General features: G+C 32.0%; 56 protein-coding genes, 1 tRNA gene and 2 pseudogenes (2 of these 59 only partly in view). 31 read left to right on the top strand and 28 right to left on the bottom strand.

Going from position 1 to position 57,671, the window contains the following annotated elements; translation table 11 throughout:
* The 14 genes and pseudogenes from bglX to yiaK all read right to left on the bottom strand — a co-directional run.
* A protein-coding gene (gene bglX / locus A5893_RS09810; protein WP_068822383.1) for a beta-glucosidase BglX crosses the window boundary here: on the bottom strand, positions 1-850 show its beginning. 1,364 nt of this gene lie to the left of the window's left edge; the window shows 850 of its 2,214 coding nt (coding positions 1-850); the start codon lies at positions 848-850; the stop codon falls past the left edge of the window.
* A gap of 415 nt (positions 851-1,265) precedes the next feature.
* Positions 1,266-1,348, bottom strand: a tRNA-Leu gene (locus A5893_RS09805).
* Positions 1,349-1,371: 23 nt separating this feature from the next.
* Positions 1,372-1,902 carry an iron-sulfur cluster co-chaperone HscB C-terminal domain-containing protein gene (locus A5893_RS09800; protein WP_068822382.1) on the bottom strand — a complete coding sequence of 177 codons (531 nt, stop codon included), beginning with the start codon at positions 1,900-1,902 and terminating at the stop codon, positions 1,372-1,374.
* An 84-nt stretch (positions 1,903-1,986) separates the two neighbouring features.
* The gene (rseP, locus tag A5893_RS09795) at positions 1,987-3,312 is read right to left on the bottom strand and encodes an RIP metalloprotease RseP (protein WP_068822381.1); all 1,326 of its coding nucleotides are present in this window, start codon (positions 3,310-3,312) and stop codon (positions 1,987-1,989) included.
* 27 nt (positions 3,313-3,339) lie between these two features.
* Positions 3,340-4,503 carry a 1-deoxy-D-xylulose-5-phosphate reductoisomerase gene (locus A5893_RS09790; protein WP_082911391.1) on the bottom strand — a complete coding sequence of 388 codons (1,164 nt, stop codon included), beginning with the start codon at positions 4,501-4,503 and terminating at the stop codon, positions 3,340-3,342.
* Between the two features lie 69 nt (positions 4,504-4,572).
* Positions 4,573-6,078, bottom strand: coding sequence for a GH3 auxin-responsive promoter family protein (locus A5893_RS09785; protein WP_068822380.1), 1,506 nt, complete (start codon positions 6,076-6,078; stop codon positions 4,573-4,575).
* Positions 6,078-6,830 (bottom strand): hypothetical protein, encoded by a 753-nt coding sequence (locus tag A5893_RS09780; protein ID WP_068822379.1) that lies wholly within the window; start codon positions 6,828-6,830, stop codon positions 6,078-6,080. The genes A5893_RS09785 and A5893_RS09780 overlap by 1 nt, the downstream gene beginning before the upstream one ends.
* Before the next feature lie 20 nt (positions 6,831-6,850).
* Positions 6,851-7,820 (bottom strand): annotated as a pseudogene (locus tag A5893_RS09775) (glycosyltransferase).
* A 120-nt stretch (positions 7,821-7,940) separates the two neighbouring features.
* On the bottom strand, positions 7,941-8,897 hold the full coding sequence (locus A5893_RS09770; protein WP_068822378.1) for a glycosyltransferase family 2 protein: 957 nt from the start codon (positions 8,895-8,897) through the stop codon (positions 7,941-7,943).
* Between the two features lie 113 nt (positions 8,898-9,010).
* A complete protein-coding gene (locus tag A5893_RS09765) occupies positions 9,011-9,568 on the bottom strand; it encodes a DUF4199 domain-containing protein (RefSeq protein ID WP_068822377.1) in 558 nt (185 codons plus the stop codon).
* Between the two features lie 24 nt (positions 9,569-9,592).
* Complete coding sequence (locus tag A5893_RS09760) at positions 9,593-10,261, bottom strand: hypothetical protein (RefSeq protein ID WP_068822376.1); 669 nt, start codon at positions 10,259-10,261, stop codon at positions 9,593-9,595.
* A gap of 17 nt (positions 10,262-10,278) precedes the next feature.
* Positions 10,279-11,538: a dihydroorotase gene (locus A5893_RS09755; RefSeq protein WP_068822375.1), complete on the bottom strand. Its 1,260-nt coding sequence runs from the start codon at positions 11,536-11,538 to the stop codon at positions 10,279-10,281.
* Positions 11,539-11,544: 6 nt separating this feature from the next.
* On the bottom strand, positions 11,545-13,587 hold the full coding sequence (locus A5893_RS09750) for a vWA domain-containing protein (RefSeq protein ID WP_068822374.1): 2,043 nt from the start codon (positions 13,585-13,587) through the stop codon (positions 11,545-11,547).
* Positions 13,588-13,639: 52 nt separating this feature from the next.
* The gene (gene yiaK / locus A5893_RS09745) at positions 13,640-14,626 is read right to left on the bottom strand and encodes a 3-dehydro-L-gulonate 2-dehydrogenase (protein ID WP_068822373.1); all 987 of its coding nucleotides are present in this window, start codon (positions 14,624-14,626) and stop codon (positions 13,640-13,642) included.
* 75 nt (positions 14,627-14,701) lie between these two features.
* On the opposite strand from yiaK, the gene A5893_RS18185 reads away from it, so the two are divergent.
* Both A5893_RS18185 and A5893_RS09740 read left to right on the top strand, forming a co-directional pair.
* Positions 14,702-14,824: a hypothetical protein gene (locus A5893_RS18185; RefSeq protein ID WP_262497031.1), complete on the top strand. Its 123-nt coding sequence runs from the start codon at positions 14,702-14,704 to the stop codon at positions 14,822-14,824.
* Positions 14,825-14,891: 67 nt separating this feature from the next.
* Positions 14,892-15,530 (top strand): hypothetical protein, encoded by a 639-nt coding sequence (locus tag A5893_RS09740; RefSeq protein ID WP_068822372.1) that lies wholly within the window; start codon positions 14,892-14,894, stop codon positions 15,528-15,530.
* 6 nt (positions 15,531-15,536) lie between these two features.
* On the opposite strand, the gene alaS is transcribed toward A5893_RS09740, so the two are convergent.
* From alaS to A5893_RS09715, 5 genes are all read right to left on the bottom strand, one after another.
* Complete coding sequence (gene alaS, locus A5893_RS09735; protein ID WP_068822371.1) at positions 15,537-18,224, bottom strand: alanine--tRNA ligase; 2,688 nt, start codon at positions 18,222-18,224, stop codon at positions 15,537-15,539.
* A gap of 77 nt (positions 18,225-18,301) precedes the next feature.
* Positions 18,302-19,009: a DUF2490 domain-containing protein gene (locus A5893_RS09730; RefSeq protein ID WP_068822370.1), complete on the bottom strand. Its 708-nt coding sequence runs from the start codon at positions 19,007-19,009 to the stop codon at positions 18,302-18,304.
* Between the two features lie 65 nt (positions 19,010-19,074).
* Positions 19,075-19,329, bottom strand: coding sequence for a Txe/YoeB family addiction module toxin (locus tag A5893_RS09725; protein WP_068822369.1), 255 nt, complete (start codon positions 19,327-19,329; stop codon positions 19,075-19,077).
* The gene (locus tag A5893_RS09720) at positions 19,326-19,577 is read right to left on the bottom strand and encodes a type II toxin-antitoxin system Phd/YefM family antitoxin (RefSeq protein WP_068822368.1); all 252 of its coding nucleotides are present in this window, start codon (positions 19,575-19,577) and stop codon (positions 19,326-19,328) included. The genes A5893_RS09725 and A5893_RS09720 overlap by 4 nt, the downstream gene beginning before the upstream one ends.
* A 64-nt stretch (positions 19,578-19,641) precedes the next feature.
* Positions 19,642-20,838, bottom strand: a complete 1,197-nt coding sequence (locus A5893_RS09715) for a BaiN/RdsA family NAD(P)/FAD-dependent oxidoreductase (RefSeq protein ID WP_068822556.1) — start codon at positions 20,836-20,838, stop codon at positions 19,642-19,644.
* A 389-nt stretch (positions 20,839-21,227) separates the two neighbouring features.
* Between A5893_RS09715 and A5893_RS09710 the strand changes: the two genes are divergently transcribed.
* The 4 genes from A5893_RS09710 (at position 21,228) to A5893_RS09695 (ending at position 24,329) form a co-directional block, all read left to right on the top strand.
* Complete coding sequence (locus A5893_RS09710) at positions 21,228-21,800, top strand: NADH-quinone oxidoreductase subunit A (RefSeq protein ID WP_068822367.1); 573 nt, start codon at positions 21,228-21,230, stop codon at positions 21,798-21,800.
* Positions 21,800-22,282 (top strand): NADH-quinone oxidoreductase subunit B, encoded by a 483-nt coding sequence (locus A5893_RS09705; RefSeq protein WP_068822366.1) that lies wholly within the window; start codon positions 21,800-21,802, stop codon positions 22,280-22,282. Before A5893_RS09710 ends, A5893_RS09705 begins: the two co-directional genes overlap by 1 nt.
* A 361-nt stretch (positions 22,283-22,643) precedes the next feature.
* Positions 22,644-23,666: a Holliday junction branch migration DNA helicase RuvB gene (gene ruvB, locus A5893_RS09700; RefSeq protein WP_068822365.1), complete on the top strand. Its 1,023-nt coding sequence runs from the start codon at positions 22,644-22,646 to the stop codon at positions 23,664-23,666.
* Between the two features lie 27 nt (positions 23,667-23,693).
* Entirely contained in the window at positions 23,694-24,329 is a 636-nt protein-coding gene (locus A5893_RS09695) for a hypothetical protein (protein WP_068822364.1), read from the top strand.
* Positions 24,330-24,360: 31 nt separating this feature from the next.
* Here A5893_RS09695 and A5893_RS09690 read toward each other — a convergent pair whose 3' ends face one another.
* Positions 24,361-24,846: a hypothetical protein gene (locus tag A5893_RS09690; protein ID WP_068822363.1), complete on the bottom strand. Its 486-nt coding sequence runs from the start codon at positions 24,844-24,846 to the stop codon at positions 24,361-24,363.
* A 173-nt stretch (positions 24,847-25,019) separates the two neighbouring features.
* On the opposite strand from A5893_RS09690, the gene pyrR reads away from it, so the two are divergent.
* From pyrR to A5893_RS09650, 8 genes are all read left to right on the top strand, one after another.
* Positions 25,020-25,562 carry a bifunctional pyr operon transcriptional regulator/uracil phosphoribosyltransferase PyrR gene (gene pyrR, locus A5893_RS09685; protein WP_068822362.1) on the top strand — a complete coding sequence of 181 codons (543 nt, stop codon included), beginning with the start codon at positions 25,020-25,022 and terminating at the stop codon, positions 25,560-25,562.
* 6 nt (positions 25,563-25,568) lie between these two features.
* Entirely contained in the window at positions 25,569-26,507 is a 939-nt protein-coding gene (locus A5893_RS09680; protein WP_068822361.1) for an aspartate carbamoyltransferase catalytic subunit, read from the top strand.
* A gap of 135 nt (positions 26,508-26,642) precedes the next feature.
* Positions 26,643-29,666, top strand: coding sequence for a tetratricopeptide repeat protein (locus tag A5893_RS09675; protein WP_068822360.1), 3,024 nt, complete (start codon positions 26,643-26,645; stop codon positions 29,664-29,666).
* Positions 29,667-29,670: 4 nt separating this feature from the next.
* Positions 29,671-31,410 (top strand): TonB-dependent receptor, encoded by a 1,740-nt coding sequence (locus A5893_RS09670; protein WP_094336719.1) that lies wholly within the window; start codon positions 29,671-29,673, stop codon positions 31,408-31,410.
* Positions 31,411-31,456: 46 nt separating this feature from the next.
* A complete protein-coding gene (locus A5893_RS09665; protein ID WP_068822358.1) occupies positions 31,457-32,518 on the top strand; it encodes an HU domain-containing protein in 1,062 nt (353 codons plus the stop codon).
* Between the two features lie 8 nt (positions 32,519-32,526).
* Positions 32,527-33,231 carry a MotA/TolQ/ExbB proton channel family protein gene (locus A5893_RS09660; protein WP_068822357.1) on the top strand — a complete coding sequence of 235 codons (705 nt, stop codon included), beginning with the start codon at positions 32,527-32,529 and terminating at the stop codon, positions 33,229-33,231.
* Positions 33,228-33,626, top strand: coding sequence for an ExbD/TolR family protein (locus tag A5893_RS09655; protein ID WP_068822356.1), 399 nt, complete (start codon positions 33,228-33,230; stop codon positions 33,624-33,626). The genes A5893_RS09660 and A5893_RS09655 overlap by 4 nt, the downstream gene beginning before the upstream one ends.
* Positions 33,623-34,453, top strand: coding sequence for an energy transducer TonB (locus tag A5893_RS09650; protein WP_068822355.1), 831 nt, complete (start codon positions 33,623-33,625; stop codon positions 34,451-34,453). Before A5893_RS09655 ends, A5893_RS09650 begins: the two co-directional genes overlap by 4 nt.
* A gap of 138 nt (positions 34,454-34,591) precedes the next feature.
* Here the strand turns inward: A5893_RS09650 and A5893_RS09645 are convergent, their stop codons facing one another.
* Together A5893_RS09645 and A5893_RS09640 are read right to left on the bottom strand one after the other, a co-directional pair.
* Positions 34,592-36,100: a YfcC family protein gene (locus A5893_RS09645; RefSeq protein WP_068822354.1), complete on the bottom strand. Its 1,509-nt coding sequence runs from the start codon at positions 36,098-36,100 to the stop codon at positions 34,592-34,594.
* A 23-nt stretch (positions 36,101-36,123) separates the two neighbouring features.
* Positions 36,124-36,687, bottom strand: a complete 564-nt coding sequence (locus A5893_RS09640) for a nuclear transport factor 2 family protein (protein ID WP_082911390.1) — start codon at positions 36,685-36,687, stop codon at positions 36,124-36,126.
* 181 nt (positions 36,688-36,868) lie between these two features.
* On the opposite strand from A5893_RS09640, the pseudogene purH reads away from it, so the two are divergent.
* From purH to A5893_RS09595, 9 genes and pseudogenes are all read left to right on the top strand, one after another.
* A pseudogene (purH, locus tag A5893_RS09635) lies at positions 36,869-38,397 on the top strand (bifunctional phosphoribosylaminoimidazolecarboxamide formyltransferase/IMP cyclohydrolase).
* A gap of 86 nt (positions 38,398-38,483) precedes the next feature.
* Positions 38,484-39,506, top strand: a complete 1,023-nt coding sequence (locus A5893_RS09630; protein ID WP_068822353.1) for a rod shape-determining protein — start codon at positions 38,484-38,486, stop codon at positions 39,504-39,506.
* 382 nt (positions 39,507-39,888) lie between these two features.
* A complete protein-coding gene (locus tag A5893_RS09625) occupies positions 39,889-40,593 on the top strand; it encodes a hypothetical protein (protein ID WP_068822352.1) in 705 nt (234 codons plus the stop codon).
* A gap of 271 nt (positions 40,594-40,864) precedes the next feature.
* On the top strand, positions 40,865-41,341 hold the full coding sequence (locus A5893_RS09620; protein WP_068822351.1) for an SRPBCC family protein: 477 nt from the start codon (positions 40,865-40,867) through the stop codon (positions 41,339-41,341).
* 150 nt (positions 41,342-41,491) lie between these two features.
* Complete coding sequence (locus tag A5893_RS09615) at positions 41,492-41,818, top strand: ArsR/SmtB family transcription factor (protein WP_068822350.1); 327 nt, start codon at positions 41,492-41,494, stop codon at positions 41,816-41,818.
* Between the two features lie 3 nt (positions 41,819-41,821).
* On the top strand, positions 41,822-42,301 hold the full coding sequence (locus A5893_RS09610) for an SRPBCC domain-containing protein (RefSeq protein WP_068822349.1): 480 nt from the start codon (positions 41,822-41,824) through the stop codon (positions 42,299-42,301).
* A gap of 3 nt (positions 42,302-42,304) precedes the next feature.
* Complete coding sequence (locus A5893_RS09605) at positions 42,305-42,871, top strand: dihydrofolate reductase family protein (protein WP_068822348.1); 567 nt, start codon at positions 42,305-42,307, stop codon at positions 42,869-42,871.
* Positions 42,872-43,061: 190 nt separating this feature from the next.
* Complete coding sequence (locus tag A5893_RS09600) at positions 43,062-44,045, top strand: aldo/keto reductase (protein WP_068822347.1); 984 nt, start codon at positions 43,062-43,064, stop codon at positions 44,043-44,045.
* 43 nt (positions 44,046-44,088) lie between these two features.
* A complete protein-coding gene (locus A5893_RS09595; protein ID WP_082911389.1) occupies positions 44,089-44,460 on the top strand; it encodes a DUF1304 domain-containing protein in 372 nt (123 codons plus the stop codon).
* An 81-nt stretch (positions 44,461-44,541) separates the two neighbouring features.
* On the opposite strand, the gene A5893_RS09590 is transcribed toward A5893_RS09595, so the two are convergent.
* Complete coding sequence (locus A5893_RS09590) at positions 44,542-46,905, bottom strand: endonuclease MutS2 (protein ID WP_068822346.1); 2,364 nt, start codon at positions 46,903-46,905, stop codon at positions 44,542-44,544.
* Positions 46,886-47,284: a DUF4296 domain-containing protein gene (locus A5893_RS09585; RefSeq protein WP_068822345.1), complete on the bottom strand. Its 399-nt coding sequence runs from the start codon at positions 47,282-47,284 to the stop codon at positions 46,886-46,888. The genes A5893_RS09590 and A5893_RS09585 overlap by 20 nt, the downstream gene beginning before the upstream one ends.
* 113 nt (positions 47,285-47,397) lie before the next feature.
* Between A5893_RS09585 and A5893_RS09580 the strand changes: the two genes are divergently transcribed.
* Genes A5893_RS09580 through A5893_RS09565 form a run of 4 tightly spaced genes read left to right on the top strand, consistent with a single transcriptional unit; the run spans position 47,398 to position 50,995 of the window.
* On the top strand, positions 47,398-48,093 hold the full coding sequence (locus A5893_RS09580) for a YggS family pyridoxal phosphate-dependent enzyme (RefSeq protein ID WP_068822344.1): 696 nt from the start codon (positions 47,398-47,400) through the stop codon (positions 48,091-48,093).
* On the top strand, positions 48,093-48,560 hold the full coding sequence (locus A5893_RS09575) for a GNAT family N-acetyltransferase (protein WP_068822343.1): 468 nt from the start codon (positions 48,093-48,095) through the stop codon (positions 48,558-48,560). Before A5893_RS09580 ends, A5893_RS09575 begins: the two co-directional genes overlap by 1 nt.
* A 1-nt stretch (position 48,561) precedes the next feature.
* Positions 48,562-49,821 (top strand): aspartate kinase, encoded by a 1,260-nt coding sequence (locus A5893_RS09570; protein WP_068822553.1) that lies wholly within the window; start codon positions 48,562-48,564, stop codon positions 49,819-49,821.
* Complete coding sequence (locus A5893_RS09565; RefSeq protein ID WP_068822342.1) at positions 49,814-50,995, top strand: THUMP-like domain-containing protein; 1,182 nt, start codon at positions 49,814-49,816, stop codon at positions 50,993-50,995. Before A5893_RS09570 ends, A5893_RS09565 begins: the two co-directional genes overlap by 8 nt.
* A 148-nt stretch (positions 50,996-51,143) precedes the next feature.
* On the opposite strand, the gene arfB is transcribed toward A5893_RS09565, so the two are convergent.
* Positions 51,144-51,551, bottom strand: a complete 408-nt coding sequence (arfB, locus tag A5893_RS09560; protein WP_068822341.1) for an alternative ribosome rescue aminoacyl-tRNA hydrolase ArfB — start codon at positions 51,549-51,551, stop codon at positions 51,144-51,146.
* Between the two features lie 24 nt (positions 51,552-51,575).
* On the opposite strand from arfB, the gene porQ reads away from it, so the two are divergent.
* Together porQ and cmk are read left to right on the top strand one after the other, a co-directional pair.
* Positions 51,576-52,616: a type IX secretion system protein PorQ gene (porQ, locus tag A5893_RS09555; RefSeq protein WP_068822340.1), complete on the top strand. Its 1,041-nt coding sequence runs from the start codon at positions 51,576-51,578 to the stop codon at positions 52,614-52,616.
* Positions 52,617-52,659: 43 nt separating this feature from the next.
* On the top strand, positions 52,660-53,334 hold the full coding sequence (gene cmk, locus A5893_RS09550; protein ID WP_068822339.1) for a (d)CMP kinase: 675 nt from the start codon (positions 52,660-52,662) through the stop codon (positions 53,332-53,334).
* On the opposite strand, the gene A5893_RS09545 is transcribed toward cmk, so the two are convergent.
* The 3 genes from A5893_RS09545 to A5893_RS09535 are packed head-to-tail and all read right to left on the bottom strand — an operon-like array spanning position 53,327 to position 55,171.
* Positions 53,327-54,562 carry a M23 family metallopeptidase gene (locus tag A5893_RS09545; protein WP_157687536.1) on the bottom strand — a complete coding sequence of 412 codons (1,236 nt, stop codon included), beginning with the start codon at positions 54,560-54,562 and terminating at the stop codon, positions 53,327-53,329. The two genes, cmk and A5893_RS09545, sit on opposite strands and share 8 nt — an antisense overlap.
* On the bottom strand, positions 54,555-54,773 hold the full coding sequence (locus tag A5893_RS09540) for a hypothetical protein (RefSeq protein ID WP_068822337.1): 219 nt from the start codon (positions 54,771-54,773) through the stop codon (positions 54,555-54,557). Before A5893_RS09540 ends, A5893_RS09545 begins: the two co-directional genes overlap by 8 nt.
* Positions 54,774-54,823: 50 nt before the next feature.
* Entirely contained in the window at positions 54,824-55,171 is a 348-nt protein-coding gene (locus A5893_RS09535; RefSeq protein WP_157687535.1) for a DoxX family protein, read from the bottom strand.
* 261 nt (positions 55,172-55,432) lie between these two features.
* On the opposite strand from A5893_RS09535, the gene recD reads away from it, so the two are divergent.
* Both recD and recC read left to right on the top strand, forming a co-directional pair.
* Positions 55,433-57,205 (top strand): exodeoxyribonuclease V subunit alpha, encoded by a 1,773-nt coding sequence (gene recD, locus A5893_RS09530; protein WP_068822335.1) that lies wholly within the window; start codon positions 55,433-55,435, stop codon positions 57,203-57,205.
* Positions 57,206-57,358: 153 nt separating this feature from the next.
* Positions 57,359-57,671: the beginning of an exodeoxyribonuclease V subunit gamma gene (recC, locus tag A5893_RS09525; protein ID WP_068822334.1), read on the top strand. 2,897 nt of this gene lie beyond the right edge of the window; 313 of the gene's 3,210 nt are visible here — the first part of the coding sequence; it begins with the start codon at positions 57,359-57,361; the stop codon falls past the right edge of the window.

Below are 57,671 nucleotides of genomic sequence, written 5' to 3'. Positions count from 1 at the left end.
TGAGAATATCCGTCAATAAATAACGATTAGCAGTTGCGGGCGTACCACTTATATCGTTAAAAGCACTCATTAAAGTTGCCGCTCCAGCATCCACACAGGCTTTGTATGGTGGCAAATAGGCTTCCCATAAAGCTTGGGATGAAATATCACTGTAATGATAATCTCTTCCGCCCTCGCTTTCGCCGTAACCTACATAATGTTTTAAACAAGCCGCTATAGAAAACTGGTCTGATAGATTTTTCCCTTGATAACCTTTAACAGAAGCCACGCCGAAAACTGAATTGGCGTAGGTATCTTCTCCATAACCTTCAGAAACTCTTCCCCATCTGGCATCCCGGGCAACATCTATCATGGGCGAAAATGTCCAGTCGATACCGGAAAGCTTTGATTCCTTTGCCGCAACCGCACATAGTTGCTCTACCAGTTTAGGATTCCAAGAGCAAGCCTGAGCTAATGAAATTGGATAAACCGTCCTAAAACCATGGATTACATCAAAACCAAAAAGAATAGGAATACCCAACCTCGACTGTTCCATTGCTTTTTTCTGTATCTGGTTTCTTAGCAAAGGATCATTGCTAAAATAAATTAGAGAGCCAATTTCTGGTGGTAAGGATTTTACCTCCTCTCCTATATTATTTGAGTTATTATTAATACCTAAAGTATATTGGTTTAATTGGAGGATCTTCTCTTTTAAAGTCATTCTTTTTAAAAGATCTGTTATTCTAACTTCTACAATAGCATTTTTTTCTTTATATAAGGTCTGCTGAGCAGTTGAAGGTATAATCTGAATAAAGAATAATATAGCCAAAACGAGATAAGATCTTAGCCATTTCAGTTGATAGTAGGTCATTGTTAAAAAGGTTGATCAATGGAATGAAGATTCCCATTACTTTCAAAATTATAATTAATTACGAAAGTTTTATTAAACTAATTATACAATAACTTGAATCATTTTAACTTTATAAATTACGTGATAAAGTAGTCAATCCAAATTTTCTTAAAATATTAGAGAATTTTCCCTAATATAATGATCTCAGATTTATCTCTATTTTCTATCAAAATAAAATAAATAAAGGCAAAACTCTTATTATCTACTTATAGATTACAACTTGATTAATAAATTTTTTGAAATTTATATTTATCCGTTTCTGTTTATATTATTTCGGAGCAGTTTCGGAAAGAGTCCATTTAGAGGAGTCTGGAAAATAGTTATTTAAGCCAATTAACAAAGGATTTTAAATCCTTTGTTAATTATATGATGGCCTTGGTACTCGGCGCCGGAATCGAACCGGCACAGTTTCCTATCGGTGTTTGAGACCGACGCGTCTACCAGTTCCGCCAGCCGAGCATATTTTAACAAACATTAGCTTGTTAACGGGATGCAAACTTATTAATTGATTCCCGTATTCGCAACAAATATTTCTTTCTGTACCAAATATCTTTAATCTGATTTAATACTTCAGACTTTTTACTTTCCTCATATTGTTCAAAATCAGCAGTTAAAGATTGTAATTTTATATTTAAACTATTTTCAAAATCTTCAATAATAGATTTTACTTCTACCAATTTATCGGCATTTTCATCAAATTCTAAATCCATGATGGCCTCATTTACATCCATCATTTCCACTAAAAAACTTTGAGGAAGCTGATACTTTTCTCCTTCCTCTAATACGCCTTCAAGTTCTAAGATGTAAGGAATTAATTTATCAGAATTTGAGAGCGTTTGAAAAGCTTTATTGTTTAGAGTAGAAAATCCTAAAATCTCATCTTGTTTAACTTCAGATTCGTTGATATAAAAATCAGGATGATACTTTTTACTTAACTCATAAAACTTTTTCTTCACCAATGTTTTATCGGGATTAAAAGTTAGAGGTATATCGTAAAATTTGAAATAGTCCATTTTTTGAAGCTGAAAGCCAAACGTTTAAAGCTGCAAGCTATAACTCAAATAAGAGCTTTCTGCCTTCGGCTTTAAGATTTCAACCTATTTGGTGAATGCTTTAAATATATCATTACCTAAAACAAATACCATTAATGTTGCTAATATAACAAAACCAACTATTTGTGCCCTTTCCATAAATTTATCGCTTAAAGGCTTTCCTTTTATCATTTCAATCAGCAGAAATACTGCATGACCACCATCTAAAGCAGGTATCGGTAATAGATTCATTAATGCTAAAGCCATAGAAAGTAAACCTGTAATACTCCAAAATTTTATCCAATCCCAGGTTCCTCCGTATAATTTTCGAGCAATTTCAACTGGTCCAGAAAATGCTTTAGTTGCCTTAACCTCTCCTTTAACTACTTTGCTTAATCCTTTTGCATTATCTGTTAAAGAACCCCAAGCTTTTGAAGCTCCTTCTGGTAAAGCTGCAAAAAATGTAAAGTCTTTTGTTTCTGTCTTTAATGTTTGTGTATCGAAATAAAAACCTAAAGTGCCATCCGCTGATGCCTTTATTGGAGTTGTTAGGCTATCATTACCCCTTAAATAAGAAATCTGTAAGGTTTTGTTTTTGTTCTTAACTAAAATATTTCTTAGTTCGTCACTAAATATAGCTTTTTGACCATTTGCTGCTATTATTTGATCCCCTTTCTTTAGTCCTGCTTTATCGGCCGCACTTCCGATACTTATTTCTCCTATTTTTGATTTTAATCTTGGAGCAACAAATTCATCAATTCCATAATCAGAAACAGTGTTTAAGATGTTTGCTGGGATTACAACTTGTTGTGATTGGCCGTCTCTTAAAACTGTTAAGTTAGAGTTACCTAAAAGTACATCAGAACTTCGAATTTCATCAAATCGAACAACAGGTTTACCATTTATCTCTGTAACTTTATCTCCTGGTTTTAAACCAACCTGTTGCCCCACAATTCCTGGAGCAATACCATATTGTAGTTGTTGATTTGGCAAATATGTTTCTCCGTATTTAAAAGTAAGCATCCAAAATATGAAAATACCGAGGATTACATTAACGGTAACACCACCTAACATTACTATTAATCGCTGCCAAGCTGGTTTTGCCCTAAATTCCCAGGGCTGTATTGGTGCTTCTAATGCTTCGGTATCCATAGATTCATCTATCATCCCCGCAATTTTAACATATCCTCCTAAAGGCAACCAACCTATTCCATATTCGCAATCCTTATATTTTATGCTGAAAAGTTTAAATCCCCAAGCATCAAAAAACAGATAAAACTTCTCTACTTTAATACCAAACGCCCTTGCAGTTAAAAAATGACCTAACTCGTGTAGCACTATCAAAATTGAAAGCCCTAAAATTAACTGGGCAATCATCACTAATACATCCATTTATATTTTATTTGTTTGATTTTTAAATTAAATATTTGTTACTAATTGTTTCGCAAAAATGCGGGTTTGTTTATCGGTTTCAAAATAATCCTCAAATGATGGGGTTTTCATAAAATCGAGTTTTGCCATACAGGTTTCTATCACTTCGCTCATTTGTAAAAAACCAATTCGCTCGTTCAAAAATTCTGCCACCACTACCTCATTAGCCGCATTTACAATACATGGCATATTTCCCGCTTTTTCTAAAGCTACAAATGCCAAAGCCAGGTTTCTAAATGTCTTCATGTCAGCCTGCTCAAAAGTTAACGATGGATAATCTAAAAAGTTAAATCTTTTAAGATCGTTTTTTATCCGATTTGGATAAGCCAATGCATACTGAATGGGCAATTTCATATCGGGTAAACCCATTTGAGCTTTCATAGAACCGTCTTCGAATTGAACGATAGAATGAATAATAGATTGTGGATGAACAATGACATCAATTTGTTTGACATCTAAATTAAAAAGCCACTTAGCTTCTATCACCTCTAATCCCTTATTCATGAGTGAGGCAGAATCTATAGTGATTTTTGCTCCCATTACCCAATTTGGATGTCTTAAAGCTTGTTGCTTAGTTACCTCCGATAAAAATTCGATGTTTTTTCCTCTAAACGGACCTCCAGAAGCTGTTAAATATATTTTTTCTATTGGATTTATCTCGCCGGTAAGGCATTGAAAAATAGCAGAATGCTCGGAATCTACGGGTAAAATATTGACATTATATTGTTTTGCTAAAGCTGTAATTAGTTCGCCAGCAACTACTAAGGTTTCTTTATTTGCTAACGCGATATGCTTGCCTGCCTTAATGGCAGCGATTGTTGGCTTTAAACCTGCAAAACCAACCAATGCAGTTAAAACAGTTTCTAACTCTGGTAAGACCACCACTTCAACAAGTGCCTCAATACCCGCTTTAACTTCAATAGAAGTGATTTTTAATGCTGCCTTTAAAATTTGATATTTACTTTCATCGCCAATAACTACAATCTTAGGACTAAATTTTAAAGCTTGCGCTATTAATAAATCTACGTTTGATTGTGCTGTTAAAACAGAAACCTGAAATAATGCAGGGTTAGCTTCTATCACTTCTAAAGCTTGTGTCCCGATACTTCCTGTTGAGCCTAAAATGGCGATATTTTTAATTTGTTGATGCAATTAGTTTTTGGTTAGGTGATAGTTGGTTTGGTTGTTAGTCCAAACTTTTTACTTTTTACTTTTTACTTTTTACTTTTTAATAATGTATTGTTCTAATTTATCGGCAAGAATACGGTCATTAGCTAAACGAGGAACTTTATTTTGTCCACCCAATTTACCTTCTGTTCTCATTAAATTTATAAAAGAAGCTAGTTTTAATGGTCTTATGATTAAAGGCTGCAATACTTTCCCTCCTATTAAGTCTTTGTAATATATATTTTTTTGTTGTAAAACCGAATCAACTTTTAACGCAAACTGATTTAAATCTTTTGGGACTTCTGAAAATTCTACAAACCATTCATGATAAGGTAATTCCCCTTTTGGAGGATTGACCTGTGGTGCAACTGTAAATTCTGTAATCTCTAAATTTTGTTCTTTTGCTACCATTAGCAAAGCTTGCTCAACTTCTTCTCCAATTACATGCTCGCCAAATGCTGATATATAGTGCTTTATGCGTCCGGTTACCAATATTTTATAAGGATTTTTTGAAACGAACTTCACGGTATCACCTAAAGAATATCCCCACAAACCAGCAGAAGTATTTAAAATAATTGCATAATTTTTATTCAATTCTATTTCCCCTAAAGACAAACGAGTTGGCTTTTCATCAAAAAATTCATTTGTTGGGATAAACTCATAAAAAATACCAGCATCAACTAAAAGTAATAACGATTTATCTTCCTGACTATCCTGAAAAGCTATAAAACCCTCTGATGCAGGATAAGTTTCAATACTATCGATTTTAAATCCCAAACTTTCTTCTAATCTTGCCCTGTATGGTTCATAATTAACACCACCGTAAACAAAAAGTTTAAAATTTGGAAATACATCTCTGATTTTTGGTTTCCCTGTTTTTGTCAAGAGCCTATCAAAATACATTTGACACCAAGGCGGAATTCCAGAAATCAGACGCATATCCTCATTCATGGTTTGATTTACGATCGCATCAACTTTAGTCTCCCAATCCTCAATACAATTTACTTCATAACTTGGTAGTCTATTTTTTTGAAGATATGCAGGGACATGATTTGCTACAATTCCTGACAAACGCCCAAAGGAAATTCCTGCTTTCTTTTCCATTACAGGACTACCCTGTAAAAAAATGATTTTGCCATCTACAAAATCGGCTTTGCCAGTTTCATGAATATAAGAAAGTAAAGCGTTTTTGGCAGCCTTAATATGTTGAGGCATTGATTCTTTTGAAATAGGGATATATTTTACTCCCGATGTGGTTCCGGAAGTTTTTGCTAGATATTGAGGTTTACCTGGCCACAAAATATCATTTTCACCTTTAATTATTTTATCAATGTAAGGCTTTAAATCCTCATAATCGCAAACTGGAACGTGTTCTTTAAAATCCTGATAGGATTTAATCTTTGAAAAATTATGATCCTTACCGAAGTTTGTATGGTTTGCCTTTTGGATAAGATATTTAAGCGTTTTTGCTTGATATATTACACCATCTAATTTCCATTTGTCCATTTGACTTACAGAATAAGCAGCGTATATCTTGCTTAAAAATGCTTTTAATCCCATTATAATCCTACTTTTTTCTCCTCGGGATGTTCACTAATGTAACTATTAACTAAACGACGATAGGTAACAACCAATATTACATTTGTGAAAGGGTAGGTTACAATAATACCTATCCCTAAGGCTAAAAAACCTAAAGCTATAAACCCAACAACCATGGCCAAAACCACCATAATTTTCATTAAATTATCATGTGTTAAAGCCTTACTTTGTCTTAAAGATTCGAATCCTGTAGAATCATCATCCACTATAAAGCAAGGAAAAAACATGAAACGCATGGTAGCTAATAACAATAAAATAAATGCGAAGACAGCAAGCGACTCAAAGTATATTGGATTATTCTTTATTATTTCTACAAAATCTGCAAATGAGCCGTTCTTTAAAAGTTGGGTGTAAATTAGAGTGAAAGTGGCTACAATTACACCTAAGAGAAGTGTTATGCTTACGAAACTAAGTATGTTTTTCCAGGAAGGGATTACCTTTTTTACAGAAAAATCTTCCTCTTCTTCATCAATTAATCTAAAAATGAGCTTATAAAAACCCAAGTTTGCCATACTGTTGATAATCAAAAAAGCAAAAAAACCAACTGTACTTAATATTACATTTTGGGAGGTTGCCAAGCCCAAATATATAAACTGAACGATAGCAAGCGCAACAAAAGCCACCAATGAATAACCAATAATTAATAAAAAATTCTTTTTGGTGATTTCCCAAGAAGTTTCTAAAATATCTATAATCGAAAAAGAATTCTCCATTTTATAAAGCAAAAAAGCTTTTATTTATTTTTTAAAATTAATTTTTTCCAAAAATCTTGCATAAAACCAAAGCCATAAGCAGTTAGTTGGATAATCGCTGCAAAGATGCTTAAAAATGCAACTTTTATTGATTTATTTTTAGACCATGCATCAAAAAATATTAACAATAAATAAATTGATAGGATTAGATTGCAAATAATTGCAATTGACCATCCTAATATATTGGCTACCAACGTAAAGATTAAACCCAAAGTGAAAATTGCAGGAAAAAAATGAACTGCCTTTAAAGTTTTAGGATAAAAGGTGGTAATGTTAATTCTAGCCCGACCAAAAAAATGAAGCTGTTTCCAGAATTGCTTAAAGCTGGTTCGCCTTTTATGAAAAACTTTGCATCAGGAATTAAACCAATTTTAAAACCTGCGTTATGAATCCGAATAGAATATTCAATATCCTCTCCTAATCTTGTAATGACAAACCCCCCAACTTTTTCCCAAACTTTTCGGGATAAACCCATATTAAAACTTCTTGGGTGAAACTGTCCTCCAGCATTATTAGATTTTCCTCTTATTCCGCCTGTGGTAAAAACAGAGGTCATGGAATACTGATGGCTTTTTGGATTGGTGTAAAAGAAGCATGAGCATCATCAGGACCTCCAAAAGCGTCTAAATGAGTATTATAAAGATGATTTTTTACGTTTTCTAAATAATTAGATGGAATTAAACAATCAGAATCAAAAATGATAAAATTATTTCCTTTTGCTTTTTCAAAACCTAAATTACGGGCAAAACCTTGACCTTCATTTTGTTTAAAATAATAATGAATATCTAAATCGTTTTTAAAGGAATCTACAACTTCTTTTGCATCATTTTTAGAACCATCCTCAATAATTAAAACCTCAAAAGCGGTATAGGTTTGTTTTACCAAAGTGGATAAAAGCTCCATTATTTCTTGTGGACGATTGTATAAAGGAATGATGATAGAGAAAAACATTTATTTTCTAATGATGAAATTATTGAATGATAGAATTATTGAATCGGTGAAATAATGAATTAAAAACTATTTGAACTAAATATCATTAACATACTCCTAATAAACAATGAACTCATTTTACTATAAAACCTCTTTCTCTATCTGATAGTTGTTTCTATTAACAGAATTTCTTGAAACCAACTCAGCTACAAAACCCGTTAAGAACAATTGACTGCCTAAAATTACCGCTACCAAAGCAATATAAAATAAAGGCTGATCCGTAACTTCTCTTTCTAATTTAATGTGAGCTGCAATATGGTAAAGCTTTTCGCCGATGATCCAAAGCGCCATGATGGTACCTATTAAAAAACTTAAAACACCCATTGTACCAAAAAAGTGCATTGGTCTTTTACCAAATTTGCCTACAAAAAATATGGACAGTAAATCTAGAAATCCATTTATAAATCGACTAAAACCAAATTTTGTAGTTCCGTATTTTCTTGCTCTATGCTCTACAATTTGTTCTTCTATCTTATGAAAACCCGCCCATTTTGCCAATACAGGAATGTATCGGTGCATTTCGCCATAAACTTCAATATTCTTAACAACTTCTTTTCGATAAGCTTTTAAACCGCAATTAAAATCGTGAAGATTATTAATTCCAGACATCTTTCTGGTAGCAGCGTTAAAAAATTTTGTAGGAATGGTTTTACTTAAAGGATCGTAACGTTTCTTTTTCCAACCAGAAATTAAATCCAGTTTCTCTTCTTTAATTCTTCGATATAGCTCGGGAATTTCATCTGGCGAGTCTTGCAAATCTGCATCCATTGTAATAATCACATCACCTTGGGCTGCTGCAAACCCCACATTTAAAGCTGCTGATTTACCATAGTTACGCCTGAATTTTATGCCTTTAATAGCAGCGTGGCTTTGGTGTAGATCTTCAATTTTATCAAAAGTACCATCATTACTGCCATCATCAATTATTAAAATCTCGTAAGAAAAAGATCTTTCCTGCATCACTTTCCTTATCCAATCGGTTAGTTCTGGTAAAGATTCTACTTCATTATATGCCGGTACTATTATAGAAATATCCATTTTATAAGGCTTAAAGCTAGAGGCAAAAGCCAAGAGCAATTTTAAAAATAAAAAAACGCTAAATGTTTAACATAAAGCGTTTTTATAATTTTATCAAATATAGAAAATTTGTACTATTCTGCCTCTTCTACTGGTGCAAACATAGGAGGATTTCTTTTAAAGATTGCTGCAAAAATCAATGATAATACAAAACCTATTAAAATTGCAATTGCAATGTTTTTTAAGAAATCTAAAGGGCTAGGCTGATATTGAGATTTTAAACTTTCTGTAGCCTTCTCTACAGCTTCATCCATTGCATCGCCACTCATTCCCATTTTTTCAAAAGTTGCAGTTAAACCATCGGTTACATAACCTTTAACTTTTTCATAAGCGTCTGGCTCTACAAATTTGTAGAAAACAAAATTAAATACACTTGATACTACATTTGCAACTAATGACATGATAAAAATACCGGTTAAAGCCTGTTTAAACGACCAAAAACCTCCAATTTTTTTTCTTAAATCTATAGTGAATAAAATGTAAACGACCAAGACAATAAGTCCGGTTGCGATGCCAAACCATGTGGCTCCCAATAATGCTGGTGCAGCATAATAAGTTAGTAATTGAATTGCAATGGTTATCACAGCGATGATGATCCCATTGTTGATTGCATTTTTGTTTAGAGTTTCCATTTTTTTGTTTAAGGTTTGATAATTTTATTGATTAAATGTTAAAATTAAAGATAAAATAGCTGCATCAAAGGCTGGGTCTTCACTTAAATCTTTAATTTTTTTAATATCTGCATCAGAAGGTTGCGTATCATAAAAGAAAGCCATCATCGGATAAAATATTTCTCTAATTTCAGATTCCTCATCTAAACTTTTTGAAACCCTTGCAATTTCTTCTATGTTGCTCTCCATTAACATTTGGTTAGCAATTACTTCTTCATAGATTCTATGTTCGTCCTGAAATTCGTCTTCTTCAACCAATAAAAACTCTTTTAAATAATCATCTAAAGAAGGTTCTATATCTTCATCGTCACACTCATTTAAGTAAAGTAACAGATTTAATAATTCTGTTCCCCTATCTAAAGTTTCTTCCTCAATTTTCTCCCATTCTGGTGAGTCTAGATAATCTTCATCCAATTTTTTAGTATCCTCTGCAAAGAAATTGATCAGCAATAAATCAAAAGTAACTTCTCGCAAAGCATCCAATTTTGGTGCGTCATCAAAAACTTGATCCATCAGCATTAGCTTGGTCATAAAGTCTTCATCACCATTAAAAAGTTGATTTAATTTACTAAGCTCTTGTTGCCCAGATACGTTTTCTAAAGCAGTGAAAGTATTAAACAAACTTTCTAGTGCATTTTTTACTTTATTATCCATATTATTTAAGATAGTAATTAATTAGATTCAAAAAGTTGATTATTATTACAAGTTAGCCAAATTTTTCCTTTTAATTGTTGATTCAAAAATGGTGTATTTGCTGATTTTGAATAGTTTGTATCCTCATTATAATCCCATTCATCCTCATTAAATAAAACCAAATTTGCTTTTTCATTCTCTTCAATTTTCGGGATTGTGATTTCTAAAATCTCTCTTGGTTTGAGACTCAGTTTCTCTACAATTTCTTCTGGAGTTAATCCTGCTTTTAACATTAAAGGTAAAACAGTTTGCAAACCAATAATGCCATAATGGGCAATTTCAAACTCGACTTGTTTAAACTCTATTTCCTGAGGTTTATGTTGAGAAACAACAGCGTCAATTATACCTTCTTTTAAACCTTTTATTAAGGCTTTAACATCTTTATCGATGCGTAAAGGTGGTTTAACTTTATAATTACTATCAAAATCTGAAACTGCTTCATCGGTTAATACCAAATGATGAGCCGCAGCATCGCAGGTAACTTTTAAGCCTTTTTTCTTAGCTGCTTTTATCAATTCTACCGAATGTGCTGTAGAAATAGTAGAAAAATGGACTTTAGATTCGGTGTATTCTGCTAAATATAAATCTCTCACCACCATCAATTCTTCAGCCAAATTAGGGATGCCTTTCATTCCTAGAAGCGTACTCATGGCGCCTTCATTCATTTTTGCCTTTCCGGCGATAGATTCATCTTCTGGAAAAGATAAAATCAAAGCATCAAAACCTTTAGCATAAAGTAAAGCTCTTTCCATTAATCCAGCATCCTGGATTGGTTTATCACCATCTGTAAAAGCAATCGCTCCCGAATTTTTCATATCAAAAAGTTCGGCTAAATCTTTTCCTTCCCGCTTTTGAGAAACACATCCATAAGGATAAATATCAACCAAATTTCCTTTTGCCTTATTGATTAAAAATTCTACTTGAGATTTAGAATCGGTTGTGGGTGAATTGTGAGGCATAATTGCTAAACCTGTAAAACCACCAGCCATTGCAGCTTTGCTTCCAGTCACAAAATCTTCTTTTGTTTCTAAACCTGGTTCTCCAAAACTCACGTTCATATCAAAAAAGCCTGGCGCTAAAAATTTTCCTTTTCCATCAACACTTTCCCCATCAAAACTTAAATTCTTATCAATTTTAGAGATTTTCCCATCTTCAATTAAAACATTAACAACTTGTTGGTTAAACGAAGAATTTGGATCGATAATTTTACAAGATTTAATTAGGATTGATTTACTCATTTTCAATTATGCTGCACTAAGGTTTTTATTTTTAAAAAATCTAATCAATAAAATTTCCATCAATAAAAACAAGATGGTTAAAATTATACAAAGTTTCCATAAACTAACACCAAAATTTGAGGTTTCTATTTGTTTGGCTAAAGTTTGAGCATTAGTTTTTAAAATGTTTTTATCCGAAACACCAAATATCTTTGATAATTCATCCCTATTGTAAAATTTCAATTCTGATTCTCTCCTATCCTCGTTTAAAGCAAAAGAAGCTAATAAACTATCTTTCAATAGTACCTCATAAATTCCCTGCTTATTAAGTTGATCAGCAAAATAAAGCATCGTTTCTGATGGTTTTTTTATCAACTCTGGGATAACTTCTATCTCTTTATTTTTAATGATAATATTTTGATTTTCAGGGATATTGAAGTTTGGAATTTCTACTTCTTGATCTTTACCAATTGTATAAAATAATTTTTGCTCTTTGGCTGCTAAAAGTGCCATTTTAAAAAGCATAGGTAAAAACAAAGCGTGTTGAGATAAGTTGGAAGCTTCTTTTTCAATCGGAATAAAAGAAACATAAGCTTTTCCACTTCCTATTTTAAAAACATCAAATAAAGCTTCATTTCCTTCCCCTGCAATTAAAACTTCTTTGGTGGTTTTTGTTAAGTTAGAACTGTTGAAATATTTATTGGCAACCGGTAAATCTATATTTTTTGGTGTTTGTTCAAAAATATCAGTAAAAATAGGATGCGTTAAATCTATCTTTTTGGCTTTTATATTTTGAGCAACCAATGATGTTGGATAATCTATCCCGATGATTTTAAAAAATGATTCATAGCTGTTTAAATCTGCTTCTAAAGGAATAAAAACCGACAAACTCCCTCCATTATCCAAATATTGTTTTAACTGTTGGGTTAAACCCGATGAAATGCTCTTTAGATTTTCTAATATGATTAATTGCTGATTGCTTAAACCGCTGTAATTTATTTGCGATAAATCAACCTCGGTAAACTTGAAAAAGGCATCGGTTTGATAAGCAATCTTGATGTTTTGTTGTGCATTATTTTCGAAAATCCCTAAAACAGGGATTTGATTTTTAACCTCGAAAGTAAAATTTAAAACATCATCAAAAACAATGGGATAATCTTTTATAGTTATGGAAGCTTTTTGCCAACCTCCGGTTAAGCCAGAAAAAATCAATGTATCAGTTTGGGAACAATTTGGTTTAATATTTAAACTCGCAATTGCTTTTTGTGAACCATTGATATTTAGCTTTACAGGAATATTTTCGGCAGTTTTATCTGAATGGTTAGTGACTTTATAAACCAAATTTTCCTTTTGGTTAGGTTGATGAAAGGGCGATAAAAAATAAACAGAATCTACAGATATATTTGGTAAATCGTTAGCAATTAACGGAATAAGATGAAAACTTATTGAAGTATCCTTTTTTAGCGATTCTTGATTTTGTTTTTGAAAATCTGAAATGAGATAAGCTTCTCTCTTTACCTTTTGCTCATTGAATAAAAAATTTTGCTGTCTATTTATTATTGATTGATAATCCCTGCCAATTGGTAATATTTTAATATCGTTAAGCTCATCTAACAGTTCTTCTTTGGTAATTAAACGTTGTTGTTTTCCGCTAAAATCGTTGGTAAACAATTGAAATTTATCATTTAAAGAATAAGCATCAACCAACTCCTTAACATTTCTTTTGGCTTCATCTAGTAAAGAACCGTTTTTATTAACGGCTTCCATAGAATATGAGTTGTCTAAATAAATACTTATTACAGCATTTTTAAAGGTCTTTTTATCAGTTTTGTCTTTGAAATAAGGTTGAGAAAACGCTAAAACCAAAAATATAATTGCTAAAATTCTACTCAATAAAATTAGGCGTTCTTTTAGTTTTTGGGTGGATGAAGTTTGAAGTTGTGCGTCTTTTAAAAACTTAACATTGGTAAAGTAAACCTTTTTAAATTTTCTAAAATTGAAGAGGTGGATGATTACCGGAATGGCAATCAAAAGCAAGGCAAAAAGAAACCCAGGAAAGAGAAACCCCATTGTTTTCAAATATAAAACTTTGAAACGATTTTTAGGAAAAGGATTTTTTAATTTATAAGTTCATCAAATCATTCCACATTTTTTCATCTACCGGAATCCCTTTTTCCATATTTTCGTTCCTAATTCTTAAAGTTTCCTCTCCCGGATAACGGATATTTGAACCCTCAATTGGTTTTACCGATTTAGTGAATTCTAAAATCTCCTCAACTATGCTATCCTTACCTTCTAATTTATTAGCATCAAAACAAATGAAAATCTGAGAGACAGCCGTTTCTTTTTTTGATTTAGAAACAGCGGCAGTCGTATTTCCACCGCTTAAAATGCTTGCTAAAATATCCAACATCAAGGATAAACCAGAACCTTTCCACATTCCGGCAGGCAAAATCCTCTGTGTTTCCCTAATGGCTTTTGGGTCTTTACTAATTTTACCTTCATCATCATAACCGCCATAATAAGGTAGTTCTTTTCCTTTTAACTCGTTTTCTTGCAGTTTACCATAAGAAAATTGCGACATGGCCATATCTAAAACAATATGTCCTTCTTTTTTTGGTACCGCAATTACTAATGGATTATTTCCTAAAGCAGGTTCTTCTGCGCCCCAAGGCGGCATAATTGCAATTGTATTTGTAAAGTTAATTCCGATACAATCCGCTTCTGCTGCTTGCCAACCATAAGTTCCGCCCCGCATCCAATGGTTGGTATTTTTCAAAGCAATACAGGCCATACCTTTTTCTTTAGCTAAAGTTATCGCTCTATCCATTGCAAATTGTGCATTTAAAACTCCTGGACCTAAATTTCCATCCCATTGTTCAATTACACCAAAACTATTTACTAAAGTGGGTTCGGCATCTTTATCAATTAATCCTTTTTTAAGATAATCGATAAAAACAGGAAATCGGTTTAAACCGTGAGAATAAACACCATCTCTACTATTGTTGGTAAAAATGGTAGCTATCGATTTAGATTTTTCTGTGGTAAACTGATATTTCAGCAATACTTTTTTAAAAGCAGCATGTAATTCTTGGTAGGATTTGCGCATAATAGTAGATAGTTAAAAAGCAGTTATTTTGAAATAAATTAAATTTGATTTAGATTTATTTCAAAAATTTAAATTATGAATCCAAAACTAAAATATTTTTTGTTGGGTATGCTGATTATGTTCTTACTATCTTCAAATTGGCCTGATTTTAAACGTGGCTTTATGGACGGTTGGAATGGCGTTGAAAGCAGTAAGTAAATAAGATATGGTAAATAAAAAGCTATACATTGTTTAAGTGTAATGTGTAGATAATTACCTTTATACAATGAAAAATAAGATATTCATATTTTTATCATTATTTGCTTTCCATAAATCATTCTCACAAGAAAAAATAATTACAAGATATTTTAGCATTGATTCTATCGAGGTATCAAAAGAAAAATTCCAAAGTTTATTTGATGCCAATCGTAGTAATATAGTTCCTGCTAATTTAAAGAACCAAAATGACACAATGCTTGTCAAACTCGTAAATAGGAAAGTACTTGGTCAGATTTCAGTAATTCAAGTAAATCAAATCATTCAATATTTCGGAAGACTTGATACTTCAATAGCAACGAAAAAAACGTTATTGATAAAGTATTTTCAAGGAGACGATCCTTGTTCTACAAGCGGTTCAGCGACATTGCAAAGTATGGATGAATACTTTGCAAACTTTGAAAAACAAATTTTGAAAAAATATGATGTCGAAATTACTCAAGTAAAAACAAAAAATGCATCAGTTGAAAATAGAACCAATAAACCCGAAAATTGGCTAACTGATAAATATTCTATTCTTTATCAATTTTTTCCATATCATTATTCCTGCGGTTCATTTATGATTTTAAAACCGACCGGAGAATATTACATCTATTATGGTGAATACGGATTGCAAAATGCTTTAGATGGTTTAAAAAAATTGATGTAGATAAGGCTAAATAAACTCCATAGCCTTATCCAAAGCATTCTTCAAACCATCCACATTTTTCCCACCAGCAGTAGCAAAAAACGGTTGTCCACCACCACCACCTTGTATTTCTTTTGCCAATTCCCTTACGATACTGCCAGCGTTCATGCCTTTTTCTTTGACTAAAATTTCAGATATCATCACTGTCAACAAAGGTTTTCCATCAATATTTGCTGCTAAAACCAAGTATAAATTCTCTACAACATCTTTTAATTGGTAAGCTAAATTTTTAATGGCTTCTGCATTTGGCAAATTAACTTCCTCTGCCAAAAAGTTAACACCATTTATATTTTGGACTTTATCTTTTAGCTCATCTTTTAAACCCGCAGACTTTGCCAAAATTGCTTTTTCCACTTCCTTTTTAAGCTTACTATTCTCTTCTATTAATGCGGCTACCGATTTTGATAAATCTTGAGGATTTTTTAGCAATTCTTTTAAGGATTTTAATAATTCATCTTGTTGATGAATAAATTCTTCGGCTTTTATCGCTGTAATGGCTTCAATTCTTCTAACACCTGCTGCAACAGCACTTTCAGAAATGATTTTGAAATAACCAATTTGTCCGGTTGCGGGAACATGAGTTCCTCCACAAAGTTCTTTTGAATAACCTTCACCAAAGGTAATTACCCTTACAAAATCTCCATACTTTTCTCCAAATAAAGCAGTTACGCCACTATCCAAAGCTTGTTGGTACGGAATATTTGTTTCTTCTTTTAATTGGATATTTTCTCTGATTTTTTCGTTTACAATACTTTCAATCTGATTGATTTCTTCATCAGTTACTCTAGAGAAATGTGAAAAATCAAATCTTAATACGTTTTCATTAACTAAACTACCTTTTTGGTTAACATGATTTCCTAAAACCATTTTTAAGGCAGCATGTAAAAGATGCGTTGCAGAGTGGTTATTTTCCGTTAAAATCCTTTGTTGAGAATTTACCCTAGCTAAAAACCTAGATTCTAAATCATTTGGTAAAGCATCCACAAAATGAATGATCAATCCATTTTCTTTTTTGGTATCTGTAATAATCACTTCTTCACCCTCTCCTATTAATAAACCGGTGTCTCCAACTTGCCCACCGCTTTCTGCATAAAATGGAGTTCTGTCTAACACCAATTGAAATTGGGTTTTTCCTTTAGCTGTAACTTTACGATATTTTAAAATTTGAGCATGGATTTCTAAATCATGATAGCCGACAAATTCAGATTCTTCTCCTTCATTTACGATAATCCAATCTTCAGTATCGATAGCAGTTGCCGCTCTTGAACGATTTTTTTGTTTTTGGAGTTCGGTTTCGAAGCCTACCATATCAACAGAAAAACCTTTCTCACGAGCCATTAATTCGGTTAGATCTATCGGAAAACCATAAGTATCAGATAGCTCAAAAGCAAATTTTCCTGCAATTAACATATTTGATCTTTCATTTTCATATCGAGTCTGATAAGTCATCATTTCCCAACTATCTTCTTCTTCTCTTACAGTAAATCCACGTTCTAATGTGGTATAAACATGAAATCTAGAAACGCCTTGCGCTAAAGTCTTTAAAAAACTGTTTTCTTCTTCTAGTATTACCTTTTGAACAAAATCCTTTTGCATATACAATTCATCAAAGACACCTTTAAATTGTTCAGCTAAAATTGGTATTAATTGATTTATAAAAGGTTTCTCAAATCGTAGAAACTGATAAGCATAACGAATCGCTCTTCTTAAAATCCTGCGAATCACATAACCTGCTTTATTGTTGGATGGTAAAGTTCCATCCGCGATAGCAAATGAAATTGCTCTGATGTGATCTGCCATTACCCTCATAGCGATATCTGTTTTTTCTTCCTTTCCGTAAGCAATTCCAGATTTTTCAGCAATAAACTGAATCATCGGTTGGAAAACATCCGTATCGTAATTAGAAGTTTTATTTTGAATGATGCGAACCAAACGCTCAAAACCCATTCCTGTATCTACATGTTTTGCTGGCAAAGTTTTTAAACTTCCATCTTTCTGACGGTTAAACTGCATAAAAACGTTATTCCAAATCTCAATCACTAAAGGATCATCGGCATTTACTAAAGTAGCGCCATTTACTTTTGCTCTGTCTTCATCGCTCCTGCTATCAAAATGGATTTCAGAACAAGGTCCGCAAGGTCCAGTTTCGCCCATTTCCCAAAAGTTATCTTTTTTATTTCCTAAAAGGATTTTGTCTTCATCAACATACTGTCGCCAAAAATCATAAGCTTCTTGGTCTTTAGCCAAACCTTCTTTTTCGTCACCTTCAAAAATGGTCACGTATAAACGGTCTTTTTGCAATTTATAAACCTCGGTGAGTAATTCCCAGCTCCAGGCAATAGCTTCTTTCTTAAAATAATCGCCAAAGCTCCAATTCCCCAACATCTCGAACATGGTGTGATGATAGGTATCAATACCTACTTCTTCCAAATCGTTATGTTTACCAGAAACACGTAAACAACGCTGAGTATCTGCAACACGAGGGTATTTGATGGCCGCTTCGCCCAAAAACAAATCTTTAAACTGATTCATCCCAGCATTGGTAAACATTAATGTTGGGTCGTTTTTAACAACAATTGGTGCAGATGGGACGATTTGATGTCCTTTTGATTTAAAAAAGTCTAAAAATTGCTGACGAATTTCTTGTGCGGTCATAATCATAAGTCGTAAATATAAGCAGATTGATGATTGTTTTAGTTTAAAAAGTGTAGAGAATAATGAGGTTGAACGGTTTAGAATCTGCTGTAAACAGCGACTTGAAAAATATTATTTGTAGTAGAGTTAGCAGTTCCTTTACTATATTGATTTAGATATCCTAATTCAAAATCTATTTTTGTGTTGAGCCTATATCCAGCTGCTAAATACGCTCTATTTTGGTCAAATGAATGATTGTTAAGTTTTTCCTTGTTTTGAAGATTGATAAAAATCTCATTTTGTAAAGCTAAAAAAGCACCCTTTGTGAAATTATTTTCATTCTTCTGCAATGGTACAACAGAACGAAAAAAGTATCTAATACGTTGAGAAAACACGTCATCTATGTTTTGCTCAATAAAACGTTGTTCTAATCTTAATCTATTTGTTAATTGAACATTTTTAACAATTGGAATATTATATATAAACTGTTCCCAAATTCTATGTTCAATTAAATCATTATTAAAGCTATTGCCCTGATTGGTTAATATAAATGCATAACCTACCGTTGCATTTTTAGTTTTATCGAAAAAATAGGTAAATCCAGGTCTTATCAAAACATTTCTTAAGTAATCTAAATTGTCAGCAGACCTAAATTGAACATCGAAATGTATACCTGTTTTTTCTGAAATTTTAAAACTATTTATTGATGCTGCCCAACCAGAATTTTGTGAGATATTTTGAGCTTTTGATATAGTTGTAATAAGGATAAAAACACTTAATAAAATGTATTTTAAACTGAACTTCATTTTAAATATTTTGATGATTTTAAATTTTGTTTATTATAAGGCAAATAGGCAGAATTCGATTACTATTAATAATGGTATCGACAGGAAATTATTTTAATGGAATCATTTTCAAAAATATAGACAACGCGATGTTCACTATCAATTCTTCTGGACCAGCATCCTTTTAAATCATGTTTTAAAGGTTCTGGATTTCCAATTCCAATATATGGTTCTCTAACAATAGATTTTAAAAGTTCATTCAATCTTTTGAGCTTAGATTTATCTGTTGTTTGCCAAAATAAATAATCACTCCAGGCATCAGATGTCCAAATTAAATTCATTCTTCAATCAAATCATGTTTTTCTAATTTACCATCTTTGGCGTCTTGTAGTGAGCGTAATATGACTTCTCTATTATTTCCAGATAGTAAATAATTAGTTTCTTTTAATGAATTGTATTCTTCTAACGATATGATAACTAGATCTTTATTATCTTTTCTTTTTACAATAAGTTCTTCAACATCATCAATTACCAAATCCATCCACTTTTTTAGATTAACTCTTAAATCAGTATAGTTTACAACCTTCATATTAATTTTTTTTAAATATATATAAAATTACTAATTAAGTACTTAAAAACGTAATTTAAAACATTTAAATATTCTGCGCAATCACAAAACCACAAGCCCAAGCCCATTGAAAATTGTAGCCACCCAACCAACCTGTAACGTCCACACATTCGCCACCAAAATATAAACCACCAGTTTTTTTAGCTTCTAATGTCTTAGAAGATAGTTCGTTGGTATCAATTCCACCTCGCATCACTTCAGCTTTGTCATAACCCTTATCACCGGCAGGTTTAACTTTAAAATGATGTATAAAATTTTCTATGGCAATAATATCTTCTTTAGTTAAAGATGCTAGATTTTTACTGATCGGAATAAAAGCCGCAATTGCGTCCATAAATTTTTTGGTATAAAATTGATTTAAAAAATTAGAGAGCATTTTCTTCCCATTTGTATTTCTTTCACTTTCAATGAGTTCGATAATATTTTGGTGAGGTAATAAATCAATTTCGATTTGTGTTCCTGGTTTCCAATAAGATGAAATTTGCAGAATTGCTGGCCCACTTAAACCCCAATGTGTAAACAAAATATTCTCTTCAAAGCTGATTTCATCATTACTTACAATTGCTTTCATAGAGTTTCCAGAAAGACTAGCGTACCAAGCTTCCTCTTTTCCAGTGATGGTTAATGGCACTAAAGCGGGTGCAGTTTGATGTATTTTTAATCCAAATTGCTTAGCAATTTTTAGGGAGAAATCTGTAGCTCCCATTTTAGAAATAGGCAAACCGCCGCTTGCCATCACTACTTTTGGTGAGGTTATCTTGATAAGTTTCCCATTTAGCTCATAGTTGATTTCAAAGCCATCTGTAATTTGTAAAACCGATTTAACATCAGCGTTAAGCGTAATTTCTTGTTCTAATTGCTCACATAAATCGATGAAAATATTAACAATATCTTTTGCCTTGTTACTTTCTGGAAACAGCTGACCTAAAGTTTTTTCCTGACCAATAATTCCATAAGTTTCAAAAAAAGAGATAGAATCTTCCACCGTCCATTGTGATAATGCTGATTTAGAAAAGTGAGGATTATTGGAAATGAAATTTTGATCGGTGGTATAAAGGTTGGTATAATTGCACCTTCCACCGCCAGAAATCAAAATTTTTGCACCAACCTGATTGTTTTTTTCTAAGATTAAAGTTCGTTTACCCAAGTATCCAGCTTGAACGGCACACATCAATCCACAAGCTCCACCTCCAATAATTACTGCATCAAAATCAGATTGCATCATTTGGCAAAAATGAGATTAATAAATTTAAATAACCATAGAGGACATGGAGATATTTCACAGAGAAAAAAGTTTTTGCCACCAATACACTAATTTTCACTAATCTGGGTTTTATAGGAAATCCTGTTAATCCTTAAATCTGGTAAATCAAGATTCAGATAATTTTCCCCACTAATACACTAATTTAAATTATTAACTTAATTCATTTATTTTGATGCTATGAGCTTAATTTCCCTTAACTTCTTCATGTTTTAATTATACCAACATTAAGGAATTAAGAAAAACTAATTTTAATATTAAAAATCTTGTTAATCAAGATTCGGCCTGTTATTCACAAATAGCTAAAAAGTTTTAATACCATAAATCATCTCATTTATTACCTTTGAAATATGGCAGAAGCAAATAGCATAACCGAGTTTGGTAAAGTCTTAATATTTTTAATTACCGGACTCCTAGCTGTAGGTTTTGCATTTTTTGTTAATAAATTAATCGCTCCACACAAGCCCAATCCAGAAAAAAACAGCTCTTATGAATGTGGTGAAGAACCCATTGGTAGTTCCTGGATACAGTTTAATAGTCGTTTTTACGTCATTGCACTAATATTTTTATTATTTGATGTAGAAATGGTTTTTGTTTTCCCCTGGGCAACTATTTTCGCCGATAAAATTTTAATAGCGCAAGATGCTCGCTGGGGATGGCTTGCTTTTTCGGAAATGATGATATTTATTGGGATTTTATTACTGGGATTGGTTTACGTTTGGCGAAAAAAAGATTTAGATTGGATTAAGCCTTCTGTTTTTATTCCTAAAACGGATTCTAAAATTCCTTTGTCAGCTTATCAAAATATCAATCAAGAGAAATATATTCCTTTTAAAAATAAGGTGGCTTTCGCCGATAAATCTTTAAAAGAGGAAACTCAAACAATTGCAAAACCTAAATTTATACCAAGATTTAAAAAATAATGAGTTTAGAGAAGCAATTAGAAAATACAGGTGTAGTAGTTACCAATCTTGATGATTTAATGAATTGGGCTCGCCTTTCTTCCTTATGGCCATTAAGCTTTGGTTTAGCTTGTTGCGCTATTGAAATGATGGGATCTATGGCTTCTAATTTTGACTTGGATAGATTTGGGGTTTTCCCAAGACCTTCGCCACGCCAAGCAGATGTAATTATAATTGCAGGAACGGTTACTTTTAAAATGGCTGAGAGAATTAAAAGATTATATGAACAAATGCCCGAACCTAAATATGTGATTTCCATGGGTTCTTGTTCTAATTGTGGCGGCCCTTATTGGGAACATGGTTATCACGTCGTTAAGGGAGTAGATCGGATAATCCCTGTTGATATTTATGTTCAGGGTTGCCCACCACGGCCAGAAGCTTTAATTGGTGGGATTTTAGAATTGCAAAAATTGATTGAAAAAGAGGTTTTGAGTGAGATTTAGTTAATAATAAAGCCAGGGGGTTTTTCTCCGTCATTTCGAGGAACGAGAAATCTCACTAGCAAGGTCTGCTCATTGTTTAGGAGACTAATGTGTGAGATGTCTCCTATCATCGACATGATGGACTTTAATTTTTTTGCGTTAGTGATTGAAGCGGCATCCTTTTTTTCTTTTTCAGAAAAAAAGATATAGTGGAAAGCTCGGTTAATCCCGATTTTTTTTCGGGATTAAAACGCCCAATTAACTAACATCATTTAAAATAAAAATAATTTTAAAGCATTTAGTTATATACCAATCAAAATAATAATTTAATTTTTCATTCATATTATCTTAAATAAAAAAGTCTTTTAATTACCTTAAACCCATGAATGAAAATTTAGATCCTAATACAGAAAATTTAACATCAACCGATAAAGAAATCGAAAAAGTGCTTAGGCCGCAAGAGTTTGAAGATTTTACTGGTCAGGAGAAGATTTTAGAGAACCTAAGGATATTTGTTCAGGCTGCAAGGTTACGGGGCGAAGCTTTAGACCATGTGCTATTACATGGCCCTCCAGGCTTAGGAAAAACTACACTTTCACACATAATTGCGAATGAAATGGGCGTTGGTATTAAAATTACCAGCGGTCCTGTTTTAGATAAACCTGGAGATTTAGCGGGCTTATTAACCAATTTAGATACTGGAGATATCCTTTTTATCGATGAAATCCATCGTTTAAGTCCTTTAGTAGAAGAATATCTATATTCTGCCATGGAGGATTTTAAAATCGATATTATGCTAGAAACTGGTCCAAATGCGAGATCGGTGCAAATATCTTTAAATCCTTTCACTTTAGTGGGAGCTACTACTCGATCCGGTTTATTAACATCACCTTTAAGGGCAAGGTTTGGAATTAATTCTCGACTTCAATATTACGATGCTAAATTACTGACAACTATAGTTTTACGATCATCAAGTATTTTAAAAACTCCAATTACTGATGAAGCAGCTTATGAAATTGCAAGAAGAAGCAGAGGTACTCCTCGTATTGCAAATGCACTTTTAAGGCGAACAAGAGATTTTGCTCAAATAAAAGGAAATGGAAATATTGAAACTGAAATAGCAAAATATGCGTTAAATGCATTAAATGTTGACGAACACGGTTTAGACGAAATGGATAATAGAATTTTATCTGCAATTATTGATAAATTTAAAGGTGGCCCTGTTGGTTTAAAAACAATTGCAACGGCCGTTGGAGAAGAAGAAGGAACAATTGAAGAAGTTTATGAGCCGTTCTTAATCCAAGAAGGATACCTGATGAGAACATCAAGAGGAAGAGAGGCAACGGAAGCAGCATACAAACATTTAGGTAAATTGAAATTAGGCGGTACAGGAACGCTATTTTAAATAATATAAATTATTATATTCGATGCCATGCAAGAACACAATTTTGACGTAGATTATACGGTCCCATCAACAAAACAAAAAATAAAAATCAATAAGGATTTTATTGAAGTAAACGGCAATAAAATCGCTTGTAATGATGTAAAAGCCGTTAAATACGGTGTGTCATTAATTGGTGGATCAAAAAAGCCAGAACGCAAACATTACAATATTGATGTACAAAGCCATAATGGCGAAAGCATTAGCATTAAGTTTAGCTCTGATAAAGTTGAAGACCTTTTAGAGGAAGATCATACTTATTATTACATCATGTCGGGATTATGGCAGTATGTAAAAAAACATTTGGTAACAGAGTATATCACCGCTTTAAATGAAAATAAAGGCTTTGGAATAGGTAATACTCAGGTTACGCAACAAGGCTTTATAATGAGTTATACTTCTGGGTTTTTATTTTGGAAAAAATCTAAAATAGAATTAGTGCTTTGGAATGATATCAAATACTATTTAAAAGAAGGTGTTTTACATATTGATAGTATCAGCGATAAGCGAAAGAAAGAAACTTTAAGTTTACATAATGACTGGAATGCCGTGGTTTTAAATACTTTATTGCATTATTTATGGCAAGATCATAGAAAAGAAAAGCTGGCTAAAGGACAAAGCATTTAAAAAATGAGGCTCAAAATGAGCCTCATTTTTTTTATAGTTGATTTAGTCTTGGTAAAATATACATCAACATAATAACTATAGAAAAAATAATGTGAGCAAACATCAATTGATATAAAAAGCTACCTACTTTAACAAAAAGAACATCACTATATATCATGATGGTGAAATACCAAATGATACAACCAACAATTCCATTAATAATTCCTAAAAGAATAGCATTATACCATACAGGGGCAATTAATAGATATAAATATAATTGTATGGAGGTAAAAATAAATCCAACCACAAAATGTATAATATAACCAGAAGTTATACTTAACCATTTAGGAGAATCTTTTATATGATGTTCAACTATTTTTCCAATAAGGTTTGGCTCTCTAAACTCCTTTTTGTAAACATTAGTCATTAAAATACTAAATATAGTCATGGCTAAAGTAGCTAGTATGGCAATGATATAGCATTCCTTAATACTTCCTTGATAGCTTTCATTATATAAAAGCGAATCATAATTTTTCATGGGTAAAATGTTTTTCGGTAACCTAAAAACAATAAACGTTCCAACAGTATCAATTAAGCATTTAATTTATTTTGTATTTCATATAACTTTAAAAGGGTAATCAAATTGACTATCTTAAATTTTATCCTACTTTATTTATATTTTTTCTATTTTTGCCCAAACCAACCCAGCTGATGCAAAATTTAACTCTTCTTAGCGGTAAAAAATTCCAGATCACTTTAGAAAGGCTTTGTCATCAATTAATAGAAAATCATAACGATTTCTCCAATTCTGTGATTTTGGGAATACAACCAAGAGGAATTTATCTTTCTCAAAGAATTTCTGAAGGTTTGAAAAACATTTTGCCCAATGCAAAAATCCAAAACGGAATTTTAGATACTACTTTTTATCGGGATGATTTTAGACGAGGAAACAGTCCTCTAGTACCAAATAGCACCCAGATTGATTTTATTATAGAAGGTAAAAAAGTGATTTTAATTGATGATGTTTTATGGACAGGCAGAACAATTAGAGCAGCCATGGACGCCATGCTAGCCTTCGGCCGTCCAGAAAAAGTGGAGCTCTTAGTTTTAGTAGATAGGCGTTATAGCCGACAATTGCCAATAGAACCAGATTATATCGGGATCAAGGTCGATTCCATTTCATCACAAAAAGTAGTAGTTAGCTGGAAAGAAGCTGATCAAGAAGATAAAGTAGTTTTAGTTTCAGAGAATTAATAAACAATGTCAGAAACAGCGCAAAAATTAAGTAGCAAACATCTTTTAGGTATCAAAGACCTCACTAAAAAAGATATTGAGCTTATTTTAGAAACCGCCAATACCTTTAAGGATGTTATTAACCGACCAATTAAAAAAGTACCTTCTTTAAGAGATATTACCATTGCTAATATATTTTTTGAAAACTCTACCCGTACCAAACTTTCTTTTGAATTGGCGCAAAAAAGACTTTCTGCAGATGTGGTTAATTTTGCAGCATCAAGTTCTTCCGTTAGCAAAGGAGAAACGCTGATTGATACCGTAAATAACATTTTATCTATGAAAGTAGATATGGTGGTAATGAGACATCCTTACCCTGGAGCAGGTGTATTTTTAAGTAAACATATAGATGCTCAAATCATAAATGCTGGCGATGGAGCACATGAACATCCAACACAAGCTTTATTGGATGCTTACTCAATTAAAGAAAAATTGGGGGAAGTTGCAGGCAAAAAAGTAGTTATCGTTGGCGATGTTTTACACTCTAGGGTTGCGTTATCTAATATCCTTTGCCTGCAAAAATTAGGTGCAGAGGTAATGGTTTGCGGCCCAACAACGTTAATCCCGAAATACATACATACTTTGGGTGTAAAAGTAGAGCACAATTTAATGAAAGCCTTAAATTGGTGCGATGTTGCCAATATGTTAAGGATACAATTAGAGCGTCAGGATATAAAGTACTTTCCATCGCTTAGGGAATATTCTATGATGTATGGTTTAAATAAAAAAATCTTAAATAGCCTTGATAAAGAAATAGTTGTAATGCATCCTGGACCCATAAACCGAGGTGTAGAGATTACCAGCGACGTGGCAGATAGTAAACAATCTATCATCTTAAACCAAGTAGAAAATGGAGTTGCTATTAGAATGGCAGTTCTCTATCTTTTAGCAAGTCAAAAATCTTGACTCCTTCAAAAATTTACTTATATAAACACTAGTCATTAATAAATTGCGTTAACCTTGCTTATTAACACTTGTTAGTTAATTGTGTTAATAAGTATTAAAAGTTGATGTAATTTAGAATTTCCACTTGATATAATTATGCGAAAAATAATCACTGTCACTGCCTTATTTTTTATTTCATCTGATATACTTTTTGCCCAATTGCCTGCTTATTTTGATATTAATTCAAAATATAAACAAGCAACAGAATTATATGAACAAGAAAAATATGCAGCTGCCTCTTCCTTATTTTATGAGGTAGAAAATGATAAGAACATACAAACGCCACAATCTTTCAATAATACTTTCACTTCAAATTTAAAGGTTAATAGCGAGTTTTATAGAGCCGTTTGTGCTTTAGAATTAGGGAATGATGATGCAGAACAACTTTTTAAAAGATTTGTAAAAAACCATCCAGAAAGTCCAAAATCTAAACAAGCTTATTTTCAATTTGGTAAATATTATTTTAACCAAGGCAATTATCAGGAAGCCTTAAATTGGTTTACAAAAGTTAGCTCGATAGATTTAACTGGTAAGGATGATACAGAATATAAATTCAAAACTGCTTATTCATTTTTTGAGACCAAAGATTATGCTAGTGCAAAACCATTATTCGGTATTGTAAAAGACGATGGTTCTAAATATAGCGAACAAGCCACTTATTATTACGCCTACATTGCTTATGTTGATAAAGAATACCCTATTGCTTTAAAAAACTTTGAAAAACTAAAAAACTCTGAAAATTATAAAGAAAGTTATCCTTATTATATCTCTGCCATTTATTTTTTAGATAAAAGATATGATGATGTAATTGCATACGCAGTACCAATTATTGAAAACACTAAACAGCTAAATGAAACTGAGATGCTGCGTATCATTGCCGCTTCTTATTTTGCTAAGCAAGATTATACAAATGCGTCAGCCTATTATGAGCGTTTTATGAAACGTGATAATGGTAAAACTCAAAACAACCAGGATAGCTATCAAATTGGTTACACCTATTATAAACTTAAAAAATATAACGAATCTATTGCGCAGTTAGGGAAATTAATCAACGATAAATCTGATTACAGCCAATACGGATTATATACTTTAGGAGATGCTTATTTAACTAAACAAGATAAAAGAGCGGCCAGAAATGTTTTACAAGTAAGTTCATCATTAGATTTTGATAGAGAAATTAAGGAAGATGCTTTATTCAATTTCGCTAAACTTTCATACGAATTACAATTCAATTCAATTGCATTAGATGCGATACAGAAATATTTAAAAGATTATCCTCGTACTAAAAAATTAACTGAAGCTAAAACACTATTGGCTAAATCTTTATCCAGCACAAAAAACTATCGTGATGCTATTGATGTGTTAGAGGGTATAGAAAATAAATCGGCAGACGCCAAAGAGGCTTATCAAAAAGTGACCTATTTTAGGGCATTAGAGTTTTATAATGAAAGAGCTTTTGAAAATTCGATTGGTCTATTTTTAAAGTCTAACAATTATCCTATTGATAAAGATATTTTGGCTTTATCTACTTATTGGTGTGCGGAAGCCATGTATGAGGTAAGAAAATATGGGGAATCAGTTAATTATTTCGAGACTTTTTTAGCAATGCCTGCCGCAAAAAAAACAGATCTATTTAATTTTGCGAATTATGCTTTGGGATATGCAGCTTTAGAGGGAGAAAGCTATCCAAAAGCCGCAACCTATCTTGCAAGGTTTTTAAACGGAAACGAGAAAGACGCTAAAACAATAAAAGATGCGACATTAAGATTAGCTGATGCTTATTTTGGTGCTAAAAATTATGGTAGTGCATTAAATTACTACAATCAAATTATTTCTGAAGGTGGTACTAGCGAAGATTATGCGTTATTTCAACGCGGAATTATACAAGGTTTACAAAACCAACCTGATGCAAAAATTGCCACTTTAAAATCGCTTTTAAGCAAATTTCCTAATTCTAATTATTCTGATGATGCAGGTTTTGAAATACCTTATACCTATTTTTTAATGGGACAAGGTGATATCGCAAAAGCAGACTTAACAAATTTTGTTGCCAAATATCCTCGCAGTTCTTATATCCCAAGAGCATTGGTAACTATTGGATTAGTTAATTATGATCAAAAAAATGATCAGGTGGCATTAGAAACTTTTAAAAGAGTTGTTTCAGAATATAAATCTACAGATGAAGCACAACAAGCTTTAAAACTAATCCAAAAGATTTATTTGGATATGGGCAATGCAACTGATTTTATAGATTACGCCAATACTACTTCTATAGGAAATTACACAACATCTGAACAAGATAATATCATGTTTCAAGCGGCAAACACTCAATACATTAAAGGAAATTGGGATGGAGCAGTAGAATCGGTAAATGCTTATTTTGATAAATTTCCTAAAGCCATAAAAGACAAACAAGCAAAATTTATAAGAGCAGAAAGTTATAAAAACCTCGGCAAATTTGCTCCAGCTATTATTGATTATGAATATATCTTAAACGATTGGACAAGTGAATATACAGAGAAAGCTTTGATAAGTATTTCCAAAATTTACCTCAACAATAAACAGTATAACGAAGCAATTGTCCATCTGAAAAAATTGGAAATTGCATCAGAATATAAAGCAAACTATTCTTTTGCAATCAATAATTTAATGGTTGCGTATGCAGGAATTAAAGTGCCAGACCAAACTTTGCTTTATGTAGACTTGGTTAAAAATTATGAAAAATCTTCTGAGGAAGATAAATTTAAAGCTGGTTTATATGGTGGTAAAGCTTTTTTATTACAAGGAGATACCACAAAAGGAAGAAAGCAATTAGAAGAAGTAGCAAAAGCAACTAAATCTATTATTGGAGCAGAAGCATTGTATAACGTTGCCGAAATCCAATATCTTAAAAAGGATTATAAAACCTCCCAAAAAACTTGTTTTGATTTGGTAAACAATATGCCAAATTATGATTATTGGTTCGCAAAAACTTTCATTTTATTGGCAGATAATTATGTAGCACAAAAAGATAAAGTACAAGCTATTGCTACCCTAAAATCTGTAATTGATAATTATGAGGGCGATGATGAAATTTTACCTACTGCAAAACAAAAATTAAAGGACCTTGATACTAAATAAGAACATGACTAAGCATATATACAAAGCAAGTTTTTTAATTTTATCGGGTTTATTTGCTAGCAATGCATTATACGCACAAACTCAACCTGCAGAAAAAACTGTTCCAACAAAAACAACCGTTTCAAGAGATACCTCTAAAACCTCAGTTACTGAAGAGGTTGAAGTGGTTAGATCTTACAGACCTGTTTTAGCCGATGCTGTTAAAATTAGAAGAAGTCCCAATTTAAATGATATTAGGCCTTTTAATCCCAAAATCACTTATAGCTTAATGGATAAAAGATTGGAATTGAATAGCGGGATTAGGGAATTAGAAGCTCAAAAGTTGGTCAAACTTAAACAAGAAGAACTTAAAAACAACTTTGCAAAATTGGCATTGGGTAATTTAGGTACTACTCTAGCACAACTTAATATAGCAACCGGACAAGATGAAGCTTTACAAGCTGGTTTCAATTTTAATCATTTAGGGATGAGCGGTAAATTGAATGAGCAAAAAATCAGTAAACAAAGTTTTGGAGGTTATGGTAGAAGTATTGGCGATGCTTTGGTTTTAGAAGGTAAGCTAAGCTACGATAGAACCAGCACCTATTTTTACGGTCAAGATCCACAAGGAACATTCACCAATCTAAATCCTGAAAAGCAAAAATTTAACTATTTTGAAGCTGAAGGTGTGGTATTAAACAGAAATGATGCAGATGAAGAAACTAACTTTGATTATGCTGCAAAAATTAACGCCTCCATATTCAATAATGCTTTCGAAGCAAAAGAAACATCAGTGATTGTTTCTGGCGGGTTAGGAAAAGATTTAAACAAGTTTCATTTAGGTGCAAATGCCATTGTTGATATTACCACTAGTAAAGATTTATCTTACAGTTTTAACAATAACTTATTTAAGTTAAATCCATATATCCAATTTAAAACAGATAGGTTTAGGTTTACAGGAGGTGTTAATTACGCAAATGAATTTGGTGCAAATCAAAGGATTAACATCTTCCCAGCTGCCAGTTTAGATTTTATGCTGATAAAAAATTATTTAACCATTTTCGGGAATTTGGGTGGCGATGTAGATAAAACTTTAATTAAGAATTTATCGGATGTAAATCCTTACCTAAATCAAAACGTTGATCTTAGAAATAGTGTAAAAAAATTAGACGTTGCGGGTGGCATTAGAGGTACGGTAGCTCCAAATGTTGGTTATAAAGCAATGGTTAATTACCAAACTATTTCAGATTTAAGTTACTACGTTAACGATATTAATACCAAACAAAAATTTAATGTATCTTATTTTGCAGGAAACACCAATATTCTTGGTTTTGATGGAGAGCTAAATGTGAGCTTTTCTGATGATTTTAAATTAGATAGTAAAGTACAGATTAAACAATACGATATAAAAACTGAGCAGTTTGCATGGTTAAGACCCAGTTTTATATTAACATCTACTGCTTCTTTTAAAATTGTAGATAAGGTAAAAATTTCCGGCGATTTACTTTTCCAAGGAGAAACAAAAGCTAAGATTTTTGATTTTGCGCCTATCGTAACTCCTGCTCCCCCAACTCCTACAATAGTTGCATCGGTTAAAACGATTAAGGCTTTCGCCGATATTAGTATTGGTGCTGAATATCAATATAACAATCAGATATCAGGATTTTTTAGGGTTAATAATGTTTTAGGTAATGAGTATGAAAGAATGCCTTATTATCCTAATTACGGAATCAATATTCTAGGTGGATTACGATATGGATTTTAGTTTTTCTTTTTAATCGGTAATACTAAATAATTACATTTACGCTAAAATGGATATAGCACCTTATTTCTTATCATTACTCACCCAAAAAGATCAGGTAATTATACCTGGTTTAGGTAGGTTTTTCAAAAAAAGATCTGCTGGTTTTTATGATGATGATACAAAGATTTATTATCCACCATCCAACAAAATAGATTTTTCTACAGATTATTTACATGATGATAAATTAGTTCATCTAATTAGTCAAAAAAGTGATACCTCCCTTACATCTGCTTATGCAATATTAGATGAATATGTGAGAGATATTAAAAATTCTTTAAAAACTGATGATGTAGAAATAAATGGGGTAGGTAAATTATCATCTTTAGAGGGAAAATTAAAATTAGATTCAGCCAAATCAGAAACTTTAAATAAATCCTATTTTGGCTTACCTTCAATAGATACCCAATCTCCATCATTAATAGGAAGCGAAGTTGAAACTTATAGTTTAGCGCAACAGGCAATGAGTACAGCAATGCCTTCAGATTATGTTGAGGAAAGAGAAAAGAGAAGCATAACAAGCTTAATTTTGATGATTGTAGCGGTTGCCATCATTGCTACCGCAGTAGGATTATATTTTGCTAAGCCCGATTTATATAAAAATTTGATCAATAATATACAAACTACAAACTTTAATATCAATCCTAAAAAAGATAATAACCCTGCAGTAGTACAAGCAAATAAGCAAGATTTGCAAAAAGCTGATTCCATCTATAATAGTAAGGGAACTGATGATATTGAAAACAAACTTAAATCTCAAGGTTTTGATGTTGAAAAGCCAAGAGACTCTACTGATGTTTCTGTAAGTAGTAAAATTATCCCTAAAAAAGGTGATTTTAGGTATGAGATTATCATTGGCTTATATATGTCAAAGGATGAGGCTAAAGAAAGAGTTAAGCAATTAAAAAACTATGAAATCAACGCCTACATTTTAGATGATAAAGATGGACCAATGGTTAAAATTAGCGGTGCCACACTTTATAATGATGAAGAAGCTGAAAAAGAATTACAAAGAATAAGAAAAGAAATTAATCCAGAAGCTTATAAAAAAGCTTATAAAATTTTAAAATAATATAATTCATGTTTTTACAAGATACTACTGCCTTACAACCTTTAGCTGATACTGCTAGCAATGCAATTTCAGCTTTACAAGCTTCTCCAAATCAAGAGTTAAGCTTATTTGAATTATTAACAAAGGGAGGTTGGGTAATGATACCATTAGCAATTTTAGCCTTATTAGCTTTAATCATATTCTTCGAAAGATATTTAACCATTAGAAAAGCAAATAAAGACGAGTCTCAACTATCAATGCAGGTAAAATCTAGCATTAAAACTGGAAATCTAGATTCAGCGATAGCTATTTGTAAAAGTAGCAATACTCCTCTTGGCCGCATGTTACAAAAAGGTTTGTTAAGAATTGGTCGCCCGATAAAGGATATTGAAGGAGCGATTGAAAACGTTGGAAGATTGGAAGTTTCTAAACTGGAAAGTAACATAGGTATTTTGGGTGTTATTGCCGGAATAGCGCCAATGCTTGGTTTCGTTGGGACAATTATTGGGGTAATCACTATTTTTCATGATGTTTCTGTAAAAGGAGTCATCGAAATTGGAACAATTTCTGGCGGTTTATATGTAAAAATGATTTCATCTGCCTCAGGATTAATTATCGGTATCATCGCATATATTCTTTATAATATTTTAACCACTATGGTTGATAAAGTAATTTTAAAGATGGAAACCGATACGATTGAATTTATTGATTTATTAGAAGAACCAGGACGATGAATTTAAGGAAGAGAGCTAGACCACATGTAGAAGTACATACATCGGCGTTAAACGATATTATGTTTTTCTTGCTGTTGTTTTTTCTATTGGCTTCAGCCGTTGTGAATCCTAATGTGGTGAAGTTATTCTTACCACGTTCTAGCAGCGGACAAGCATCGCCACAAAAAACGATTAACGTTTCTATTACAAAAGATCTGCTATATTATGTAGAGAAAGATCAAGTTCCTTTTGCAGCTTTAGAACAAAAAATTGCAACTTATCAACAAGCAAATCCAGATTTAACCGTTATTCTTTATGCAGATAATAGTATAGCAATTCAAAATGTAGTTAGCTTAACGGATATTGCCAATAAGCTTAAAATTAAATTAGTGCTGGCAACAGAACCTCAAAAATGATTGCGTTAAACTATAAAAATTCTGAGAATAATTATCCAAAAGCCATTGCTATTTCGGTGGGGATTTTAGTGGCTTTATTATTATTAAGCATTTTTTATATTGTGAGCAAAGCCGAGATTCCTGAAGAAGTTGGAGTTGGTGGAATTATTGTTAATTACGGAACTTCTGAGGAAGGAATGGGAAATGATTACATGAGCGTAGATGAACCTTCTGTCGATCCAAATGCAAATGGTAAAGCACCTGATAAAATCACTCCAAACGAAGAAGTAACTCAAAATACACAAGCCGCAAACACTGATAATAACATTGTAACAGATGATAATTCTGATGCAGTTAGTTTGAATACCAAAGCTAACGCTACGAAAACAGCTCCTACTCAAAAAACGGAAGACAAACCAAAAGCTCCAGTAATTAATCAAAACGCACTTTACAAAGGCAACAAAAATAAAGGAACAGGAACTGGCGATGGAAATGGAAATGTTGCTGGAAATCAAGGTAAACCGGAGGGTGATCCTTTAAGTGATAATTATGATGGAACTGGTTCTGGAAATGGTGGTCTGGCACTATCGCTGAAGAGCAGAAGATTTGTGAATTTACCATCAATTAAAGATGATGGACAAAAATCTGGTAAGATTGTAGTAGAAATAAGGGTTGATAAAAACGGTGTGGTTACAAGTGCAAAAGCAGGCGGACGTGGTACAACTTTGACCGATCCAACACTTTGGGATAAATGTGAAAATGCAGCTTTGGGTTCAAGGTTTAATACATTAGAATCCGCACCAGACACCCAAATCGGTACCATCGTTTTCAATTTCAAAGTGAAATAGATTTATTTCATCACAGAGCTAAACATTTTATTATCTGCGTTAATCAGCGAAATTTGCGGGAGATATTAAATTTTATTATCAGATTCAAATCACGCTAATCCTAAAATCCTGTTAATCAAGATTCAGACAAATTGTATCCTAAAAGCCAATCCCAACCACCAAAAAAATAGCACTTAAAATCATCATGATAAATACAAAAGGCATGATAAATTTAAGCCAAGCTTTATAGCTGACTTGAACCATTAACAATGCTGGGAAAACAGAACCTGTGGGTGAAATCAAGAACATAATTCCTATTCCAAATAAATAAGAATTAACAATTTCCCTTCCGGGGAGATTAAGAATTATTGCCAATGCACCAATTATTGGCATCGTTAAAACCGCCATTCCAGAAGAAGAACTCACAAAAATGGCAAAGAAAAAATAAAACAGCATCACTCCTATTATAAAAACACTCGGAGAAAAATGTTGAACTACATTTGAGGCGTAAAATAAGATAGAGTCGCCAACAAAGCCTTCATTTAGGATAATTGTCACTCCTCTTGCTAAACCCACGATTAAAGCAACAGATAATAAACCTTCTGCTCCTTTCACAAATTCGTTTACAAAAGTTTTTTCTCCAATTCTTTCAATTATCCCAACCAAAATTGCTGAACCTAAAAACAAAGCTGACATTTCTAAAGTCCACCAGTTAAAAAAGACAATTCCCACAATCATGCTAGTGAAGGTTAGGAAGAAAATGGAAAGTAAAATTTTAGTTTTAGCATTTAAACTAATGGCTTTAGCATCTAAATCTATATCAAACTCAAAGGCAGATTTTATCACACCATCAATTTGATGTGAAATTGATTTTGTTGGATCTTTCTTAATTTTAGCTGCATACCTTAAAATATACCAAATCAAAATTGTCGTCGCAATTACAAAGAATAAAATCCGTTCGTAAAGACCATCTGTCCAATTGATACCAGCAGAATTTGAAGCAATTATTACCGCAAAAGGATTACTAAAACTTGCGATAGTACCAGTGCAAGTACCACCAAAAACAATGGCTAATGGCACAATTAAATCATAGCCAGCAGCAATAAATAATGGGACTAAAACAGGATAAAACACAATGGCTTCCACATCCATTCCGTAAGAAGCTCCTAAAAAAGAAAATATGGAAGTTAAAATAATGATGAGCAATTTTTCTTTGCCTTTCATACTTTGTCCCAAATATTTAACGCCGTTAAATAAGGCATTAGTTTTATTAAAAACCGACATAAAGCCTCCAATAAAAAGGATAAAAAGAATAATATCGATACTATCAATTACCCCTTTTATGGGCGCTTCTAAAACATCAAGAAATCCTTGTGGTTTCGATTCTAACTTTTGATAAGTATTGGGAACAGATATAGGTTTACGAATATCTCCATTCACAAATTTTTGTAAAGGGATTTTTATGGATAAACTATCTAATGTTTTTTGAGTAAAAGGTAAAGAAATTGTTTCAGTTGGAGAGGAAACTACAAAAGACTTATTGTCTTGGGAAGATAGTTTGCTATACTCGCCAGCAGGCAAAAGCCATGTAGTTATAGCAGCAACAATAATAACCAACATCATTAATGTTAATGGCGTTGGGAGACTTTTGGCGCTAATTATCTTCATTGAAATACAAATCCATTTTAAAACTACCTTTTAATTTTTACCATTAAGCTATCTTCAATTCCACTTTTCATTTTTACCACATCGTCCATAATAGGATTTGGGATAGTTGCCGATAAAATATATTGCTGAACTTTCCAATTATTTCCTTGTTTTATTAAAACTCCAGAACCTCGACAAATTTTCATCTGGGTGTTTAGCAATTCATCAAACCAAGCTAAACTACCAGTTTTATCAAAATAAATATGTCTTTCTATAGAGGTAAAATTCCATGCTCTGCCTTTATCAAAAAATGGTTTTGCATAAGCCATGAAATCCTTTTTATCCCATCTTTCAGTAGCATCTGTTCCTGTAAATATGGCGTCCTCCGTATAGAAATTAAAATAAGTTTTAAAATCTGCTTTGGCAGCAGCATTATTGAATGAATCTAGTGTGGAGTTGATATGCTTCTTTTCTAAATCAGAATCAAACTTTGATTGATATTTGTTTGATACTTTCTGATTACAGGAAATTAGTGCAACAATAAATATTAGTTTAAAATCAAATAAAAAGATTTTATAATATGGTTTAAAAGGGCGATTAGCTTTCATTAATATTTATCAAAAATTAAATATATAGATTTTTACAAAAAATTAATGTTACAATATCTTAATAGCTTATAAAAATTAGCGTTTAAGAAAGGGAAATCCATGTTTTTATTTTTTAAATATTAACGTTATCCTCAAAAAGAATTTCATTTTTCTATCTTTGCGGCTTCAAACAAAAAATTTAATGAGCCATTCCGTAAAAATCAAAAACGCTTTAATTTCTGTCTATTATAAAGATAATCTGGAACCAATAATTCATCAATTGAACAAATTGGGAGTGAAAATATATACGACCGGAGGAACTGAAAAGTTTATTAGAGATTTAGGTGTTGATGTAATTCCGGTAGAAGATTTAACTTCATATCCTTCTATTTTAGGCGGTCGAGTAAAAACATTACATCCAAAAGTTTTTGGCGGAATTTTAACAAGAAGAGCGCATCAAGGTGATGAAGCACAGATTGCAGAATATGAGATTCCGGAAATTGATTTAGTGATTGTAGATTTATACCCTTTTGAGGAAACCGTAAAATCTGGAGCTTCTGAGGAAGATACAATTGAAAAAATTGATATTGGTGGCATTTCTTTAATCAGAGCAGCTGCAAAAAATCATAATGATGTGGTAATTATTGCTTCTAAAGATGATTATAGCTCGTTAAACAATTTATTAGAAACTCAAAACGGAGAAACTACTTTAGCGCAACGTAAGGCTTTCGCCAGAAACGCTTTTAATGTTTCTTCACATTATGATACTGCCATTTTTAATTGGTTTAATCAAGATGAAGATGCGCTAACTGTATTCAAACAATCAGAACAGAAAGCTTCCGTTTTGCGTTACGGAGAAAATCCTCATCAAAAAGGTTATTTCTATGGCGATTTAGAAGCTATGTTTGATAAATTGAACGGCAAAGAATTATCCTACAATAATTTGGTAGATGTTGATGCTGCTGTTGCTTTAATTGATGAATTTACAGAACCAACTTTGCCATTTTAAAACATACCAACGCATGTGGAATTGCTTCGCGTCCACAAATATTAGATGCATGGAATACTGCTTTAGCTTGCGACCCTGTTTCTGCTTTTGGTGGAGTTTTAATTTGTAACGGTGAAGTTGATGAAGCTACTGCGACAGAAATTAACAAACTATTTTTTGAGGTTTTAATAGCGCCTTCTTACTCAGCGGAAGCAGAAAAAGTAATTACTTCTAAAAAGAATCGTATCATTTTAAAACGAAAAGAAGTTGCTTTACCTGGGAAGTTATTTAAAACTTTGCTTAACGGGGTAATAGAACAAGACAAAGATAACACGGTAGAAAATGTAGCACAAATGACTGCTGTAACAGACAAAAAACCTACCGATCAAGAATTAAAAGATCTCTATTTTGCTAATAAAGTGGTTAAGCATACAAAATCTAATACCATTGTATTTGCTAAAAATAATACATTAATAGCTAGCGGAGTTGGACAAACATCAAGAGTTGACTCATTAAAACAAGCAGTGGTTAAGGCAGAAAGTTTTGGTTTTGATTTAAAAGGGGCAGTAATGGCATCAGATGCTTTTTTTCCGTTCCCAGATTGTGTAGAATTAGCAGCAGCAGCTGGAGTTACCGCAGTTTTACAACCAGGTGGTTCTATAAAAGATCAAGATTCAATAGAAATGGCAAATAAAAAAGGCGTTTCAATGGTTACAACAGGTGTCCGTCATTTTAAACATTAATATTACTTTCAAACGTTTATATTTTTGATTAGAATTAAAATAAAGAACATACTTTTACAAAACACAAAATCCTTAATAACACACAAATGGGTTTATTTAACTGGTTTACACAAGAAATTGCCATAGATTTAGGTACGGCAAATACTTTAATTATATATAATGATAAAGTGGTGGTAGATGAACCTTCTATCGTTGCTTTTGACAGGACTACCAATAAAGTGATTGCAATTGGTCGCCAAGCCATGCAAATGGAAGGTAAAACCCACGAAAATATCAAAACTGTTCGTCCGCTGAAAGACGGTGTAATTGCAGATTTTAACGCTGCCGAATACATGATCAGAGGAATGATCAAGATGATAAACGGTGGAAAAGGTTGGTTTTTTCCTTCTTTAAGAATGGTGATCTGCATTCCTTCTGGAATTACCGAAGTGGAAAAAAGAGCCGTTAGAGATTCCGCTGAAATCGCAGGTGCAAAAGAGGTTTATTTAATACACGAACCAATGGCTGCAGCCGTAGGAATTGGTATTGATGTGGAAGAACCAATGGGAAACATGATTATTGATATAGGTGGTGGAACAACTGAAATTGCTGTAATAGCCCTTTCGGGGATTGTTTGCGATCAATCTATCCGTGTTGCCGGAGATAATTTTGATAGTGATATTGTGAATTATATCCGTCGCCAACATAACATCATGATTGGTGACCGTACTGCAGAAAGAATTAAAATTGAAGTGGGGTCTGCATTGCCAGAATTGACAGATGCTCCAGCAGATTTCGCCGTTCAGGGTCGTGATTTAATGACAGGTGTGCCTAAACAAATTACCGTTTCTTATACCGAGATTGCGCATTGTTTAGATAAATCTATCTCTAAAATAGAAGAAGCGATTTTGAAAGCTTTAGAGATTACTCCACCAGAACTTTCTGCTGATATTTATCAAACAGGAATCTATTTAACTGGCGGTGGTGCGTTGCTAAGAGGTTTAGATAAGCGTATCAGTTCTAAAACTAAATTACCAGTACACGTTGCTGACGATCCGTTAAGAGCGGTTGTTAGAGGCACAGGAATCTCATTAAAAAACATAGCAAACTTTAAGTTTTTGATGCAGTAAGTTAGATTTAAGATAATATACACAAGATTTAAGACCTTGTGTTGTGGAAAGCAAAATTGGAAACAGTTTTGCTTTTTTTGTGAGATTAGTTTTTTGAAATTTTTTGATTGAACAATTTTGATTGATATGTATTGAATATATTGCACATATATTTATGATAGCGGTAACCCTAAAACAAATTACATCTACTATGAAAGCTCTAAACTTCGAATTGAAATAATTTAATATTCTTAAGCATTTGATGCCGAACTAATAAAATAAATGAAAGATTGTAACACCTTTTTATCCCCTCTAATAGACAACAAATTATTAGGCAGATGTTTTTAGAGCTAAGCAAGCTCTAATTTAAAAAGTAACGAATAATTTTAAAAAAACAACATCAATGAATAGCTTTATTAAACTAAGCATTTATTTAATTATTTTAATCATACATGGGTGTCACAAACCAGTTGGTGTAAAAACAAAAGACTGTGTCAATAAACTCACTTCGGATGACAAGAAATTGTTCTCTAACATCGGTTTTTTCTATTATAAAAAAATAATGAAATGGGACCATGATATTTCCATTGCAATTAAAGGGGACGATATTAGACCAGAAGACCCTGAAACTGTTAGAGCAATTGTTGCAGAATTAACCCCTCTTATTACACCTTTAAAAATCACATTAATTAAAAATGTTGAAAAGGCAGATATCACGATTGATTTTACCTATGAGATAACTAAGTTAGATATTTATGGATATACAAAACCAGAATTTAGATTATTTAGTAGCGCATTTAAAAAGGCTGATGTTTTTATATTTCCAATTCAAAAAGGCGATTATCGCTGGCGAACAGTTCAACATGAAATGATGCATGCAATCGGTTTCAATCATAATAAGACCTATTTAAAAGATGCTAAATTTTATGACACAACTATGAATGCGTATGTGTTGAAAAGTTATGATAAAGCAGACGAAGATAAATTTATGAAAGAACACAGAAAATATTCAGAGACAGATAAGAGAATGATAAAATTACTTTACAGCAATTGTATACCACTTGGCTTAAGTAAAAAAGATTTTGATGAATTAATAGATTCGAATTAATAAAGTAAACATTTTGAACATCATGTTTTCTGACACAATGAGGCGGAAAAATGATAAAACACTAAAAATTTTTAAAGATTTGAATGTATTGATAAAAATATTAACTACGGTGAAAGGGAAACCGCCAACAGCAAATTGTGCAAATATGACTAAGGTGGTTTTTAATAATTCATTAGTTATTTACTAAATTTAGTACGATGCGACAATGATTTTGCAAGCAATGCTATTTCTGTATAAACCTGCAACTCGTTAACAATTATAAATAACCGAAATGCCGATAATTCATCTTGAAACAAAAATAAAAGCTGAACTTGAAGTTGTTTTTGACCTGTCACGAAGTATTGACTTACACAAAATTTCTACTGAAAAAACTAATGAAACAGCAATTGCTGGAAAAACCAGCGGACTAATTGAAATGAACGAAAGCGTGACTTGGCGAGCGAAACATTTTGGCTTTTACCAAACCCTAACTTCTAAAATTACTGAATTTGATCGACCGAACTTTTTCATCGACGAAATGCAAAAAGGAGCGTTTAAAGAATTTAAACATGAACATCATTTTAAAAAACTGAACCAAACCACTTTAATGACCGATATTTTCGACTATAAATCACCTTATGGTTTTTTAGGAAAATTAGCAGACAAGTTATTTTTAGAAAAATATATGACAAAATTATTAGCGGAACGAAATAACGTGATTAAAGAATTTGCAGAATCTGACGGCTGGAAATTAGTATTATCTAAATAAAAGTACGTCTGGTAATTTGATCAAAAATGGCTGATAGCGAACATTACCAACTCACATCCCCCCACCGAATTTGACGTTTCAAAAAAACAGTTGAAAAAATTTTGCGCAGTTAAATGATTGCGTTATATTCGCAGTCAAGTAACTGCACTAATGGAAACACGTAGAGATATATTTCAAGCAATAGCCGACCCAACACGTAGAGCCATATTAAGTTTAATAGCGTTTCAAGCAATGACACCTGGAGCAATTGCTGAAAACTTTAATTCTTCAAGACAAACAATTTCAAAGCACATACAAATATTGACCGAATGCCAACTTGTAAAGCAAGACCACAAGGGGCGTGAAATATACTATCACTTTAATCCTGAAAAAATGAAGGAAGTATCTGATTGGGTCAGTCAATATCAAAAATTTTGGGATGCTAAGTTTGACTCATTAGAAAGTTATTTAGCTAAAATTCAAAAAGAGAATAAATAAAAAATGGAACAATATAATACCTTCAAACAGGAGGATAACATAATTATACATACGAGAATTCTTAATGCTCCAAGAGAATTAGTTTGGGAAGTTTGGACAACTCCAGAACATATAAAAGAATGGTGGGGACCAAATGGGTTTTCGCTAACAACCAGGACAATGAATGTAAAACCAAATAAAACCTGGGATTTTATTATGCATGGAATGGGACAAGATTGGGATAACAAAATAGAGTATTTAGAAGTCAGAAAACCTGACTTTTTAACCTATAAACATACTGGAGAAAAAAGTGATGATTATAACTTTACTGTTTCAATCTTATTTGAAGATTTGGAAGGAAAAACATTGTTAACTATGAAGTCTGTATTTAAATCAAAAGCAATTATTGACGAATTAAATAGAAAAGTAAATGCTATTGAAGGTGGAAAGCAAACTTTAAACAGACTTGAAAGCTATCTTGAAATTTTAGTTATTAAACGATAAAAAATGAGAAAAATAATTGTATCAATGCATACAAGCCTTGATGGTTTTGTGGCAGGGAAAAATGGAGAAATGGACTGGATAAATGTTGACGATGAAATGTTTGATTTGGTAGGTAAATTTACAGACGAAGCTGATACCGCACTTTACGGACGGGTTACCTACGAAATGATGAATGCTTATTGGCCAACAGCTGGCGAAAATGCCAATGCAACTAAACACGACATAGAGCATTCTAGTTGGTATAACCAATCTTTGAAAGTAATTTTATCAACCACACTTATTGCAAATGAACTCGATAAAACAAAAATCATTAGTAACAACCTTGTAGACAACATTAACAAATTGAAACAACAAGATGGAAAAAACATTCTAATTTTTGGAAGTGCAACTGCGACACAGTCACTATTTAACGAAGGACTAATTGACGAACTCTGGCTATTTGTTAATCCAGTTGTAATTGGTGATGGAATTCCAATGTTTAAAGGAATTACTCACATGTCAAATTTAACACTCATTGAAAGCAAACAATTTCCTAGTGGTGTAATTGGACTTCATTATTCAAAAAATTAGTGACTGACAAAAAACAACTAATCGCTAATATGTCCCACCTGTTCGGAGAGTTAAGAAAAACATCTTTCCGGATCCAATAATCAAAAAGAGTTTGCAAACTCTTTTATAGCAGATTCCTAAAAGTCGCAAATTTTAAGAAATTAATGGTTTTTATTTTGAACAAACATCCAATTTTTCTTAAATTCCCGATATGAATTTCAGAACCTTAGGAAAAAGCAATTTAAAAATATCAGAAATCAGTTTAGGAACCTGGCAGGTTGGTGGGAAATGGGGCGAACCTTTTGACCACAAAAATGCAGATGAAATCCTGAATAAAGCTATAGACGGTGGAATTAATTTTATTGATACCGCAGATGTTTACGGAGATGGAGAAAGTGAAAAAGCAGTCGGTAGAGTTGTAAAATCAAGATCAGAAAAAATTTATGTAGCCAGCAAATGTGGTAGAAGATTAAATCCTCATGTAAATGAAAGCTATACCATAAAAGCATTAAGAGGTTTTGTAGAAGACAGTCTTAAAAATACAGGTTTAGAGACTTTAGATTTGATTCAGTTACATTGCCCACCGACAGAAGTTTTTTATCGTCCAGAAATTTTTGAATTGTTTAATACTTTAAAAGAAGAAGGAAAAATCCAAAATCTGGGCGTAAGCGTGGAGAAAGTGGAGGAAGGCATAAAAGCAATGGAATATCCAAATGTTTGCTCCATACAATTTATTTATAATATGTTTAGGCAAAGGCCAAATGAACTGTTATTTGATTTGGCAAAGAAAAATAATATCGGTTTGATTGCCAGAGTTCCTTTAGCCAGTGGTTTACTAACCGGTAAATTCTCTAAAGAAACTACTTTTGATAAAGATGATCATCGTAATTTTAATAGAAACGGAGAAGCTTTTGACAAAGGAGAAACTTTTTCTGGAGTAGATTATGATAAAGGTTTAGCAGCGGTAGACGAATTAAAAAAGATTTTCCCAAATGCAGATCTCCCACAAATTGCGTTAAAGTGGATTTTACAATTCCCGGAAATAACCTGTGTAATTCCTGGAGCTTCAAAAATAAATCAATTAGAAAGTAATTTAAAGGTTGAGGGATTGAGCGATTTGAAATCGGAAGAATTAGAAGCAATCAATAAAATTTATAATCAATACATTAAAGAAGATGTTCATCAAAGATGCTAATGTGGTTTTTTGCTGAATAAAAAACATAAAATAACTGGCTTAAATGTTGAAAATAATCTCCCAAATTTTAATCGCCTTTGTAGCGCTTGAACATTTATATATCATGTATTTTGAAATGTTTGCTTGGGAAACCATCGGCAAAAAGACTTTTAAAACTTTGGGCGATGAATTGTTTAAACCAACAAAAGCACTGGCAGCAAATCAAGGTTTGTATAACGGATTTTTAGCAGCTGGCTTAATCTGGACTTTTTTTATCTCAGACCCACAATGGTCTAAAAATATTGCTATATTTTTTCTGGTTTGTGTAATTACAGCTGGAATTTATGGTGCAATAACAGCTAGCAAAAAAATATTTATTGTACAAGCATTACCGGCAATTTTAGCGCTCATTTTTATTGTATTGGCTGTAAATTAAAATTATCTATTATTTTAAAACTCATCATTTTTAAAACTTACGAAGTTTTTGAAACTTCGTAAGTTTAATCATTAACATATTTTATTTTAAATAAACATAAGTAATCCCATCCCCGCCTCTATCTACATGCTCATCTTCCATTTTACTGACTTGTGGGTAGTTTTTTAAATAATTTCTAATTAGTTTTCTTAAGATTCCATCGCCTTTGCCATGGATAATTTTAAAATTTGAAAAACCGAACATCACCGCCCTATCAAAATAGCGTTCTAATTCTGCAATAGCCTCTTCTCCCCTTTGCCCACGTAAATCTATTTCTGGAGAAAATGAAGCGGCAGTATCTGTGTAAGAAGAAGTTCCAAATGTTTTCACCGCTTTTGGAACACTTTTATTACTTACTTTTTCAACTCTTTTTTTCTTAACAACAGAACGTAACTCGCCGAAAGCAACAATTAAATTGTCTTTAGAAATTTCTAAAACTTGAGCCAGATTTTCTGTATCCAACATCTTAATCCAATCACCAACAATAATTTCTTCTTCATCTTTGGCTTTAGGTTTTTCAGAAGGTTTTATTTGATTTTTTTGAAGCTCTGATTGCAGATTTGCCCTTAAATTTTGTGTAACCGTTTTATCAGCTTTGTTTTCTTTGATTTCAGATATGGTGTTTTCAACTAATTTATTGGCATTTTTGATGATTTGTTGAGCTTCTAATTTTGCATCTCTAATCAGGTTTCGCTTATTTTCATCATAATAAGCTTTTAGTTTTTCATTTTCTGCTAAAAGCGAGTTGTTCTTCCTGCGTTGTCTGTCTAAATCAATCTTTGCATCTAAAACTTCTTTTTTATCACGCTCTAAATCAACTAAAAGTGTGTCGATTTTACGTTGCTGAACGCTGATTTTGCTTTTTGCCAGTTCTATCAATTTTGGAGATAAACCTATTTTTTGGGCAATTTCAAACGCATAAGAGCTTCCTGGTTTACCCATTTCCAGCATATAGGTCGGCTTTAAATTTACATTATCAAAAATCATAGAACCATTTTCAATTCCTTCTGCATGGTTGGCATACAATTTCAAATTAGAATAATGAGTTGTAATTAATCCAAAAGACTTTTTCTGATTAATCTGTTCTAAAACTGCTTCGGCAATTGGTCCTCCAAAAAGCGGATCTGTTCCTGTCCCAAATTCATCAATCAAAACTAAAGTCTTTCCTGAAGTGTGCTCGGTAAAATATTTCATTTTAGAAAGATGCGCAGAGTAGGTACTCAAATCACTCTCTATGGATTGGTCATCTCCAATATCTGCAAAAATCTGTTTAAAAATCCCAATTTCAGATTCTGGAGCAGCAGGAATTAACAAACCAGCTTGCGCCATAATCTGCAACAAACCCACCGTTTTCATAGCCACAGATTTTCCTCCAGCATTTGGGCCAGAAACCAACAAAACCCTTACACTATCATCTAAATGAACGTTTAGCGGCACCACGCTTTTACCAACATCTTTATGGTTTAACATCAAAAGTGGATGTTTTGCATTAATCAACTTTAAGCGAGTCTCTTTTAATAAGATGGGCATTTCAGCCTCAATTTTAATAGAAAAAAGTGCCTTTGCCCTTACAAAATCTAACTTGGTTAAAAAACCATGGTAGGATAATAAAATGGGCACATAAGGTCTTAATTGATTGGTAAGCTCGGTTAAAATCCTAATAATTTCCCTTCGCTTATCAAATTCTAAATCTCTTATTTTATTATTGAGACTAAAAACTTCTTCGGGTTCTATAAATACCGTTTGGCCAGATGAAGATTCATCATGAACAAAACCTTTTAATTTTCTTTTATTTTCAGCCAAAATTGGGATACAAATCCTTCCTTCTCTAACTGTTAAACTCCCATCGGCTACCCAATTATTTAGTTGGGCATTTTTATAAATTTGATCAATTTTTTTTCTCGCTTCTTGTTCTGCTTTGCTGATGGCAGCTGTAATATTAGAAAGTAAACGAGAAGCATTGGGTTTAATTTTTCCTTTAACATCAATAACCGCTTCAATATGTTTAAGGATATTTTTTTCGATGGGTAAATGTTCGAAAAGTGCCTCTAAATTTGGATATTGCCCTTCCCTATCAGCAAAATACTTGATTACAGCAAAAACAGTTTGCAAAGAACTATAAATTTGAAAAACCTCATCCTCACTTAAAAAAGTTCCTTCTATCCTTGCTTTTTCTGCTAATCTTTTGATGTCAAAAAAACTTTGGATAGGTAGAGGTTGGTCGTTTTCTATGATATTTTTAAACTCGTTAGTTTGTCGTAAAAATTTATTGATTTGGTCATAATTGCTCATAAACTGCATTTTATCAACCATTCCACGTCCCATTTCACTGATACAAAAATTCTTGATCGAATCTTTTATATCATCAAAACCCAGTTTTTGTAAGCTATTTTGCGGGTAAATCATTTTTTATTTTTCTTTTTCTCTTAAATTTTATAACTTTTTTTACCGCTTTAATGCTGTCTGCTTTTTCTAATCGGTTTAAACTATCGGTGACCTTATTAAAAATCTCATCTAATTCTGTAGCTCTTAAACTGTAATATTTAAGGCTCTTGGTAAACTTAGCAGAATCAATATTGTTTTTTTTGAATATGTAATTATACCTTGTATGAGCCTGACGTTGTAGGGAATCTGGCTTATAAATTTGGTTCAAATAAGCATCAGTAATACCCATATCAAACAAAACGTTTACCATTTGGTCTTTATTAATAATTCCTTTTGGGGCATCGTCCCTATTACAAGACAGCAAAAAGAATGCACAAACTATCATTAATAATTTATTCATAATCAGTATTATACGATTTATTTGTAATTAAAACCTAAGGTATTTTGTTTAAGATTCTTGTTCAGATAAATCATTCTTATTTTTGTAAAATAATCAGCTAAAATTACGCATAAATGAGCATTACAGATAATTTAAAAACATTAAAAGCAGAGATAGAAAGCGTAAGTGTAAAATTGGTAGCAGTCTCTAAAACCAAGCCAATAGAAGATTTACAAGAAGCTTATAATGCTGGACAAAGAATTTTTGGCGAAAACCAAGTTCAGGAATTGGCAGATAAATATGAAAAATTACCAAAAGATATTGAGTGGCATTTAATTGGCCATTTGCAAACCAATAAGGTAAAATATATTGCTCCTTTTATTTCAATAATACATTCTGTAGATAGCATGAAATTGTTGCAAGAGATTAATAAACAAGCTCAAAAAAACAACCGTATTATTGATTGTTTGCTACAGATTTACATTGCCGATGAAGAAACGAAATATGGTTTAGGCTTTGATGAAGTTATTGAATTACTAGAATCTCAGGAATTTACCGAATTAGAAAACATCAGGATTGTTGGTTTGATGGGAATTGCTACCAACATAGAAAACGATAAACAGATTAAAGAAGAATTTTACGAGCTTAAAACTTTATTTGATGGGATAAAAATCAGTTATTTTAAAAATCAAGATTCTTTTAAAGAACTTTCAATGGGCATGAGTGCTGATTATAAAATTGCAATTGATCAAGGCAGTACTTTAGTAAGAATTGGGAGCGATATTTTTGGAGAACGTGTAATAAAGCATTTTCAAAACGAAGATAATTAATGAAAATTGATATTAGATATGCTTTAAAAGAAGATTGTAGTCGGATTTTAGAGTTAATTCACGAGTTAGCTTTATATGAGAAAGCTCCACAAGAAGTCACCGTTAGTTTAACAGAGTTTGAAGATGCAGGCTTCGGAGAAAAACCAGTTTGGAAAGCTTTTGTAGCCGAAGTTGATGGATATATTGAGGGGTTTTCTTTATTTTATATTCGTTATTCTACATGGAAAGGCTGTCGCTTATATTTAGAAGATTTTATTGTCACCGAAAAAATGCGTGGACAAGGAATTGGCAAATTATTATTTGAAAAAACAATTCAGGAAGCTAAAGAAAAAAATTACTCCGGTATGGTTTGGCAAGTTTTAGATTGGAACCAACCGGCAATTAATTTTTACAATAAATACAATTCTGGTTTAGAAGATGGATGGATAAATGCATCTTTATCAAAAGAACAAATACAACATTTCTAAAATGCAAGTCTATAAATTTGGTGGTGCTTCGGTTAAAGATGCAGAAGGAATAAAAAATTTAGCAGCAATTGTTAAAATGGTTCCTCAAAATAATTTGTTGATAGTTATTTCTGCGATGGGCAAAACCACTAATGCCTTAGAAAAACTTACAAATAGCTATTTTAATCAATTAGAAGATACTCATGAAATTTTTGAGGAAGTAAAAAATTATCATTTTGCTATTCTTCATCAACTTTTTAATGATGACAAGCATCCTGTTTTTGATGAGATTGCCAACACTTTTGTAGAAATAGATTGGATTATTGAGGATGAACCAGTTGATCCATTTGATTTTATTTACGATCAAATTGTTTCTATGGGAGAAATTGTGGCTACCCGAATTGTGAGCCATTATTTAAACTTTATTGGTATAAAAACGCAATGGCTAGATGCTCGGTCTTACATACAAACCAATAATACTTATCGCGAAGCAAAAATAGATTGGGTGAAAACAGAAGATTTAATTCTTAAAAATATCCCTAAAATATTAGAAAATCAGGTTGCCATAACACAAGGATTTATTGGCAATACGTCAGAAAATTTCACTACCACTTTAGGCAGAGAAGGTTCTGATTTTACGGCTGCAATTTTTGCTTCCTGTTTAAATGCTACAGATGTTACCGTTTGGAAAGACGTTCCTGGTATTTTAAACGCAGACCCAAAACTATTTGAAGATTGCGTAAAGTTTGATGAACTTTCATACCAGGAAGCCATAGAAATGACTTATTATGGGGCAACAGTAATTCATCCAAAAACCATAAAACCACTTCAAAATAAGCGTATTCCATTATATGTAAAGCCCTTTTTATCTCCAAAAGAAAAAGGAACAGTTATTAAAGAAGCTCAGGTTCAAATCTCTATTCCTATTATTATTGTAAAGAAAAACCAAGTTTTGGTGACTTTAAATACCCGAGATTTATCTTTTATCACAGAAAATCATTTAAGAGATATTTTCAAGGCTTTCGCCGATGTTAATATAAAAGTGAATACTTTGCAGATTTCTGCTTTAAGCTTTTCAGCGAGTTTTGATTTTAGAGAGGATAAATTTGAAGCCTTTAAAAAGTTAATGGAGAACGATTTTTCATTTAAGTTTAACGCTAATTTAAAGCTGATTACCATTCGCCACGCAGATGAAAAAAGCATTCAAAAATATATAAACGGCGATGTTTACTTAGAACAACGCAGTAGAAATACCGCTCAATTTGTTTTAAAAGATGAGTGATTTTAATCCAGAATTACTTAACCCAAAGGTTCAGGATTTTATCCAAAAAAATCTGAAGACTGATTTAACCAAAATCATTTTAAAAGGTTCGCCTTTGCTAAATATTAGTATTCAAGAAATTGCGATACAAATTGATGGTAAAAATAGGATAGAAAAAAAGCTGCCCACATGGTTTAAAACAGATGGTATTTTATTTCCACCAAAAGTTAATTTAGAACAATCCTCTTCAGAAATTACTGCTACTTATAAAACAAAATTAATCAATAATGGAGATTTAATTGATTTAACAGGTGGTTTTGGTGTAGATGATATGGCTTTCGCCGATAAGGCTAAAAACGTTTTTCATTGTGAAATAGACGCCAACCTTTCAGCAATTGTTGCTCAAAATGCAAAAGTTTTAGGAAAATCTAATGTTAAATTTGTCATCGGCGATAGCCAAAAATTTATAGAAAAAACGCATAAAGTTGCAAACATTTATGTTGATCCATCTCGCAGACAAAATAGTCAGCGGGTTTTTATGTTAAAAGATTGCGAACCAAACGTAGTTGAAAATCAAGTTTTATATTTAAAAAAGGCAGACAAAGTGATTATTAAAGCTGCACCGATGTTAGATATTTCGGCAGCTTTAAAAGAATTAAAAAGAGTAAGTGAAGTGCATATCATTAGCTTAAATGGTGAATGTAAAGAGTTAATATTTGTATTAGAAAATAAAGAAATTTCAGAAACCAAAATTATTTGTGCCTTAATCAATCAGCATCAAGAAAATATTTTTCAATTTAATTATAGCGAAGAAAAAAGTATTCAAAATCAAAGTTTTGCTATTCAAAAATATCTTTACGAACCAGATGCGGCTATTTTAAAAGGTGGTTTCTTCAAATCTTTAACTCAAAAATTTGATGTTAAAAAACTGAATCCGAATACCCATTTGTACACTTCACAAGAGATAACAAAAAATTTCCCTGGTAAAACTTTTCAGGTTATTCAGCAAATCCCGTTCAATAATTTTTCTTCGGCTAAAGCCACAAAAAAAGCAAATGTGGTTACCAGAAATTTCGATTTAAAGCCCGAAGAAATTAAGAAGCAATTTAAAATTAAAGATGGCGGCGAAGATTTCTTGTTTTTCATCACCGATTTTAAAGAACAGAAACAAGTAATTTGGGCTAAGAAAGTTTAGTTAAATAATACATGTAAGAAACCGCGTCATGTCGAGGAACGAGACATCTCACATATAGTTGTCCAACAAAAAATTGTACTTATGAAATGACAACTTTGCAAGTGAGATGTTTCATTATCATACAAAATGAAGAACTTATACTTCAAAACTAATCAAATCCTCCACCCCTATTAATTTTCTTTAAAGCTTGTTGTCGTTTTTGATCCAATCTTTTTGCAATTGCAGCTTTATTAGGTTTAGTTGGTTTTCTGGGCTTTTCTACAATCAAACTATTTTTGATCATATGAATGGCTCTTTTTACAGCCAATTCTTTATTTCTTAATTGGGTTCTTTCTTCCTCAGAAAATAATTGGAAGGTGTTCTCTTTATTAATTCTATTCTTAAGTTTTTCTGCGATTAAAAGTTTTTGTTCCTCAGAGAATATTATAGAATTTTGGAAATCCCAATTCAATTCAACTTTTGTTTCCACTTTATTTACATTTTGTCCGCCTTTGCCACCACTTCTAGAAGTTTTAAATTTAAACTCCTTTTCTAATTCTTCTGTTATGATTTTCATAATTAAAGCTAAATTAGCGATGAAATGCTTAAAAACATTATTCTAGTTATTTTAACTTTTTTCTTGGTTGATGTTGCTACAGCACAAACTGGTGGTAGTGGTGTTTTTAGATTTCTGAATTTGCCAAACTCTGCAAAAGTTGCCGCTTTAGGTGGCGCTTTTCCTTTAGCTAACGAGTTAGAGTTTACAGAAACTTTTAAAAATCCATCTTTAATTTCTAAAGAACATATAGGTACAATTGCCTTAAACTACAGCAATTATATTAGTGATATCAACTTCGGTTCTTTACAATATGGACTTAAAATCAAAGACGAGGCTTTAAGTTTGGGTTTAATGTATATCAATTATGGTAATTTTGAAGAAGCAAATGCTACTGGAGAATTAACAGGAAATACTTTTAATGCTGCCGATTATTTGCTCAACATTGGTTTTGGAAGAAACTATAAAAACAAAGTTTTTTACGGAGCAAATGCTAAAGTAATTTATGGTAATTATGAAAGTTATAACTCCATAGCTTTAGCCGCAGATATTGCTATTTCATATGTAGATACAGCTAAAAATATCACCACAGGGTTGATTTTTAAAAACATAGGTTATCAATTAAAACCTTTTAATGATGTAAAGGAAAATCTGCCTTTTGAAATTTCTATAGCTTTATCAAAAAAGTTAAGATATGCTCCATTTCGGTTTCATTTAACTTATGATAATCTACAAAACTTTAATCTTACTTATCAGACAAATAATGCTAGTCAAGAAATTGATTTGATTACCGGGCAACCTATTATCAATAAAAGTAGTTTTGCAGATAAATTTAGTCGGCATATTATTTTAGGAACAGAATTGTTATTATCGCAATCTTTTAATTTGCAAGCTGCTTATAATTTCCAAAAAAGTAAAGAATTAGGAATTGTAGGTACTGGAGGTTTGGCGGGTTTGTCTTTCGGATTATCATTAAAACTAAAAAAATTCAGTTTTGCTTATGCTCATTCTTCTTTGAATGCAGCAGGAAGTAATAACTATTTTTCATTGCTTTTAAATCCATCCATTTTTAAAAATAAAAATTGAGGATTTATACCTTTATTTTTCATACAATTTTAACTTTGTAAACATGAATAAAAATATTGTAGTGGCTATAGATGGTTATTCATCTTGTGGAAAAAGCACTTTGGCTAAAGCTTTAGCAAAAAAACTACAATTTATTTATGTGGATAGTGGCGCCATGTATCGAGCGGTTACCCTGTATTTTTTAAGAAATGAAACTGATTTAAAAAATCACGATTTAATAATTGATGCTTTAGAGCACATAGACTTGAATTTCCATTCCAGAGATTATCAATCTCATATTTTATTAAATGGCGAAGAAGTAAGTGAAGAAATACGTCAAATGCCAGTTTCTGAAAATGTGAGTCCTATTTCGGCAATCAAAGAAGTAAGGCAACAAATGGTGAAAGAGCAACAAAAAATGGGTAAGTCTAAAAATATCATTATGGACGGTAGGGATATTGGAACTACTGTTTTTCCTGATGCTCATGTTAAGTTTTTTATGACTGCCGATCCAAAAATTAGAGCAGAAAGACGTTTTAATGAATTATCTGCTAAAGGGGAAAATGTAAGTTTAGAAGAGATTTTTGAAAATATTGCACACAGGGATTTTCAAGATACAACCAGACAAGAAAGTCCTTTAGTAAGAGCTGATGATGCAATTATCTTAGATAATACAAATTTAACAGAAGAGGAACAGTTGAATTTTGCCTTAGAAAAAATAATGCCTTTTCTTAAATAGCCTTTATCCAACCTTTTTTATCTTCTTGAGAGATATAAAGAAAATCTCCGCTGTAGCCTAAAACTTTATACGCCAATTTTTTATTAAACTTTGCTGTTGGGATTGCTGTATTTTCAGGAGCTTCCAAAATCAAACTATCAACTATGTTTGTTTTTTTGTTGATTTTAGGATTAAGACCCTTTAAACTATTTTGATATTTTAATATTCCATCACCATTTCCAAAGGTGATGCTTTCAGTTGAAACCGATAAAATATTTACAGGAATAACAGAATCATTATCTGCTAACATCAACTCCTCTCCTAAATATTTAACATCAGATTTAACTTTTCCAACTATGCTATCTCTTTTGTAGATATAGTTTAAAGGATCTATCGCACCGCCGTTGGTATAAATGCCAAAATGCAAATGGGGCGATGTAGTTTTGGCATTGCCAGTATTCCCAATAAAACCTACAACATCTCCCTTATTTACAGATTGTCCGATGTTTACAAGTTGGCTATCCAGATGAGCATAATAAATAGAAGGTCCGCCTAAGCCAAGCTTTTGCCACACTACTTTGCCACCTAAAGTTGTGATTTGTACTCGTGAAATCGTTCCATCGGCAACAGCCAAGACAGGTGTGTTTCTTTTATTAAAAATATCAACGCCTTCATGGTTTCTTTCACCTCCATCTCTTGAGTTACCCCAAAAGCTTTTGATATCTTTATTTTCTCCATTTTTTACGGGGAAAGCAAGTTTTGGTAATTCTGCAACTTCTAAAATTGTATATAAGTTTACCAGCAATTTAGGTTGCAAACGAAGCGTTAACACCTCATCATTATCTGATTGATAATAAAATGTAGTGTCACTAATAAATTCACTAATCATTGCTTTTCTTGAACTTACATCATTAAATAAGTCTAAAAAAACACCACTTTTTGATTTAGAATTTATTGTGAATTTAAGCTTAGTACTTTGTTTATAATTAATTTGATAAGCAGTAGCAGAAGGAATATTCTGTTTAAAAAATATTTCTTCTTTAAAAGGAAATTTTAAATTTTGATTTGGATTTGATAAGACCTCTAAACCATTATTTATCCAAATTTTTCCCATTGCTGTTGTATCTAAACCTACATTAACTAAAGAATTAATGTAGCCTTGATATGGCGAAGACTTAAAGATTGTTTTGCAAGAAAAGAATCCAATTAAAATACATAAAGCCGCAAAATAGTTTACCAATTTAATCATTCTCATCATTTGATTTTATTTCAGAGTCGTATTGTTGCTCATCTAAAGGTAAAGAATGGGTGTTTGAAGAAGAAGGATGTTTATCAATTACATCTTTTATAGAAATAACATCTTTTTCTGGATGTTCTGTGTGTTTTTCTTCTCGCTCGGCAGCAATAGAATCTTGATTTTCATCTTTTAATTCCTCTTGTTTTGATTGTTGATTTTCCATAATGATAGATTTTTTATATCACTATGCAGAAATTGTGCCTTTATAAACGACTATAAAAATGCACCAAAATAATATATCCATGCCATTAAAAAAACTTGTAACGGCATTCTTATCCATAAATAACTTAATCCTCTTCCAGTAAAATTTTCTCTTTCTACACTCACTTTTTTTATCGCACCAATTATATTAGAGGGAATTATTGCTAAAAGATATAACATTACGATAATGGACACATTTTTTGATATTTCATCAATTAACAGTCCGGCTGCAAAAGCAATTTCTAAATCTCCTGAAGCTAAAACGATAATTCTTTTGTATTTATCGCTAAAATTATCAGGCATGGTTAGCTCTAATCCATCTGTGTGCACATAATGTATAATAGCTGTGAAAATTAGCATTAATGAAAATGAAAATCTCCCACAAAAAGCAAGTGAAACCTGATCAAAAATCAAATATGAAATGCTGCAAAAAATAAAAAAGGTAGAAAGTAAAATAGCTAAAGGCTTCATTATTTCTATTAGGTTAGCACTAAAATAGTTTATTTATTTTAATAAATACTAAACCTAAAAATCAATATTTTATAGTAATTATTTAAAATGGATTGCTAACAAAACACTAATAGTTATATTGCATTTCTATTCTAAAATTTAGAAACATTTATGCAAACTTTTAATGATGTCCATTTACAATTTGCGTCTTTTTTCAAAAGCCAAAACCTACAACCTTATGCATATTTAGTTTCTAAAAAGCTTTCTCAAGGGCATATCTGCTTAAATTTAAATGAATTATCAACAGAAAAAGAAGACATCTCTTCTTACTTTAAAATAAATAATTTAAATATTGAGCAGCTTAAAAAAGAAAAAATGGTTAGCCTTAAAGGCGATGAAAAACAACCTTTTATTCTACATCAAAATAGGTTGTATTTACAACGATATTTCAATTACGAAAGCAAAATCTTAACTCGAATTTTGAAATTTAAAAATAATACTGAAGAGTTAAATCAGCTAAATCGATTAAAAGAAAACAAAGATTTTATAAAAAACTTATTTCCATCCACTCCAAATATTATCAATTGGCAATTAGTAGCGGCTGTTAACAGTTTTATAAATAATTTTACGATAATTACTGGCGGACCAGGAACAGGAAAGACAACTACGGTAGCTAAAATTTTGGCGATCATGTTTCAAATAAATCCCGATTTAAAAGTTGCTTTAGCAGCACCAACTGGTAAAGCAGCTGCAAGAATGGCCGAATCTTTAAAACAGGCTGATTTAAAAGTAGATGAAGATATAAAATCAAAATTTGAGCTTCTAAAACCCGCAACTATTCATCGTTTATTGGGTTATGTTCCAGATTCGCCTTATTTTAAACACAACCGAGAAAATCCGCTTTTAGTTGACGTTTTAATCGTTGATGAATCTTCTATGATTGATGTGGCTTTATTTTCTAAATTATTAGATGCGGTTGGCAATCAAACAAAACTGATTTTACTAGGCGATAAAGACCAATTGGCTTCAGTAGAAGCAGGCAGTTTATTTGGAGATTTATGTTTAGCCCAAAATCAATTAAACATTTTTGACGAAGAAAGAACCCAGTTAATAAATAGTTTAATTGATGATGAATCAGCTCAAATTTCCACAAATATTGATTCTCAGGATATTTCACATCCTTTATTCCAACATATTGTTGAATTAAAGCATAGCTATCGTTTTAAAGGCGAAGAAGAAATTGGTGTTTTTAGTAAGGCCATTATCAATAATAACCAAAAAACTATTAAAGAATTTATCGATAAAAAAGAAAACGGACAAGTAACTATTGATACGAATTATGATATAAAACTATTTCACGAATTTGTAAAAGGTTATCAAGATTATATTGATGAAACGGATATAAAAAAAGCATTAAAAAAATTGAATAATTTAAAGGTTTTATGTGCCGTTAGAGAAGGAGAACAAGGCGTTTATATGATCAACAAACATATTGAAAGTTATCTTTCAGAAAAAAAACTCATCAATAAAGGCTTAGAATTTTACCTTCATCGGCCTATTATGATTACAAAAAATAATTATGCGTTAGGACTTTTTAATGGAGATATAGGCATTATCAGAGAAGATGATCATAAAGTTTTAAAAGCCTTTTTTGAGAATTCGGAAGGTAAGTTGGTTTCAGTTTTCCCGGGATTGCTGTCACAAGTTGAAACTGTTTTTGCAATGACTATCCATAAGAGCCAAGGTTCTGAATTTACCAATGTCTTGATGGTTTTACCGAAGGCAGAAAACATCGATATTTTAACCCGTGAATTATTATATACAGGTTTAACGAGGGCAAAGCAGAATGTAATTTTACAAGCTTTAGAAGCTAACTTATTAAAATCGGCGGAAGCAAAAGTAGAAAGAGCTTCTGGAATTAATCAAAGGTTTCTCTTAGAATAGAGATGTGAGAATTGAGATATGAGATTTATCGATTGAATTTTAATCCAACTTAAAATAAAAAATATTACAAGTTCTTATAACTCTATTCTAATTCTATTATCTCAAATCTAATTACTCAATACTCAATAAATAATACTCAATACTAAAACAAAAATGTCAGTTAGTTTAAAGGTTTCCAATTCATTAGCACAATTAGCTTTACAATTTTGTGAAGATTTAAAATCTAAGAAAACAGGAATTTTTCAGCCTTACAATTTCATAACTCAAACCGAGGGAATGAATAATTGGTTGAAGCTACAATTGGCAAACCATTTAAAGATTGCGGCAAATTATCGTTTCTTAAAACCAAACGATTTAGTTGCGCAGATTTACCATATTTTAGGTGGGGAATATTTACAGCCTTTATCGCCGGAAAATCAAAGTTGGTTGATTTTTAAGATTTTAGGAGAAGAATCTTTTATCAATA

This window comes from Pedobacter psychrophilus (genome assembly GCF_001652725.1).
Lineage (GTDB): Bacteria > Bacteroidota > Bacteroidia > Sphingobacteriales > Sphingobacteriaceae > Pseudopedobacter > Pseudopedobacter psychrophilus.
Note: the sequence above shows the minus strand (reverse complement) of the source record. Positions and strands in the feature narration are given on the sequence as shown.

What these genes read in the sequence shown, in the direction of transcription:
- A5893_RS09800 (WP_068822382.1), bottom strand. Translation starts at nt 1,902, where the DNA reads ATGGACTATTTCAAATTTTACGATATACCTCTAACTTTTAATCCCGAT.
- rseP (WP_068822381.1), bottom strand. Translation starts at nt 3,312, where the DNA reads ATGGATGTATTAGTGATGATTGCCCAGTTAATTTTAGGGCTTTCAATT.
- A5893_RS09785 (WP_068822380.1), bottom strand. Translation starts at nt 6,078, where the DNA reads ATGGGATTAAAAGCATTTTTAAGCAAGATATACGCTGCTTATTCTGTA.
- A5893_RS09780 (WP_068822379.1), bottom strand. Translation starts at nt 6,830, where the DNA reads ATGGAGAATTCTTTTTCGATTATAGATATTTTAGAAACTTCTTGGGAA.
- A5893_RS09770 (WP_068822378.1), bottom strand. Translation starts at nt 8,897, where the DNA reads ATGGATATTTCTATAATAGTACCGGCATATAATGAAGTAGAATCTTTA.
- A5893_RS09765 (WP_068822377.1), bottom strand. Translation starts at nt 9,568, where the DNA reads ATGGAAACTCTAAACAAAAATGCAATCAACAATGGGATCATCATCGCT.
- A5893_RS09760 (WP_068822376.1), bottom strand. Translation starts at nt 10,261, where the DNA reads ATGGATAATAAAGTAAAAAATGCACTAGAAAGTTTGTTTAATACTTTC.
- A5893_RS09755 (WP_068822375.1), bottom strand. Translation starts at nt 11,538, where the DNA reads ATGAGTAAATCAATCCTAATTAAATCTTGTAAAATTATCGATCCAAAT.
- A5893_RS09750 (WP_068822374.1), bottom strand. Translation starts at nt 13,587, where the DNA reads ATGGGGTTTCTCTTTCCTGGGTTTCTTTTTGCCTTGCTTTTGATTGCC.
- yiaK (WP_068822373.1), bottom strand. Translation starts at nt 14,626, where the DNA reads ATGCGCAAATCCTACCAAGAATTACATGCTGCTTTTAAAAAAGTATTG.
- A5893_RS18185 (WP_262497031.1), top strand. Translation starts at nt 14,702, where the DNA reads ATGAATCCAAAACTAAAATATTTTTTGTTGGGTATGCTGATTATGTTC.
- A5893_RS09740 (WP_068822372.1), top strand. Translation starts at nt 14,892, where the DNA reads ATGAAAAATAAGATATTCATATTTTTATCATTATTTGCTTTCCATAAA.
- alaS (WP_068822371.1), bottom strand. Translation starts at nt 18,224, where the DNA reads ATGACCGCACAAGAAATTCGTCAGCAATTTTTAGACTTTTTTAAATCA.
- A5893_RS09730 (WP_068822370.1), bottom strand. Translation starts at nt 19,009, where the DNA reads ATGAAGTTCAGTTTAAAATACATTTTATTAAGTGTTTTTATCCTTATT.
- A5893_RS09725 (WP_068822369.1), bottom strand. Translation starts at nt 19,329, where the DNA reads ATGAATTTAATTTGGACATCTGATGCCTGGAGTGATTATTTATTTTGG.
- A5893_RS09720 (WP_068822368.1), bottom strand. Translation starts at nt 19,577, where the DNA reads ATGAAGGTTGTAAACTATACTGATTTAAGAGTTAATCTAAAAAAGTGG.
- A5893_RS09715 (WP_068822556.1), bottom strand. Translation starts at nt 20,838, where the DNA reads ATGCAATCTGATTTTGATGCAGTAATTATTGGAGGTGGAGCTTGTGGA.
- A5893_RS09710 (WP_068822367.1), top strand. Translation starts at nt 21,228, where the DNA reads ATGGCAGAAGCAAATAGCATAACCGAGTTTGGTAAAGTCTTAATATTT.
- A5893_RS09705 (WP_068822366.1), top strand. Translation starts at nt 21,800, where the DNA reads ATGAGTTTAGAGAAGCAATTAGAAAATACAGGTGTAGTAGTTACCAAT.
- ruvB (WP_068822365.1), top strand. Translation starts at nt 22,644, where the DNA reads ATGAATGAAAATTTAGATCCTAATACAGAAAATTTAACATCAACCGAT.
- A5893_RS09695 (WP_068822364.1), top strand. Translation starts at nt 23,694, where the DNA reads ATGCAAGAACACAATTTTGACGTAGATTATACGGTCCCATCAACAAAA.
- A5893_RS09690 (WP_068822363.1), bottom strand. Translation starts at nt 24,846, where the DNA reads ATGAAAAATTATGATTCGCTTTTATATAATGAAAGCTATCAAGGAAGT.
- pyrR (WP_068822362.1), top strand. Translation starts at nt 25,020, where the DNA reads ATGCAAAATTTAACTCTTCTTAGCGGTAAAAAATTCCAGATCACTTTA.
- A5893_RS09680 (WP_068822361.1), top strand. Translation starts at nt 25,569, where the DNA reads ATGTCAGAAACAGCGCAAAAATTAAGTAGCAAACATCTTTTAGGTATC.
- A5893_RS09675 (WP_068822360.1), top strand. Translation starts at nt 26,643, where the DNA reads ATGCGAAAAATAATCACTGTCACTGCCTTATTTTTTATTTCATCTGAT.
- A5893_RS09670 (WP_094336719.1), top strand. Translation starts at nt 29,671, where the DNA reads ATGACTAAGCATATATACAAAGCAAGTTTTTTAATTTTATCGGGTTTA.
- A5893_RS09665 (WP_068822358.1), top strand. Translation starts at nt 31,457, where the DNA reads ATGGATATAGCACCTTATTTCTTATCATTACTCACCCAAAAAGATCAG.
- A5893_RS09660 (WP_068822357.1), top strand. Translation starts at nt 32,527, where the DNA reads ATGTTTTTACAAGATACTACTGCCTTACAACCTTTAGCTGATACTGCT.
- A5893_RS09655 (WP_068822356.1), top strand. Translation starts at nt 33,228, where the DNA reads ATGAATTTAAGGAAGAGAGCTAGACCACATGTAGAAGTACATACATCG.
- A5893_RS09650 (WP_068822355.1), top strand. Translation starts at nt 33,623, where the DNA reads ATGATTGCGTTAAACTATAAAAATTCTGAGAATAATTATCCAAAAGCC.
- A5893_RS09645 (WP_068822354.1), bottom strand. Translation starts at nt 36,100, where the DNA reads ATGAAGATAATTAGCGCCAAAAGTCTCCCAACGCCATTAACATTAATG.
- A5893_RS09640 (WP_082911390.1), bottom strand. Translation starts at nt 36,687, where the DNA reads ATGAAAGCTAATCGCCCTTTTAAACCATATTATAAAATCTTTTTATTT.
- A5893_RS09630 (WP_068822353.1), top strand. Translation starts at nt 38,484, where the DNA reads ATGGGTTTATTTAACTGGTTTACACAAGAAATTGCCATAGATTTAGGT.
- A5893_RS09625 (WP_068822352.1), top strand. Translation starts at nt 39,889, where the DNA reads ATGAATAGCTTTATTAAACTAAGCATTTATTTAATTATTTTAATCATA.
- A5893_RS09620 (WP_068822351.1), top strand. Translation starts at nt 40,865, where the DNA reads ATGCCGATAATTCATCTTGAAACAAAAATAAAAGCTGAACTTGAAGTT.
- A5893_RS09615 (WP_068822350.1), top strand. Translation starts at nt 41,492, where the DNA reads ATGGAAACACGTAGAGATATATTTCAAGCAATAGCCGACCCAACACGT.
- A5893_RS09610 (WP_068822349.1), top strand. Translation starts at nt 41,822, where the DNA reads ATGGAACAATATAATACCTTCAAACAGGAGGATAACATAATTATACAT.
- A5893_RS09605 (WP_068822348.1), top strand. Translation starts at nt 42,305, where the DNA reads ATGAGAAAAATAATTGTATCAATGCATACAAGCCTTGATGGTTTTGTG.
- A5893_RS09600 (WP_068822347.1), top strand. Translation starts at nt 43,062, where the DNA reads ATGAATTTCAGAACCTTAGGAAAAAGCAATTTAAAAATATCAGAAATC.
- A5893_RS09595 (WP_082911389.1), top strand. Translation starts at nt 44,089, where the DNA reads ATGTTGAAAATAATCTCCCAAATTTTAATCGCCTTTGTAGCGCTTGAA.
- A5893_RS09590 (WP_068822346.1), bottom strand. Translation starts at nt 46,905, where the DNA reads ATGATTTACCCGCAAAATAGCTTACAAAAACTGGGTTTTGATGATATA.
- A5893_RS09585 (WP_068822345.1), bottom strand. Translation starts at nt 47,284, where the DNA reads ATGAATAAATTATTAATGATAGTTTGTGCATTCTTTTTGCTGTCTTGT.
- A5893_RS09580 (WP_068822344.1), top strand. Translation starts at nt 47,398, where the DNA reads ATGAGCATTACAGATAATTTAAAAACATTAAAAGCAGAGATAGAAAGC.
- A5893_RS09575 (WP_068822343.1), top strand. Translation starts at nt 48,093, where the DNA reads ATGAAAATTGATATTAGATATGCTTTAAAAGAAGATTGTAGTCGGATT.
- A5893_RS09570 (WP_068822553.1), top strand. Translation starts at nt 48,562, where the DNA reads ATGCAAGTCTATAAATTTGGTGGTGCTTCGGTTAAAGATGCAGAAGGA.
- A5893_RS09565 (WP_068822342.1), top strand. Translation starts at nt 49,814, where the DNA reads ATGAGTGATTTTAATCCAGAATTACTTAACCCAAAGGTTCAGGATTTT.
- arfB (WP_068822341.1), bottom strand. Translation starts at nt 51,551, where the DNA reads ATGAAAATCATAACAGAAGAATTAGAAAAGGAGTTTAAATTTAAAACT.
- porQ (WP_068822340.1), top strand. Translation starts at nt 51,576, where the DNA reads ATGCTTAAAAACATTATTCTAGTTATTTTAACTTTTTTCTTGGTTGAT.
- cmk (WP_068822339.1), top strand. Translation starts at nt 52,660, where the DNA reads ATGAATAAAAATATTGTAGTGGCTATAGATGGTTATTCATCTTGTGGA.
- A5893_RS09545 (WP_157687536.1), bottom strand. Translation starts at nt 54,562, where the DNA reads ATGATTAAATTGGTAAACTATTTTGCGGCTTTATGTATTTTAATTGGA.
- A5893_RS09540 (WP_068822337.1), bottom strand. Translation starts at nt 54,773, where the DNA reads ATGGAAAATCAACAATCAAAACAAGAGGAATTAAAAGATGAAAATCAA.
- A5893_RS09535 (WP_157687535.1), bottom strand. Translation starts at nt 55,171, where the DNA reads ATGCTAATTTTCACAGCTATTATACATTATGTGCACACAGATGGATTA.
- recD (WP_068822335.1), top strand. Translation starts at nt 55,433, where the DNA reads ATGCAAACTTTTAATGATGTCCATTTACAATTTGCGTCTTTTTTCAAA.